Origin of the sequence: Bacillus massilinigeriensis (assembly GCF_900117315.1) — a bacterium.
Lineage (GTDB): Bacteria > Bacillota > Bacilli > Bacillales > Cytobacillaceae > Bacillus_BE > Bacillus_BE massilionigeriensis.
The window spans coordinates 3522418-3580088 of the sequence record NZ_LT630337.1 but is presented as its reverse complement, the minus strand read 5'-3'; the positions used below and the strand labels follow the sequence as shown (position 1 = coordinate 3580088).

Sequence of the window (57671 nt, the reverse complement as noted above, 5' to 3'; positions counted from 1 at the left end):
GAAAAATTGGCTGTATCGGACCTTTTTACGAATGAAGGTTGGGGACCAAACATCCTTTGCTTTGATGGTTATGCTTGATGTCATGTTTCCAGAAAAGATTAGTGTGGGAAAGAACACGGTCATTGGATACAATACAACGATATTAGCTCATGAATACTTAATTAAGGAATATCGCCTTGGTGAAGTGAAAATTGGAAATGAAGTGATGATTGGCGCGAATTCAACCATTCTCCCAGGTGTAATCATCGGAGATCATGCCATTGTCTCTGCAGGGACATTAGTTCATAAAGATGTACCCCCAGGGAGCTTTGTCGGAGGAAACCCTATGAGGGTGATATATACTAAGGAAGAAATGGACCAAAGACGGGCGCAGGACTCTATTTATGGAGAAAAGTCTTCCAAAGAAGAAGTACTTTAAAAAAAGGTTTTAGTAATATGAGATTTTTTAGTGAAAGCATTTTGTTCTAATTAGGGACAGAATGCTTTTTTATTATAATTTTCTAAATTTATTAACTATATTCCTGACAAGTGTGGAATAATGAAGGTGGATGAATGGTATAGAAACAAAGGAAAAAATCATAGGTATTTTTGATTGACGTAATTTCATTTCAAGAGTAAACTACATATAACTTCATCTTGCTAATATATTAGCGAACTAAAGGATTTTGAATTTTATCTCCATAGAGGTGAGTCGATGAGTCGGTTATTTATGTTTGAAAAACCACTGGGAATGAGGGATACATTACCAGATTTATATGAAACTAAAAATCTTGTTCGGACGAAAATTGAACAGGAAATGAAAAATTGGGGTTATCAATTTATTGGAACTCCGACGCTAGAATATTATGAAACAGTTGGTGCTGCATCTGCCATTTTAAATGGTCAGCTATTTAAGTTATTGGACAAACAAGGACACGCACTTGTTCTACGTCCAGATATGACGGCGCCAATTGCCCGTGTGGCTGCATCAAGGCTTTTAAATGAGAATTTGCCATTAAGACTAGCATATTCAGAAAATGTTTTTCGTGCACAGCAAAGAGAAGGTGGTAGACCAGCGGAGTTTGAACAAATAGGCGTTGAATGTATTGGGGATGAAACCGTGAGTGCTGACGGTGAAGTCATTGCCCTCATGACCTCATCTCTTAAAAAGATAGGGATTAATAACTTTCAAATCTCCATCGGTCACATTGGCTTCGTTCAAGACCTTTTTACTCAAATTGTTGGAACAAAGGAACGAGCAAATTCCTTAACTCAATTCTTATATGAGAAAAATTTTGTTGGATACAGGGAGCATGTAGAAGGGTTGTCCCTTTCATCAATCGATAAGGGCCGTTTATTAGACTTTTTGAAACTCCAAGGAGGTTCAGAGGTAATGGACGAGGCTCTCCTTCTTGTAGAGGATGAGAAGGGAAAGGAAGCCATACAGCAATTAAAGCAGCTATGGGAAATCATTGTTGATTATGGAGAGGAAGCGAATATAAAATTTGATCTTACTCTTGTTAGTCATATGAGTTATTATACGGGGATTTTATTTGAGGTGTATGCTGACCAAGTTGGATTCCCAATCGGCAACGGTGGCAGGTATGATCTTCTTTTTGAAAAGTTCGGTAAGGAGACAGCTGCAACAGGTTTTGCATTAACCCTAGATAAATTAATTGAAGCGACAGGTAATATCGTTAGCAGCAGACCGGACCATTGTATTCTTTTTAGCGAAGAAAGGAGACAGGAGGCATTCCTATTGGCGAAGGATATCCGTGCAACAGGGAAAAAGGTGATTGTTCAGGATATTAACGGTGTGAAAAATATCGATGCCTGTACTAGTCAGTTTGATGATGTCACATTTCTTGTTGGCAGCAAAGGGAGAGTGGGACAATGAGAAATCATTTAACAATTGCCATGCCTAAGGGCAGAATCTTTGAAGAAGCAGTAGAGCTTTTGAAGCAGGCTGGATACCGACTACCTCCCGAGTTTGAAGACTCTCGTAAACTCATTATTGACGTTCCGGAAGAAAATTTTCGTTTTATTTTAGCAAAGCCAATGGATGTTCCAACCTATGTCGAGCATGGAGTGGCTGATTTAGGGATTGCGGGCAAGGACGTTATGCTTGAAGAGGAACGAGATGTTTATGAATTACTAGATTTAAAAATCAGTCGATGCTATTTAGCTGTTGCGGGGCTTCCTAATACGAAAATGAATGATGTAGCCCCGAAAGTAGCAACGAAATATCCGAAAGTTGCGGCTACCTTTTTCCGCGAGCAAGGGCAGCAGGTTGAAATCATTAAGTTAAATGGTTCAATCGAATTAGCCCCTATTATCGGTCTATCGGATCGCATTGTTGATATTGTATCCACTGGAAGAACATTAGTAGAAAACGGATTAGTAGAATATGAACGCATAGTAGACATTACATCGAGGATGATCGTTAATCCTGTAAGTTATCGATTAAAGGATGAACGCATTAGTGAGCTTGTTTCTCGCTTAAGTTCAGTCATCCAACAGGGTTAAGCCATTCATTCCCTAAAGTGGAGGAGAAAAACATGAAAATCCAAAGAGTGAATGAAAGTATTAATATCAAGAGATCAGTAGAAAACGGAACAGAAAAACAGCGATTAGTCGTTAAGGATATCATCTCTAGAATTAAAGCTGAAGGGGACCTCGCTTTAAAAGAACTGACAGAAAAATTTGATGGCTGTCGATTGGATTCATTATTGGTCTTAACTGAGGAAATCGAAGAGGCTTACAGTTTAGTAGATGAAAAGCTTGTTGCTATCATTCAGGAAGCGGCTGAAAATATTCGCAGCTATCATGAAAAACAAGTACGTAATTCATGGATGACAACGAGTGAGAATGGAACAATGCTTGGGCAAAAGGTGACCCCATTGGATTCCGTTGGTGTATATGTTCCTGGTGGGACGGCCGCCTATCCTTCCTCCGTTTTAATGAACGTGATGCCAGCAAAGGTAGCAGGTGTGAAAAGAATTGTGATGGTTTCCCCTCCAGGTCAAGACGGTAAGCTTCCCGCAGGTGTTTTAGTGGCTGCAAAGGAAGCGGGTGTAACCGAAATCTATAAGGTTGGGGGAGCTCAAGCAGTTGCAGCTCTTGCTTATGGAACAGAAACCGTTCAATCTGTTGATAAAATTGTTGGACCAGGTAATATATATGTGGCTTTGGCAAAAAGAGAGGTTTTTGGTGATGTCGATATCGATATGATTGCAGGACCAAGTGAGATTGCTATTCTAGCAGATGAAACGGCAAGAGCCCATGAAGTGGCTGCGGATCTATTATCTCAAGCAGAGCATGATGAGTTGGCTTGTAGTGTTTTAGTCACAACTTCAGAGCGTCTTGCAGAAGAGGTTGCCTTGGAAGTGGAAAAACAGCTAGCTGTACTACCTAGAAAAGCTATTGCAGGTAAGTCTATTGAGAACTTTGGGGCAATTTATTTAGCAGAAACGATAGATGAAGCAGCAGAAACAATTAATAAGATTGCACCGGAGCATTTGGAGGTTGTGACGAAAAATCCAATCGAGATGCTCGGGAAAATTCGTCACGCAGGGGCTATATTTTTAGGTCGCTATAGTTCTGAGCCAGTGGGAGATTATTTTGCCGGACCCAATCATGTTTTACCAACTAATGGAACAGCACGTTTTTCAAGTCCACTAAATATCGATGACTTTCAAAAGAAATCAAGCATTATTATGTACAGTCAACAAGCATTGAAGGAAAATCAAGAAAAGATTGCCGCATTTGCCCGTCTAGAAGGTCTAGAGGCACATGCCAGAGCCGTTGAGGCAAGATTTAATAAAGAATAAAGAAGAAAAAAACATAAAAGACATTGGGATGGAGGGAAATGGATGACAAGAATTTCAAGTGTGAAGAGAACGACAAATGAAACGGATATATCCTTACAGCTGAATATTGATGGAGAGGGAAAGGCGGATTTACATACTGGCGTTCCGTTTCTCACACATATGCTTGATTTATTTGCCAAGCACGGGCAATTTGATTTGACCATTGATGCTAAAGGTGATGTAGAGGTGGATGATCACCATACAACGGAGGATATTGCCATTTGCTTAGGGCAAGTGCTAAGAGAGGCGCTTGGTGATAAAAAGGGGATTAAACGTTATGGAAATTCCTTTGTCCCAATGGATGAGGCCTTAGCCCAAGTGGTGGTTGATTTAAGCAATCGCTCTCATTTAGAGATGCGTGCCCAATTTCCAAGCCAAAAGGTAGGAACCTTTGATACAGAGCTTGTACATGAATTTCTATGGAAGCTTGCTCTTGAGGCAAGAATGAATCTCCATGTGATTGTTCATTATGGTCAGAATACACACCATATGATTGAAGCTGTATTTAAAGCGTTAGCTCGTGCTTTGGATGAGGCGACTACGATTGACCCACGAATCAAAGGAATTCCATCTACAAAGGGGTTGTTATAGGGTGATTGGAATTATCGACTATGGAATGGGGAATTTATTTAGCGTGAGTCAAGCGTTAAAACGACTAGAAGTCCCTTACTTTATTTCAGAAGATAAGGAAGAGCTGATGAAGGCTGACCGTTTAATTTTACCAGGCGTTGGAGCGTTTAAGGATGCAATGGATCGGTTAAATGAAACGGGATTAAGTGAGATGATTATTGAATTTGTTCAAACAGGAAAGCCACTTCTTGGAATCTGTTTAGGTATGCAGCTGTTGTTTGAGGAAAGTGAGGAGCATGGTTTAACTAAGGGGTTGGGACTACTCCCAGGTCGGGTTGTTCACTTTCCAGGTGTCACTCAGGAGGGGATTACGTATAAGGTTCCTCACATGGGCTGGAATAAGCTGTTATTTAAACAAGACTCTCCAATTCTAGATTCTATTGAAGAGGACTTTGTTTATTTTGTTCATTCCTATTATGTCGTGACTGACGATCCTACGGTAATTATAGCTGAAAGCAACTATGATGTTCAGGTTCCTGCTGTTGTTGGTCGAGGAAATGTATTTGGAATGCAGTTCCACCCGGAAAAAAGTGGGAAGACGGGCGTGAAGCTATTAACGAATTTCACCCAGTTTAGTGGAGAAAAGGTGGTGGCATCATGAGTTTCACCATTTATCCAGCCATTGATATGCGGGGCGGAAAATGCGTTCGTCTCCTCCAAGGTGACTATGATAAAGAAACGGTATATGGAGATTCTCCTTTTGATATGGCGAAGGAATTTGCTCTCGAAGGTGCCAAATGGATTCATATGGTTGATTTGGACGGAGCGAAGGATGGAAAAAGAGTGAATGATGCGTTCGTCATTAAGGCAGCTCAAGAATTAAATGCAAAGGTTCAGATTGGTGGCGGTATACGTACGGAACAGGATATTGTCCATTATTTAGAGCGAGGAATTGAAAGAGTCATTATTGGAAGCATCGCCATTTCTAATCCGGGCTTTGCTGTGGAAATGATCAAAAAATATGGTTCAAAAATCGCAGTCGGTATTGATGCAAAGAATGGTTTGGTTGCTACACATGGTTGGTTAGAAACCTCTGAAATGAAGGCAATCGAGGTTGGAAAACGGTTTGCTGACGCCGGTGCAGAGACATTTATTTTTACCGATATTGCTACAGATGGCATGCTTTCTGGACCGAATCTTGAAGCGGTTAAGTTAATGGCTAAAGAAACTGGGAAAGATGTCATCGCTTCAGGCGGAGTTAGTAGGCTTTCTGATCTCACTGCCCTAAAGGCATTGTCCGTTTCTGGCGTGGAAGGAGCGATTGTAGGAAAAGCGATTTATGAGGGCAGATTTACGGTCCGTGAGGCATTAAGAGAGGTGAACGAGTAAGTGTTAACGAAAAGAATCATTCCTTGTCTGGATGTAAAGGAAGGTCGCGTAGTGAAAGGAATTCAATTTGTTCAGCTAAAGGATGCAGGTGATCCTGTGGAGCTTGCTCGTTTTTATGATGAACAAGGGGCCGATGAGCTTGTCTTTTTGGATATTTCAGCATCACATGAGGGACGCAAAACAATGGTTGATGTTGTAAAGGCTGTGGCCTCTGAGCTTGCGATCCCCTTCACAGTTGGTGGCGGAATTAATTCCCTGGAGGATATGAAAAGAATCTTAAGAGCTGGGGCAGATAAAGTATCCCTCAATACTGCAGCAGTTATGAATCCAGATTTAATTAATGAGGGAGCCAGGTTTTTTGGAAAGCAATGCATAGTTGTGGCCATTGATGCAAAATACGATGAAGAGTTAGGCTCATGGCGTGTTTATACACATGGTGGTAGAACAGCGACCGACCGAGATTGTATTGGATGGGCAAAGGAAGCCGTTGAACGCGGAGCTGGTGAGATATTGTTAACTAGTATGGATAGTGATGGGGAAAAGAAAGGCTTTGACTTGAAGCTTACAAGAGCAGTTAGTGAGGCGGTGACAGTACCAGTTATTGCATCTGGTGGCGCTGGAAATGCTGAGCATTTTGTTTCTGCCTTTCAGGAAGGAAAAGCTGATGCTGCGCTTGCCGCGTCCATTTTCCATTACAGGGAGACATCCGTAACAGAAGTGAAATCTTTTCTAAAAGAAAACGGGGTGTACGTAAGATGAATATTGAAGAAGACATTAAATTTGATGAGAAAGGCTTAGTCCCAGCCATTGTCCAGGATGTGACAACAAAAGAAGTACTAACCTTGGCCTATATGAACAAGGAATCCTTAAAGAAATCATTAGAAACTCGGGAAACATGGTTTTATAGTCGCTCAAGGAGTGAGCTTTGGCATAAAGGGGAAACTAGCGGAAATACACAAACCATCGTTGAGCTGAAATATGATTGTGACCAGGATGCACTTTTAGTTTTAGTCAATCCAAAGGGCCCTGCCTGTCATAATGGAACAACAAGCTGTTTTACAGAAGCAATCGTGAAATCCGAGGTATCTGAAAAGGGGTTAGATTTACAGGAATATCAGATTCTTGCTTCACTTGAAAAGGTCATCATCGACCGTCAGAAAGAGCGACCTGAAGGAGCTTATACGACCTATTTATTTGATAAAGGGGTCGACAAAATCCTGAAAAAGGTTGGAGAGGAATCAGCAGAGGTCATCATTGCCGCAAAAAACCGAGATCATGAAGAGCTAAAATGGGAGTCTGCGGATCTTCTTTATCATTTGCTCGTACTATTGGTTGAGCAGGAGTTACCGTTTAAGGAAGTATTAAATGTATTAACGGAAAGACATACAAAACATGATAAATAGACATTGGTTTGAGGTCTGATTCTGCTTCCTACTTTGGGGGTGGGTCAGATTTTTTTGGGTTTTTAGCAATTGTGGTCCGGCCCGCTCGAATGGAAATACTTAAATTATTAATTTTCCCGGTTCATCTTATTTTATACAATTTCCTATGATATAATTTTATAGTTAAACATCGGTTATGGAGGACTACATGGGTAAAGACTCAAAAGCAATAAAAACGAAAGCAAAAATACTTACATTTAATCCCACGGGTGAGTACTATTTTTCAAAAGGGGTAAAGGCATATCGCCACCGTGATTTTTATAAAGCAAAAAAATATATCGAACGTGCAATGGTTCTAGAACCTGGGGAGCCGATGATTGCCTGTCAATTAGCCATCATTTTAACGGAAATGGGCGAATATCAAAAGTCCAACGAACAGTTGTACCGAATTCTTGAAGATATGGATGTAAAAATGGCTGAATGCCATTATTTTCTGGCTAATAATTATGCCCATTTAGGTCTTTTTAAAGATGCCTATCACCATGCTAATATGTATCTCGACCTTGAGCCCGATGGTGAATTTCTAGATGATGCCGAGGAGCTTCTTGACGTGCTTACTTTAGAGGCAGAGGAGTTGGAAGAGGACCTATTTGAACAGGATGAACTGATTATCAAACAAGAAAAAGCAAGAGGATTGTTAGAATCTGGTCACTTCAATGAGGCAATTGAACTGCTGAACACTGTCATTGAAGACTTTCCTGAGTATTGGTCAGCTTACAATAATTTGTCTTTAGCCCATTTTTATTTAGGTGAAGTAGAGAAGGCCATAAACATATTGAATGATGTATTAATAAAAAATCCAGGCAATTTACATGCTCTATGCAATCAGCTTGTTTTTGCCTTTTATTTAAAGGATTTTAAAGCAACTAAAATTTTCAAAGAGGCATTAAAGAAAGTTAACCCAATTTTGTTTGAGCATCAGTTTAAGCTTGGTGCAACCTTTGCTTTAGTTGGGGAGTATGAGATGGCCTATGCATGGCTACGTAAGCTTCATAAGCATGGTTATGAAGGGGACGGGGCATTTTATTATTGGCTATCCTATTCGGCTTACTTTACAGGGAGACAAAATCTTTCTGAAGTTGTTTGGAAAAAGGTAATTGAGAAAAGCCCAGAGAAATCCGGACTTGAGCCTTGGAATCGTGAGGATTCATCAGCTAATACCCTTGAAGAGGATATCAATTATATTCGAAAAAGATTTGAAAGCGAATATACTGAAGAAAGGTTATTCGCTCTATTTTTAACATCGATTTCAAGCAAAAAACAGGATATTATTTCATCTAAATGGTTTCAAATTAACGAGCAATCAAATGCTCTGGAGAACTCATATTGGACAGAAATTGAGGATTTCAGTCCATCGAAGTCAAGCTTAAGTAATGCTCACGAAACGGCAAAGGAATTGTACTCTTTCTATCAGCCAGTTGGGACGGTAGAGGCAGGCTTATTTTTAATGTGGTTTACCATTTTTGTAGAGCTTGTGAATGAAAAAACAGATATTAAAAATAATCGTGCATGGGCTGCTGCGACTGATTACTTATGGCATCAGCTTCGTGAAGAAAAAATTTCACAGAACCAGGTTGCGAAACAATATGGTTTATCAACTTCAACACTTCAAAAATATATTAAAATGGTAAATAAACATCTCATTTGAGCAAATCATTGGACGATGGAACTGTTGTTATATAGGATATGTGTAATAGGGAATACTAAACATATGAACCAGATTACTTGATGTTTTGCATGAAAGGAGTGGAGTGAATTGACAGAGGAAAAAATTTATGATGTTGTCATCATTGGAGCCGGTCCAGCTGGTATGACAGCGGCTGTATATACATCTCGCGCGAGCCTTTCCACTTTGATGATCGAACGGGGAGTCCCTGGTGGCCAAATGGCTAATACAGAGGAAGTTGAAAACTATCCAGGATTTGATACTATTTTAGGACCTGAGCTAGCGAACAAAATGTTCGAGCATGCAAAGAAGTTTGGTGCGGAATATGCTTATGGAGACATTAAGGAAATTATTGATGGAAAAGAATATAAAACGATTGTAGCCGGATCAAAGCAATTTAAGGCAAGAGCGGTCATTATCTCAACAGGAGCAGAGTACAAGAAAATTGGCGTTCCTGGGGAGAAGGAACTTGGGGGACGCGGGGTTTCCTACTGCGCAGTGTGTGATGGTGCGTTCTTTAAAGGGAAAGAGCTTGTTGTCGTTGGTGGAGGAGACTCTGCTGTGGAAGAAGGCGTTTATCTTACAAGATTTGCGAACAAGGTAACGATTGTTCACCGTCGTGATGAACTACGTGCCCAAAAAATTCTTCAACAACGTGCATTTGATAATGAAAAAGTTGATTTCATCTGGAATCATACAGTGAAACAAATAAATGACAAAGAGGGCAAGGTTGGCAGCGTTACTCTTGTTTCCACCGTGAATGGGGAAGAACAGGAATTTAAAACCGATGGTGTCTTCATTTATATTGGTATGGTGCCACTTTCAAAACCATTTGCTAATCTTGGAATTACGAACGAAAACGGCTATATTGAAACAAACGATCAAATGGAAACAAAGGTTCCTGGTATTTTTGCAGCGGGAGATATACGTGAGAAAACACTAAGACAAATTGTCACTGCAACAGGTGATGGAAGTATTGCTGCACAAAATGCTCAACATTATGTAGAAGAGCTAATGGAATCGTTAAAAGCAAAGGCTTAATTTTCTGTAAGTAGGATTGGGGATAATCCCGAAAAATTGGTTTGGATAGAAATATTTACAAAAATTAATTGTGTTTTAATTATCCTGTAACAATCATGAAACATAGATGGGGTATGATAAAGATAGAAATTGACCCCCTTTAAAGATATAATCCTTTCGCACAGGGAAACCTGTGTTTTTTTTTTTTTTTTTATATTAAAATAATGAAGTGTAGAAAAACCCATAAATTTACATGGAAGAATAAAGATAAAAAGGACGGTATGATTAATTGTGACCGTTTGCATAAAATAGTATAATAAAAGTAACGAAAAATTTGCCTAATAAAATGTTTTGAGTTGGACGGTACCGGGGTGATTTAATATGCAGAGAGTAACAAATTGTGTATTAGTTAAGGAAAATAAAATATTGCTTTTACAAAAGCCTAGAAGGGGCTGGTGGGTTGCTCCTGGTGGTAAAATGGAACCTGGTGAATCTGTGAGAGACTCCTGTATCCGTGAATTTAGAGAAGAAACTGGCATATATTTAAGAAATCCCAATATTAAAGGGATTTTCACCTTCATTATGAAGGATGGAGATCAGGTGATTTCAGAATGGATGATGTTCACGTTTTATACAACTGAAGCGGATGGACTTCATCTTGATCAGTCAGATGAGGGAAAAATCACCTGGCACCCAATTGAAGAAATAAAAAATCTACCGATGGCAGAGGGAGATTATCATATTTTAGATTATATGGTCCACGGAAATGGAATCATCTATGGAACTTTTACGTACACACCGGAGTATCAGCTTATTAGCTATCGATTAGATCCGAGTTAAATTAAAAAATAAGGGAGGTAATAGTTATGAGTACTGGTGCAGTTCAAGACACCCAAATGGTCATTATTACAGGAATGTCAGGTGCAGGGAAAACTGTAGCGATCCAAAGCTTTGAAGATTTAGGATTCTTCTGCGTAGATAACTTACCTCCAACTCTTTTACCGAAATTCCTAGAACTGATGAAGGATTCTGGGAATAAGATGAATAAAGTTGCATTAGTTATGGATTTAAGAGGACGAGAATTTTTTGATTCCTTGTTTAGAGCATTAGATGAATTAGCCGAAACCTCTTGGGTAAATCCACAAATTTTGTTTTTAGATGCCGATGATGCCACATTAGTGAAAAGATATAAAGAAACCAGAAGATCGCATCCTTTAGCAAAATCTGGTTCACCACTTGAAGGAATCAAGCTAGAGAGGGATTTGTTAGAAGAGTTAAAAGGTCGTTCACAAATTATTTATAATACTTCAACGATGAAGCCAAGAGAACTAAGGGAAAAAATCATAACAGAGTTCTCTGTCAATAAACAGACCATTTTTACGGTGAATGTCATGTCCTTTGGCTTTAAATATGGTCTGCCTATTGATGCGGATTTAGTATTTGATGTGCGTTTCTTGCCTAATCCCTATTATATTGAACATATGAGGCCTCAGACTGGATTAGATGAAGAAGTGAAGAATTATGTTCTCAAGTGGAATGAAACGAATAAATTCCTTGAAAAGGTTACAGAGCTTTTAAGCTTTATGCTCCCACATTATAAACGTGAAGGTAAAGCACAGTTGATTATAGCTGTCGGATGTACAGGTGGTCAGCATCGCTCTGTCGCTCTTGCTGAATACATTGGGCATTATTTTGAAAAGGAATATCATACTGTTATTTCGCACCGTGATATTGAGAAGAGAAAGGAAAAAATTACATGACCCAACAGGAACAGCCAAGAATTGTTATCATAGGTGGGGGAACGGGGCTACCTGTACTTCTCAGAGGCTTAAAGCAATACCCTGTGGATATCACGGCCATTGTCACGGTTGCTGATGATGGAGGGAGCTCAGGCCGGATAAGAGATGAAATGGATATCCCTTCGCCAGGTGACATTCGAAATGTTTTAGCTGCATTATCAGATGTTGAGCCGCTCATTGAAGAAATGTTTCAACATAGATTCACGTCTTCTAAAGAACTATCTGGTCATTCACTAGGGAATTTAATAATTGCTGCGATGACTTCGATTACAGGTAATTTTGTACATGCTATTCGTGAAATGAGCAAGGTGCTAAATGTAAGAGGGAAAGTGCTGCCTGCAGCTAATCACAGTGTTATTTTACATGCTGAAATGGAAGATGGAACGATTGTATCAGGGGAATCAAAAATTCCGTATTCTGGTAAGAAAATTAAAAGGGTGTTTTTAACACCTGGGGATGTACAGCCTCTTACGGAAACGATTCAAGCTATTCGAAAAGCGGATATTATTATTATTGGACCAGGTAGTCTTTTTACAAGTATATTACCAAACTTACTTGTTCCTAAAATTGGAGAAGAGGTTTGTAAGGCAAAGGCAAAGAAAGTATATATTTGCAATTTGATGACTCAGGCAGGTGAAACGTTGGATTTCACCGCAAGCGACCACGTAAAAGCCATTTATCATCATTTAGATTGTCAAATGATTGATACGATTCTAGTGAATAGCGAAGAAATTCCAGATGATATTCAAGAAAAGTATAGTGAAGAATTGGCAAGGCCTGTTCGTTATGATTTAAGTGCTTTATATGATTTAGGACTCGAGGTAGTCCATGGGGAAATCGCCTGCTTGGACAATGGAGTCATTAGACATGATACAAAAGAAGTGGCGAAAATATTATATTCTTTAATATTAAATGAAACCAAACAATCTTCAAAACCGTAATTAGGCTTATGAGATTTAATTAATCCTTTATCCTATTGGAACTTCCACCAAAATACACACAATTAAAATAGAAATTAGGGGGTGAAGGAGATGTCTTTTGCTTCAGAAACTAAAAAAGAATTAACCAATCTTGAGTCCAAGGATTGTTGTAGTAAAACAGAGCTTTCCGCCCTCATACGCATGAACGGTTCTTTATCTTTTTCTAATCGAAAATTAATTGTTGATATCCAGACGGAAAATGCAGCAATTGCAAGAAGGATTTACACGCTTATAAAAAGGCACTATGATACCCAGGTAGAACTTCTTGTTCGAAAGAAAATGAGATTAAAAAAGAATAACGTTTATATTGTTCGTCTGGCCGATTCAGCAAGAGAAATCCTTGAAGACCTCAGAATCCTGAAGGAAGGATTTGAATTTGTTCAAGACATTTCTGAAGACTTAATAAGAAAAAAATGCTGTAAACGTGCATATCTACGCGGTGCCTTTCTGGCTGGGGGATCAGTTAACAACCCTGAAACCTCCTCCTATCATTTAGAAATCTTCTCGTTATACAAAGAACATAATGATGCCCTATGTGACCTAATGAATACCTTCCGCCTTAATAGTAAAACTTTAGAGAGAAAAAAGGGCTTTATTAATTATTTAAAAGAGGCTGAAAAGATTACCGAGTTTTTAAATATAATAGGTGCACATGGCGCTCTATTAAAATTTGAAGATATTCGTATTGTGCGTGATATGAGAAACTCTGTTAATCGACTCGTTAATTGTGAAACAGCGAACTTAAATAAAACCATAGGAGCTGCTTTAAGGCAGGTTGAGAATATTAGGTATATTGAATCAACAGTAGGGCTACAAATTTTACCTGATAAGCTTCGTGAAATTGCCGAGCTGCGAGTGGCTTATCAGGATGTAACTTTAAAGGAACTTGGCGAGATGGTTTCAAGTGGTAATATCAGCAAATCCGGCATTAATCACCGGTTAAGAAAAATAGATGAAATTGCTGAAAAACTACGTGCAGGAGATAATGTGTAGTTTACATCATATGATTAATATATAAGAAAAAAACATCGGGGAGGATGAGAATGATGGTCGAAAAAGAGCTTGAAGTAAAATTAAGAACAGGATTGCAAGCACGTCCTGCTGCTAAATTCGTTCAGGAGGCGAACCGTTTTTCATCAGATATTTACATTGAAAAGGATGGGAAAAAGGTTAACGCAAAAAGCATTATGGGGCTAATGAGCTTGGCGATTCATTCCGGTTCAAACATTCGTTTATTCGCTGAAGGAAGAGACGAGGAACAAGCATTAGAAGAGTTAGTAAACTATATTCAAAATGAAGATTAGAAAAAGCTGGGGAAAAGAAATATATCGTTAATTGGGGAGAGTGAAATAACCTATGTTGTTTCCTCTTTTTATTTGGGTAAATTGATTTTACAAGCTGAACTCTGACAATAAAAAAGGCTACCCCATTTGGCAGCTTGCACCTTATGGGATAGCCTGTTAGTCAATCAATGACGAATTACCGGTAAGTTTATTTGTCCTTCTTATCATTAAGGGTATGTCTTGTAATAATATGGTCAACTAGTCCATACTCTTTTGCCTTTTCAGCTGTCATGAAATTATCACGATCGGTATCTCTAGAAATGACTTCGAGAGATTGACCAGTACGTTCAGCAAGAATACCGTTTAACTTTTCACGTAGGAAAAGAATACGTTTCGCTGCGATTTCAATTTCAGTTGCTTGACCTTGGGCGCCACCAAGTGGTTGGTGAATCATAACTTCGCTGTTTGGAAGAGCATAACGCTTTCCTTTTTCTCCGGCAGCTAAAAGAAAGGCACCCATTGATGCAGCCATACCAATACAGATGGTTTGAACATCTGGTTTAATAAACTGCATGGTATCATAAATGGCCATTCCTGCCGTGATACTACCTCCAGGGCTGTTAATGTAAATGGAAATATCTTTTTCTGGATTTTCTGCTTCTAAGAATAATAATTGAGCAACAATAGAGTTTGCGACATTATCATCAATGGCGCTGCCCAACATGATAATACGATCCTTAAGAAGACGGGAATAAATGTCGTATGCACGTTCCCCGCGGTTGGTTTGTTCAATAACTGTAGGGATTAAGTTCATTTTTATTTCCTCCTTTTATATAAGAGTCCAACATACAATGCTTAGTATATTTCTCCATTAAAAGAAAACGTTTGAATCCTGTATGTAATTTTATCATACACTGATGGTCAATAAAGGTCAAACGAATCGCTTTAGAAATCGAGAAATAATTGCCAATTGGTATTTCAACTGATTTTATACGTTTCAATCCTTCTTCATCATATCCTTTTTGGGAAAAAAATAATCAGTAAGAGAAGAAGGTTTTCTTATTGGCCTCCTATAAAGTCTTCTTGCAAAGAATTTGAAGATGACATATAATATGTAAACGTACTGCTTATTATGATTATCATTTTGTTCGATCAAACTTGACTCTATATTAGCTATAATGCCCTCGTGGTGCAACGGATAGCACGTAAGATTCCGGTTCTTAAAATGGGGGTTCGATTCCCTCCGAGGGCGCTTTGAAAAAGTTCACTTTATACGACGAAAGCCTTATCTTAGATAGCTAATAGCTATTTAGATAAGGTTTTTTTATATAATCCTGGGATTTCGTTCTTAAATGCTCGTTTGACCAGGCGGAATTTGTCGATTATACTCAATTATAGTGATTTTACCCATTTTTATATTGGTAAAAAGTATCTATGGTCAGGAGAAGTTGAGGTTGGGAAATCGAATTATTTATGCAGACATACTAAGAGTACTCGCAACATTTGCTGTTATGATCATTCACGTAAGTGCAACAAACTATGCACAGTTAGAACCAAATACATATGAATGGAACATACTGAACATTTATGATTCATTGGCACGTTGGTGTGTGCCGATGTTCGCCATGCTCAGTGGGATGTTCTTTTTAAATACGAATAGACCTTTGACTATGAAAAAACTTTATACAAAAAATATTTATCGTGTAGTATTAGCCTTAATCGTATGGGGATTTATTTATCAAGTGTATAAGGGATTTTTAAATCATACGATCGACCGCTACTTCTTACTTGATACATTCCTAGTGATTTTCCAAGGGAAGACTCATTATCATTTGTGGTTTTTATATATGATTTTAGGGTTATATCTCATTACACCGATCTTAAGAACCTTTATGAAAAGCGCAACGAAAAAGGATATTGAATACTTTTTGGTTATTAGCTTTATTTTCACAAGCTTGTTACCAACCTTAAATCATTTTGAACCATTTCATTTAGTAGCACCGTTCTTCATTAAATTTGATGTGAATTTAGTATTGGGCTATACAATCTACTTCATCATGGGGTACTACCTAGCAACTTATGAGCTAAGTGCAAAGACGAAAAAATGGTTGTACATTCTAGGGGTCATCGGGATATTAGCAACGATTGTTGGAACAAGAATCCTATCCTTAGAGAAGGGCGCGCCAGATACATTTTTATATTATTATTTAAGGGCAAATGTATTCTTTACACCGGTAGCTTTGTTCTTGTTTGGTAAAGAATTTTTACAGAAAATCCGTCTCGGGGAGAGAAGCTTAAAGATCATCTCTATATTATCGACCTACAGCTTCGGTATGTACCTAGTTCATGATATGATTCGAACAATCTTAATGAGATTTGGAATTGATAATTTGCTATTTAACCAAATCTTCTCTGTTCCTATCATAGCTGTGATGATATTCATCATAAGCTTTATCATCACCCATTTTATAAGGAAGATCCCTTACTTTGGGGAGAGAATTACCTAATATATTAATTCCAAAAAATGTAAGGTGCCTGTCACCCGAAATTAAGAAGATTTTCTCATACAACATTTTTCCTCCTTATTGTAAAATGGGATAAGGAGGAGATGTTTAATGAACTTAAAAACAGGTCTATGGCAACAGCAAACCTTAAAATTAACAATGACCCAAGAGTTAAGCCAAGCAATTGCTTTACTACAATACTCCTCTCTAGAGCTTGCCTCTTTTCTTGAAAGTAAAGCTCTTGAAAATCCCTTAATCAAATTAGAAACAGACAATATAAAAACGTTCAACCCACAATTTGATCGTGTGAAGATGAAACGAAGTGGAATGGAGAAAGACCAAAAGGCATGGATCGAACAAATTGGTGAGAAGGTTATTACGTTACAAGAATTTTTACTTTCGCAAATTCACTTGAACAGCTTAAATCCACGTGAAAATGAAATCGTCATGATTTTGCTCGAACATATTGATGAAAACGGTTACTTATGTACGGATATAGAAGAAATTTCAAAGATTAGTAGTTTTTCTAATGAAGAACTTGAAGCGTGGTTGCATGAGATTCAGCAAGAGGTTGAGCCTGCTGGGATTGGAGCGCGCAATCTAAAGGAATGTTTATACCTACAATTAACTAGACTAGAGAAGCCAAATGAAATCGCGGAAAAAATAGTCTTAGAGCATTTTGAGCTTTTTGCTGAGAAGAAGTGGAAGGAATTATCGAAACTAATGAGCATTTCCTTAAAGGAAATTCAAAAAGTATTCGATTTGGTTTTGACACTGAATCCTAGACCTGCCGCCAATTTTGTCTCGGAAAAATCCGCCTATATTATTCCTGATGTGGTGGTTAAGCCGAATGGCAACGAGTATGCTGTCAGTATTTATGACGACCTGATACCACGGGTTAGTTTTAATGAAGTTTATTTTAATAAATTCTCTCGTAAAGAGGATTCAGAATTAAGGAAATTCTTAAAGGAAAAACATCAGGATTATCAATGGATTGTTAAAAGTTTAGAGCAAAGAAAAGAGACCCTTGCAAAAGTGTCATTAAAGATAATTGAAAAACAGCCAGATTTCTTTAAAAAAGGGCCCTCGTTCTTGAAACCTATGACGATGAAGGAAATCTCAGAGGAATTAGACATACATGAGTCAACGGTTAGCCGTGCAGTAAGAGATAAGTACATTCAAACACCATTTGGCACTTTTGAACTAAGGTCCTTTTTTACAAGTACGATTCAAACTATTACGAACGAGGCGACTTCCTCTAAGCAGGTAAAGGAGATTATTCAGAATTTAATTGAGAAGGAAAATAAACAAAAGCCACTATCCGACCAAGAAATTGTCCGAATAATCAGGGAGAATGATGGAATGGTGATCTCGAGAAGGACTGTTGCTAAATATCGGGACCAATTGGGCATTCCTTCGTCATCTAAAAGAAAAAGATACGACTAGACATAAAGGAGAAGCCAAAAATGAACCAGACCAATGTTATTTTATACACGAGAAACGGTTGCCATCTATGTGAACAAGCAAAGGAGATACTGGTTGAATTAAAACAGCAATTCAATTTTGTATTAGATGAAGTGGATATTAATCATAGTGATGAACTCACTGAAAAATATGGATTAATGATTCCAGTTGTTGAAATTAATGGAAAAGAAGTTCAGTTCGGTCAAGTTGACAAAATGTTCATATATGAAGCGCTTACAATAAAATAAAAAGGGTTTTTAGTTGAATTATAAATACCACCCTGTTACAATAAAACACGTAGCAGGGGAGTTTTTTTTTGGAGTGAGCGGGACATAATATGTCTAAGAGGGACATTTATTGCCCATCAGGAAAGAGGAGGATATCATGAAGTCATCAATGATTGATATTCAGAAAAAATTATTACCTGATTTGCTTACCGTTATGCAAAAACGTTATCACATCCTCCAATACATACATTTGATGCAGCCAGTAGGAAGAAGGAATCTATCAATCAGTTTAGGGATCACTGAAAGGGTGCTTAGAGGGGAAGTTGATTTTCTTAAAGAGCAAAATCTGATTTCAGTGACAAGTGTCGGCATGAGCTTAACACCCGAAGGAAATAATTTACTTGATAGCCTTGAAAGTGTCATGAGAGAAATAACAGGACTGACCGAACTGGAGAAAAAATTACAAAATCAATTAGGCATCAAACAGGTCGTAGTGGTTGCTGGAAATAGTGATGAATCCCCTTGGGTAAAAAAAGGCCTTGGAAGAGCATGTGCTTTAAGCATGAAAGTCTTACTTGAAGGGAATAATATCATCGCTGTTACTGGTGGGTCAACGATGGCTGCGGTAGCAGATATGCTAACCCCTGATCTAGAGGATAAAGACATGTTGTTTGTTCCAGCAAGAGGTGGAATTGGAGAGGATGTTCAGAACGAAGCGAACACGATTTGTGCAATCATGGCGGAAAGAACACATTCAAGACACCGCGTTTTGTATGTCCCTGATCAAGTTAGCCAGGAAACGTACCAATCTATCATGAGAGAACCAAACATCAAAGAGGTACTCAGCTTAATTAAGTCTGCTAGCATGGTTTTGCATGGTATTGGAGATGCTATGACAATGGCCAAGCGCCGAAAAACAGATGCGAAGCTTTTGGAAGAAATCATCAAGGCAGGAGCAATTGGAGAATCATTTGGATATTATTTCAATGAACAAGGAAAAATAATTCATAAGGTTCAAACCATTGGTCTTCAGTTAGATGATTTAGAACATGTCCAACATGTCGTAACTGTGGCAGGTGGAGCATCAAAAGGTAAAGCAATCCGCTCATATATGAAGCAAGCCCCGGCAAAGGAAAAAACGGTCCTCATTACAGATGAAGGGGCCGCAAAACAGTTATTACAAGGGGATATCCCCTTATAATATTTTTAAAATATAGAGAAAAAGTTTTCAGAAGACTAGGAGGAAAAAAATCATGGCAGTTAAAGTTGGTATTAACGGATTTGGAAGAATTGGACGTATTGTATTTCGTGCAGCATTAAACAACCCTAACATTGAAATCGTAGCTGTTAACGACTTAACAGATGCTAAAATGTTAGCTCACCTTTTAAAATACGATTCCGTACACGGAACTCTAGATGCAGAAGTATCTACAAACGGAAATAACCTTGTAGTAAATGGAAAAGAAATCATCGTTAAAGCTGAACGCGAACCAGCTAATCTTGGATGGGGCGAACTTGGCGTTGATGTAGTTGTTGAATCTACAGGCCGTTTCACAAAACGTGAAGATGCTGCTAAACACTTAGAAGCAGGCGCTAAAAAGGTTGTTATCTCTGCACCTGGTAAAGATGAAGATATTACAATCGTTATGGGTGTTAACCAAGACCAATATGATGCATCAAAACATGACATCATTTCCAATGCATCTTGTACTACAAACTGCTTAGCTCCTTTTGCTAAAGTTTTAAATGAAAAATTTGGAATCAAACGCGGTATGATGACAACTATTCACTCATACACAAATGACCAACAAATTCTTGACTTACCACATAAAGATTTCCGCCGTGCTCGTGCAGCAGCTGAATCTATGATTCCTACTACAACTGGTGCTGCTAAAGCAGTTGCTCTTGTATTACCTGATCTTAAAGGTAAATTAAACGGTATGGCAGTTCGCGTACCTACTCCAAACGTTTCAGTTGTAGACTTAGTTGCTGAACTTGACAAAAACGTAACAAAAGAAGAAGTAAATGCAGCATTAAAAGAAGCAGCAGAAAACGAATTGAAAGGAATCCTTGTATACAGCGACGAGCCACTAGTATCTCGTGACTACAATGGTTCTGTTCAATCTTCAACTGTTGATGGATTATCAACTATGGTAATCGCAGACAACATGGTGAAAGTTCTTGCTTGGTATGACAACGAAACTGGTTACTCTAACCGTGTAGTTGACCTTGTTGATTACATTGCTCAAAAAGGACTTTAATCTCTAAGTTCTTAAAAAATGAAAAAGTTCACCAATCATTTATTGGATTAAAGGGATAAAGGGCTTATAATAGTAAAGGTGCAACCTGGCTATATTTGCAATTCCTTCCAAAAGAGTGGAACTTGATATTTTTTAAAAAAGGGGAGCGGGGAGGATTCCCCACTCCCTTTATCTTTGAAATTTCATGCAACAGAGTTGTTTCACATAAATGGAGTCTTTAGGAGGTCTTTTGGCAATGAACAAAAAAAGCGTAAAAGATGTCGAATTAAAAGGCAAAGTAGTATTTTGCCGTGTAGATTTTAACGTACCAATGTCTGAAGGAAAAGTAACAGACGATACTCGTATCCGTGCTGCACTTCCAACTATCCAATACTTAATGGAACAAGGGGCAAAGGTTTTATTAGCTAGCCACTTAGGTCGTCCAAAAGGAAAAGCTGTTGAAGAGATGCGCTTAACTGCTGTGGCAAAACGCTTATCTGAGCTTTTAGGCAGAGATGTTAAGAAAACTGATGAAGCATATGGCGATACAGTTAAAGCTGAAATTGCAACCATGCAAGATGGGGATGTACTTTTATTAGAAAATGTTCGCTTCTATCCTGGTGAAGAGAAAAATGATCCAGAACTTGCAAAAGCATTTGCTGAACTAGCTGACCTTTATGTAAATGATGCATTTGGTGCTGCTCACCGCGCACATGCTTCAACTGAAGGAATTGCTCATCACTTACCAGCAGTATCTGGTTTCTTAATGGAAAAAGAGCTTGACGTATTAGGAAAAGCATTATCTAATCCAGAAAGACCATTCACTGCAATTATCGGTGGAGCAAAAGTTAAAGACAAAATCGGTGTAATTGATAACCTACTTGAAAAAGTAGATAACCTAATCATCGGTGGAGGTCTTGCTTATACATTTGTTAAAGCACAAGGTCATGAAATCGGACAATCTCTATTAGAAGAAGATAAAATTGATCTTGCAAAATCCTTTATGAAAAAAGCAGAAGAAAAAGGCGTTAAATTCTACATGCCAGTAGACGCAGTTATTGCGAAAGAATTTGCTAAAGATGCTGAGTCAAAAGTAGTTGCGATTGAAGAAATTCCTTCTGATTGGCAAGCTCTTGATATCGGACCTAAAACAGCTGAGCTTTACCGTGATGTAATTAAAGACTCTAAGCTTGTTATCTGGAATGGACCTATGGGTGTATTCGAATTTGATAAATTTGCTGGCGGAACAAAAGCGGTAGCTGAAGCACTTGCAGAAGCAACTGATACTTATTCCGTTATCGGTGGTGGAGATTCAGCAGCCGCTGTTGAAAAATTCAATCTAGCTGATAAAATGAGCCATATTTCAACTGGTGGAGGAGCTTCCCTAGAATTTATGGAAGGAAAAGCACTTCCAGGTGTTGTAGCTTTGAACGATAAGTAATAAAATTTGAATTGTTGTACAATTTAAATTTGAGAGGTAGATTTTGCGTTATTGGGATATGTCCAATCGCAGCAAATCTCACTAGGATTTTTTACATCTAAGAAAACACGTGTCGGAGAGATTAAAAATCTGCTTGTGTAATACGGAAAGGATGTGCCCCATGCGTAAACCAATTATTGCAGGGAACTGGAAGATGAATAAGACCCTTCCAGAGGCAAAACAATTTCTAGATGAAGTGAAAGGAGCAGTACCTAGTCAGGATCAAGTTGATTCCGTGGTATGTGCACCAGCTTTATTTCTAGAGCGTTTAGTTGAAGGTGCAAAAGGCACTGATGTAAAAATCGGAGCTCAAAACATGCATTTTGAAGAAAGTGGTGCTTTTACTGGTGAAATTAGCCCGGTAGCATTGCAAGACTTAGGAGTTCAATATGTCATTATTGGACATTCCGAACGCCGCGAAATGTTTGCTGAAACAGATGAATCTGTAAACAAAAAGGCATTAGCAGCATTTAAAAACAACTTAGTTCCAATCATTTGCTGCGGAGAAACTTTAGAACAACGTGAGAATGGCGAAACGATGACGCTTGTTGGAGATCAAGTGAAAAAGGCTCTTGCTGGACTTACTGACGAACAATTAAAGCAAACTGTTATTGCCTATGAACCAATTTGGGCAATTGGAACAGGTAAATCTTCTACAGCTCAAGACGCAAATGAAGTTTGCTCTCATATTCGTAAAGTGGTTGCTGAGCAATTTTCTCAAGATGTTGCCGATCAGATTCGCATCCAATACGGCGGCAGTGTTAAACCTGAAAACATTAAAGAATATATGGCAGAATCAGATATTGATGGTGCATTGGTTGGTGGAGCTAGTTTAGATCCTCAATCGTTCTTAAAGCTATTGGAGGGTGGTAAACATGAGTAAATCACCTGTAGCTTTAATTATCCTTGATGGTTTCGGATGCCGTAGTGAACATAAAGGAAATGCTGTCTTCCAAGCAAAAAAACCTAACTTTGATTCTTTATGGGAAAAATATCCTCATAATCAATTAGGTGCAAGTGGAGAATCAGTTGGTCTTCCTGATGGTCAAATGGGAAACTCAGAAGTAGGTCACTTAAATATCGGTGCTGGCCGTATCGTATATCAAGCCCTAACAAGAGTGGACGTTGCTATTCGTGAAGGCGAGTTTGCGAAAAACGAAACCCTATTGAATGCTGTTCACCATGCAAAGAAAAACGGTACAGCTCTTCATTTATTTGGTCTATTATCAGATGGTGGAGTTCACAGCCATATTCGTCATTTGTATGCCCTACTTCGCCTAGCAGCTGATGAAGGCTTAGATAAAGTTTATGTACATGGCTTCTTAGACGGACGTGATGTTGGTCCACAAACAGCTAAGCAATTCATTGAAGCAACTGCGGAAAAAATGAAAGAATATGGTGTTGGCGAATTTGCTACCATCTCTGGCCGTTATTATTCTATGGACCGTGATAAACGTTGGGAACGTGTAGAGAAATCTTATCGTGCAATGGTTTATGGAGAAGGTCCTAAGTATACAGATCCATTACAATTAGTGGATGACTCTTATGAAAATGGAATCTATGATGAATTCGTGATTCCATCTGTTATGACAAAAGAAAATGGAGAGCCGGTTGCAACGATTCAAGATAATGATGCCGTCATTTTCTACAATTTCCGTCCAGACCGTGCAATTCAAATTTCAAATACATTTACAAACAAGGATTTCCGCTCATTTGATCGCGGGTCAAAACATCCAGATCCTTTACATTTTGTATGTTTAACTCATTTTAGCGAAAGCGTTGATGGCTATGTAGCCTTTAAACCGGTAGGTCTTGATAATACTTTTGGTGAAGTTTTAGCTCAAAATGGATTAAAACAGCTTCGTATTGCCGAAACTGAAAAATATCCTCACGTAACCTTCTTCTTTAACGGAGGTCGTGAAGCAGAGTTTCCTGGTGAGGAGAGAATTTTAATTGCTTCTCCTAAAGTCGCTACATACGATCTTAAACCGGAAATGAGTGCATATGAGGTAACTGATGCATTGCTTAAAGAAATTGAAGCAGATAAATTTGATGCTATCATTCTTAACTATGCAAACCCTGATATGGTTGGTCACTCAGGTATGCTTGAGCCAACAATCAAGGCTGTTGAAACCGTTGATGAGTGTTTAGGTAAGGTAATCGATGCGATTACGAAAAAAGGTGGTACAGCAATTATCACTGCTGACCATGGGAATGCGGATGAGGTTATTACATTGGAAGATAAACCAATGACTGCTCATACAACAAACCCTGTACCAGTTATCATTACAAAAGAAGGCGTTACAGTTAGAGATGGTGGAATCCTAGCCGATATAGCTCCAACTCTTCTTGACCTTCTAAATATTGAAAAGCCAGCAGAAATGACTGGAACATCATTAATTCAAAAATAAATTTTGAATGCTTTTGCTAAAAATAATTATTGTAAATTAAAGGAGAGAATAAATTATGCCTTATATTCAACATGTATATGCTCGTGAAGTATTAGATTCCCGCGGTAACCCAACAGTAGAAGTAGAAGTTATGACTGAATCAGGTGCATTCGGACGCGCTCTTGTTCCATCTGGTGCATCAACTGGTGAATACGAAGCAGTAGAACTTCGCGATGGTGACAAATCTCGTTACCTTGGTAAAGGTGTTTTAAAAGCAGTAAGTAATGTTAATGACATTATTGCTGAAGAAGTAATCGGTATGGACGTTACTGACCAAGTTGGTATTGACCGTGCGATGATCGCTCTTGACGGAACTGAAAACAAAGGTAAATTAGGAGCTAACGCTATCCTTGGTGTATCAATGGCTGCTGCTATCGCTGCTGCTGACTTTGTTGGTCTTCCATTATATCGTTACTTTGGTGGGTTCAACGCAAAACAATTACCAACTCCAATGATGAACATCATCAACGGTGGATCACATGCTGATAACAACGTAGACTTCCAAGAATTCATGATTTTACCTGTTGGAGCTCCAACATTCAAAGAAGCTCTTCGCATGGGTGCTGAAGTATTCCATTCATTAAAAGCAGTTCTTTCTGGAAAAGGCTTAAACACTGCTGTAGGTGATGAAGGTGGATTCGCTCCAAACCTTGGTTCAAACCGTGAAGCTTTAGAAGTAATCATCGAAGCAATCAAAAAAGCTGGATACGAGCCTGGTAAAGATGTATTCCTAGGTATGGACGTTGCTTCTTCTGAATTCTACAACAAAGAAACAGGCAAATACGATTTAGCTGGTGAAGGTCGTACAGGTCTTACTTCTGAAGACATGGTTGCATTCTACGAAGAGCTTGTTAACGAATTCCCAATCATCTCTATTGAAGATGGTTTAGATGAAAACGACTGGGAAGGTCACAAACTTTTAACTGAACGTATCGGTAACAGAGTACAACTTGTTGGTGATGACCTATTCGTTACAAACACTAAAAAGCTTGCTGAAGGTATTGAAAAAGGAATCTCTAACTCAATCCTTATCAAAGTTAACCAAATCGGTACTTTAACTGAAACTTTCGAAGCTATCGAAATGGCAAAACGTGCTGGCTACACTGCAGTAGTATCTCACCGTTCTGGTGAAACTGAAGATGCAACAATCGCTGACATCGCAGTTGCTACAAATGCTGGACAAATCAAAACTGGTTCAGTGTCACGTACAGACCGTATCGCTAAATACAACCAATTACTTCGCATCGAAGACGAACTTGGCGATTTAGCTATTTATGATGGTATTAAATCTTTCTATAACATTAAACGATAATTTTGTTGTGTGGGTGCCCCCGGTTGGATGGGGGGCATCTTTTTTTTGTTATTGCATGTCAAATTTTCAGCTTTGAGGTTAATGGCATATTTTTGAGTATTTTTTGAAGTAGCTGAAGAATAGAATTTCGCGAATAAATCCATATTTTCGCGAATAATTTAATGATTTCGCGAGTATTTTTGTAAATTTGCGAATAAAAATAATTTTCGCGAATAAAAGTTCACTTTTCGCGAATAAATTTTAAAATTCGCGAATATTTTCAGGAGTTTCGCGAATAAATCTTAAATTTCGCGAATAAGGCTAATATTCAAAGCTATTTATAAAGAGAAAAGTATTTTTTGTCCTTGCGAGTACCTTTTTCTAGCAAGTTCATCCCCTTTAATAGACGAGAAGTAGTGTCTTTTGAACTTAAATGAAGGAATTTTCGTGCATGCTGATTCGTAATTGACGGGCCAATTAATAGAAAGTAATCATTAAGTGAGTCAATGTGAGCTTTCTTGTCTAAAGTCCCACAAGTTTTACAAATCCAAGTACCATGTCCCCTTTTCATAGGAATAGAACGACAATTTGGACATTTAACACCGGTAATGATATCCCTTTTTGATAGGTCAAATTTATGAAGAATTTCAGTTTTAAGGGGCGTGTGGGCCTTAATGAGAAGCTTTGCTAATTTTTTAATTGTTTTTGGGGTCATTATTTGAGTTTTATATAAAGTTTCAATGGATTCGACCCTTTCTTTTAAAATAGGTGCATGAATAATACGAAATTTATTATAGGAGCTGATAAATTGGGTTTGGATAATAGAGGTGTCGTTGCTCACCACAATCAAATAATCAATGGGGATATTGGATAGCTGATTTTTCAGGAGGAATGTAGACAGTTGAAATTGCTGTTGTCTTACTTGGGTGATAGGATCCTGGAAACCTTCATCCTGATCCCCGATATTTCGTATAAGTTGATTGTGTTTTCCTTCAAATGTTAATTTCCCTTTAATATTTTTTGTTTCAACGATTAATATGTAATTTTCATGTAATAGAAGTGTATCCATTTGAAAATAGTATTTTCCATCGTTTGTTATTCGAAGGTTACGAAGGATTGTATACTCTTTTTTGGGAAGAAAATGGAGATGATAGTCCAGATTAAGCTCACCACGATGGCCTGACCAACGTATGGATAGTTCCTTTTCAATTTCGCGTTTTTTGGGATGATTAGTGTCTAACCTTTGAAGTAAAACCTCCAATTGTTGAATTATGATTGGAAATTCCCGTTCCTTTGCAATCAATTATTATCACTCCTTATGGTAGATTGTTTATTGTTTCTACAATAATTTGAAATCTCCTTCCAAATTTTAAATTCAATCAAGCATTCTAATAGCTGAACCTTTCCCTATCTCCCTCCCACTATTGTACAAAGAAACAAAATATGATATCATAGTAACATTGTGAAATGTACGTTTTTCAGGAGGTGGACTAGATGCATGCATTATTAGTCACATTATTAGTAATCGTTTCACTCGCACTTATTGTTGTTGTACTTCTTCAATCAGGTAAAAGCGCAGGCCTTTCCGGAGCCATCTCTGGTGGAGCTGAACAATTATTTGGGAAGCAAAAAGCACGTGGAATGGATTTAATTTTACAGCGAATTACCATTGTATTGTCCGTATTATTTTTTGTTTTAACCTTGTTAGTTACTTATTTTCAATTATAAAAAAGGTTACCTGGCTTTTTCTAAGTCGGGTTTTTTTTATATATCGAACAAATGATTGGATTGTAGATATTTTCTTTGTTAAAACTAAATAGTGTTTGGATTTTTTTATTAAAGGGGTTTGTTAGATGAAAATTGTTACACCAAAGCCTTTTACATTTGAAGGTGGGAAAAGGGCTGTATTGCTTTTGCATGGATTTACCGGGAATACTGCAGATGTTAGAATGCTTGGCCGTTGCCTTGAAAAGAATGGTTATACGTGCCATGCACCATTATATAAAGGACATGGAGTTCCTCCGGAGCAGCTAGTACATACTGGATCAGATGATTGGTGGAAGGATGTCAGGGAAGGCTATGAATTACTGAAAAAGAACGGTCATGATGAAATTGCTGTCGCTGGTCTTTCATTAGGGGGCGTCTTTTCCTTGAAACTTGGTTATACGGTTCCTGTAAAAGGGATTGTACCTATGTGCGCGCCTATGTATATCAAAAGTGCAGAAACGATGTATGAGGGTGTTTTAGATTATGCTAGGCAGTATAAGAAGATGGAGGGAAAGAGCTCAGAACAAATAGAAATGGAAATGATTGAGTTCCAAAAAACTCCTATGAAGACATTAAAAGCATTGCAGGACCTAATTGCAGATGTAAGGAACCATGTCGATATGATTTATGCTCCAACATTCGTTGTTCAAGCTCGTCACGACCATATGATTAATACAGATAGTGCCAATATTATTTATAATGAAGTGGAAGCGGATTTAAAAGAGATTAAGTGGTACGAGGAATCTGGACATGTCATAACATTGGATAAGGAAAAAGATCAATTGCATAAAGATATCCTTGAGTTTTTAAATAGGCTGAATTGGAAAGACTAATCATAAAAGTGATGCCCTATAGGGAGGGATTTAAATGGACGAGAATATTCAACAGCACATAGATAAACTATTAATTTATATGAAAGACGAAGCCTATAAACCGCTAACAGTACAGGAGCTTGAAGAAGCCTTTGGGATTCAGGATTCTACTGACTTTAAGGATTTTGTAAAGGCTTTAGTCGTTATGGAAGAAAAGGGTCTTGTCGTACGCACAAGAAGTAACCGTTACGGTCTTCCTGAAAAAATGAATTTAGTAAGAGGAAAACTAATAGGACATGCAAAAGGATTTGCCTTTGTTGTTCCAGATGAACCAGGGATGGATGATATTTTTATTCCACCAAATGAAACCAATAATGCCATGCACGGGGATATCGTTCTAGCTCGAGTAACCTCTGTTAGCTCAGGTCAAAGAAGAGAAGGAACGATTATTCGAATCTTAGAAAGAGGAATTCAACAAATTGTTGGTACATATGTTGAAAGCAAAAACTTTGGTTTTGTCATTCCAGATGATAAAAAGTTTACGAGCGATATTTTTATCCCAAAGTCAGCCTCTCATGGTGCCGTGGAAGGGCATAAGGTTGTAGTAAAATTGACGACTTTTCCGGAAGGGCGAAAAAGTGCTGAAGGGGAAATCATTCAAATTCTAGGTCATAAAAATGACCCTGGTGTGGATATCTTATCAGTCATTCATAAGCATGGTCTTCCAATGGAGTTTCCTGAAGAAGTCATTCAACAAGCAGTTAACACGCCAGACACAATTGATGAAAAGGAACTCGAGAATCGCAGAGATTTAAGAAATGAAATGATTGTGACAATAGACGGTGCAGATGCCAAGGATTTGGATGACGCGGTAACTGTCACCAAATTAGAGAATGGAAACTATAAGCTGGGTGTACACATAGCTGATGTTAGCTATTATGTGAAGGAAGAGTCGCCGATTGATCGAGAAGCCGCTGATCGTGGAACAAGTGTATATTTGGTAGACCGTGTCATTCCTATGATTCCACATAGATTATCAAACGGGATTTGTTCCTTGAATCCACAGGTGAATCGATTAACCTTATCTTGTGAGATGGAAATCAATGAAGCTGGTGAGGTCGTAAACCATGAAATTTTCCAAAGTGTAATTAAAACAACGGAAAGAATGACCTATTCCGATGTGAATAAAATCTTACTAGATAAAGACGAGGATTTATTAAAGCGCTATGAGCCACTGATTCCTATGTTTGAATTAATGAGGGAGCTTGCCGAGATTCTACGGACGAAGAGGATGAATCGCGGAGCCATTGATTTTGATTTTAAAGAATCAAAGGTTTTGGTTGATGAGAATGGAAAGCCAACGGATGTTGTTCTTCGTGAACGCTCAATCGCGGAAAGACTTATTGAAGAATTTATGCTTGCAGCGAATGAAACGATTGCGGAGCATTTTCATTGGTTGGATGTGCCTTTTATCTATCGGATTCACGAGGATCCAAAAGAGGATAAGCTTAGAAGATTTTTCGAGTTTATTACGAATTTTGGATATATCGTAAAAGGAACTGCAAACCATGTTCATCCAAGGGCTTTGCAGGAAATCATAGAAGAGGTACAAGGAAAGCCTGAAGAGATGGTCGTATCTACTGTGATGCTTAGGTCTATGCAGCAGGCAAAATATGATCCAGAAAGCCTAGGACATTTTGGTTTGTCTACTGAATTTTATACTCATTTCACCTCTCCTATCCGCCGTTATCCGGATTTAATTGTTCATCGCCTAATCCGTACGTATTTAATTGAGGGTAAATTGGATCAGGGAACAAGGGGAAAATGGGGAGCAAGGCTACCGGATATAGCGGAGCATTCCTCTAAAATGGAACGGCGGTCAGTTGAAGCAGAAAGAGAAACGGATGAGCTCAAGAAGGCAGAGTATATGGTTGATAAAATTGGTGAAGAGTACGATGGAATCATTAGCTCTGTCACAAACTTTGGTATGTTTGTCGAGCTACCAAATACGATTGAGGGCTTAGTTCACGTTAGTTATATGACGGATGACTACTACCGCTATGATGAGAGACATTTTGCAATGATTGGTGAACGAACTGGCCATGTTTATCGGATTGGGGATGAAATAACGGTTCGTGTTGTTAACGTGAATAAAGACGAGCGTTCCATTGATTTTGAGATTGTTGGAATGAAAGGAACCCGCCGCCGAGAGCGAAACGAGGCTCCAAAGGTCTTTAAAACAGGAAGTACAGAAAAGAAACCTCGTAAAGGAAGCTCATCCTCAAATCGTAATGGAAAAGAAGATTCAAGAGATTCCAATCAATCAAGGAAAAAGGGAAAAAGCAAGAAGTCATATGACAATGCTCCTGCAGCAAAAAGAAAGAAGAAAAAGAGACGATAAATTTTAAGTAGAACTAAGAGAGAGTCAACTAACCATGAAGGTCGGTTGACTCTCGTTTTTTGTTTCTATTGGAGGTCGTACCTATTATTCAAAGGGTTACAAAAACAAATTTAACAACATAACGACAAGTCCAGCGATTAAAGCTGATATGGGCAGTGTAATGACCCAAGTAGATACAATTTTTAATGCAACTCCCCAGTTAACCCCACGAAATCGCTTGGCTGAACCAACTCCAAGAATAGAAGAAGAGGATACGTGTGTGGTAGAGACCGGGACTCCAATAAGGGTTGCACCTTGCATGACTGCAAACGAGGATAAATCCGCTGCAAATCCATTGATTGGTTGGACTTTAAATATTTTCTTCGCCACCGTTTTAATAATTCGCATTCCACCAATCATTGTTCCTAAACCAATTGTTCCTGCACACATTACCTGTACCCAAAAGGGGACATCTAAAGTAGATTGGAACCCACCTGCTACTAAAGCAAAAACAATAATCCCCATCGTTTTCTGTCCGTCATTTCCTCCGTGAGAAAAGGCAGCTAATCCTGCAGCAAGTACCTGAAATTTTCGGAAGCCATTCGTGGCCCGTTGAGGGTTTGCATTTTGAAATAGAATGGATAATATTTTCATAATAATAAACCCTACAATAAAGGCTAGGAAAGGAGAAATAATCAAGGCTTTAATAATATCTGTAAACCCCTCCCAATTAATCGAAGTCATTCCCTCACTAAATACAACAGCACCAGCTATGGATCCAATCAATGTATGGGATGATGAAGAAGGGATTCCGTAATACCAGGTGAATAAATTCCAAAAAATCGCTGCAATGAGAGCTGCAACGACTATTACCATGCCATTATCTATTTGGAATGGGTCAGCAATTTTCCCACCAATAGATTTTGCCACAGCCTGAGAAGTTAAAGCACCAATAAAATTAAGTATCCCAGCATAAATGACCGCAAATCGCGGAGAGAGGGCTCTTGTAGAAACAGACATGGCTATCGCATTCGCCGTATCATGAAAGCCATTAATAAATTCAAAAATTAAAGCTAAAATGATGATAATTATAATAACTGTCATTATTGCCTCCAATAATTTGTAGTAATTATTTTGATACCCAAATCATTCAATAACTCCAATTCTCTCTTAAGCATTTTTCATTATTATGGAGTCCAAGGTGTTAGCGACTGATTGACAGTAATCTGATATCTGTTCAAGTTCTTCATAAATCTCCTTATATTGAAGGATACGGATTGGATCTTTTTCTACTACAAATAAATTCTTGATGGATTCACGAAGAATCACATCACATTTTGATTCAATATCTTTTATTTTGATTGCATGCTCTGTAATCATTTGTAATTTCTTCGTTGATAATAAATCAACCGATGTTTGAATTTCATCTGCACATTTTTTTATGGAATCAACAAATTTAAGCATATATTCGTCTGCGTCTATAATGGAGTACATTTCGAAAAGAGCGGCAGTAGATTCCAATCCGTCTAAAACATCATCCATGCTCATTGTGAGAGCTAATATATCCTCCCGTTCAATTGGAGTAATAAAGGCGTTATTTAATTCGCGAATGACTTCATGAACCATATGATCGCCCTTGGATTCATACTCTTTCATTTTCTCAGAAAAGACTTTAAGGTCGCTTACGTTTTGAAGTTTGAAATCAGCAAAAAAGTCGGTGCCTTCTTTTAAATTTGAAGATATATCACTTAAATAAATGGAAAACTTATCTTTTTTTCTTAAAGCCATCTGAATACCTCCACTTTGTTCAATGAATTCATGTGAAATATATAGGACATTTTTTACTATTTCCTAAGGGTATTAAAACCATTCTTTAAGGATTAAAAGGAAATAAAATTTCTTTATGTTGTTAATAATGGATTAAGGATTTACCGTACGAATTGTAGAAGTAGTCAATTTTTGTTAAACTAAGGGCAGCAGAATGGGGGAATTCTTTATGCCAAAAGGTGCAGGAAAAGTAATTGCACAAAACAAAAAGGCTTATCATGATTTTTTTATCGAGGATACTTATGAAGCGGGAATTGTTCTTCAAGGGACAGAAATTAAATCCGTTCGAGCAGGAAAAGTAAATTTGAAGGATTCCTATGCAAAAATTCAGAATGGCGAGGTTTATCTTCATAGCATGCATATTAGTCCTTACGAGCAAGGAAACCGCTATAATCATGATCCACTACGTTCAAGAAAGCTGCTCCTACATCATCGAGAAATAAATAAGCTAATCGGTGAAACGAAAGAGGTTGGTTATTCACTTGTGCCATTAAAGTTATATTTAAAAAATGGATATGCCAAAATTTTATTAGGTCTTGCTAAAGGGAAAAAGAAATACGATAAGCGTGAAGACTTGAAGAAGAAGGAAGCAAAGCGTGATATTGAACGTGCATTTCGTGAAAGGCAAAAATAAGTCTTACAATAACTTACAATTGAAATTGATAAACTGTATGCTATAATAATAAATGTCACGAAGGAAGTGACAACAAACTATAGCTCATCTATTTCGAGCATCCAATTGCGTAATTCTCATATGGATGTTTGTGTGAAATACCACTTACGGACATTTCTAACATGGGGACGCTACGGATTCGACAGGGGTAGTTCGAGCTTAGGTTGCGAGTCGAGGGGATCGGCCTCGTTAAAACGTCAACGCCTATAACTGGCAAAACAAACAATAACTTAGCTTTCGCTGCTTAATAGCGCTTAGGCTGTTCGCCCCTCCATTGTCCATGTGGTAGGGTAGCGGACTCACTCTTAGTGGACTACGCCGGATTCCACCGTCTGAGGATGAAGGAAGAGAACAACCAGACTAGCTGGCTGGACGCCTGTCGATAGGCATAAGGATCAGCGAAACGCCAAATATGTCGACTACACTCGTAGAAGCTTAAGTGCCGATATTTCTGGACGTGGGTTCGACTCCCACCGTCTCCACCAAATACATATTTGGTGGTTTTTTTATTTTTTTGTGACAGGAACCATAAAATTTCCGTTTGGAAACTTTATGGTTCCTTTTATTTTAGGAAATTTTATGGTTCATTTTTTATGAATTGTTGAGGATACCTTATTTTATTATTAATATTTATATTACCGGTTAGATCTTCTAATTGAATTAGGTAACATTATATCAATTTCCTGTTCTGAAAAAGTTTGTTCTTCTTGTGTTTTTAAAGCTTTTTGAGTTTCTTTATAACTTTTGGAATCAGTTCTAGGAGAACTTTTGTAGACATCTGCTGTCCTATTTTGAAGTTCGTCACGTTTTTCGACGATTTGTTGTGTATCTAATATTTCGAAATCTGTAAGAAGGGAAACGTATTCTTCCCTAATCTTCCACAAAAGGTTTGAAGCCTTTTTATGCTCTTCTGCAATTTCTACTAAATTGACGTTTAATGCATAGGTACTAAGAATGAGTAATAGTAATGATAAAAATGCTCCGATAATTCCGGACAGTTTCTCATCTGATATTATAGTTGCTAAAAAAGTTCCTGTAGTTAAAGCAGATAGGACAATTTGAGTGATTTTAATTCTTTCGTTTCTTTTTAACAATCTATGAACAAGTTTATCATGGGCTGTTTGTGTATATACTACTCGTCCATATGCCTCTCTTATTTGTGACTCCAATTTATATCCTTGACTATCTTGGGAATTTCGTTCCATAAATTTCTCTCCATTTTTGCTTTGCCTTTGATTCATTTGATTCATTTTCAATTGCTTCTAATGATTTATTGTACGCTTGTAATGCTTTATATTGAAAGTTCCCAGTCTTCCAAACATATCGGTTACTTCCCGGAGCAAACCAATATTGCTGAGAAGGGTTTATGTCCTTCAAATATTTAAAAAAGTCTCTACTCATCCAATCATAGTAAGTGTATGATTTATCACTATATTCCCAGTCCTTAATGAACTTATAAGCTAAAGTGTCTATGAGAATCCCACTCATTGGAACGTTCCATGTATTCTTCCACGCCCGTATCATTCTACACAATCTTTTCAAATTTTTGTTTGTATCTTTATTTAGCTTATCCATTGCTTCTATTTCACTTCTAGGATCAGTAGTTTTCCAACTTCCTCCATTATTTGAATCTGGATAAGTGTAGCTTTTATTATCACTATTTAAAAAGCCCGGTACAATTTCAAAATTTATCCCATCTGAAAAGTTTATTCCTATAACCTGACCGTCGCCCTTTAAATATGAAGAGCTGTAAGTCTTTTTCAATACTTCTTTTACTTCTTGTAATAAAGCTGATTGACCATTACTTGAATAATTATTAAACTTTACATATGTAGCATATGGTAACTGCACAATTATATCAATATCACTAGTAAATATTTCTGTACCTCTACCATATGATCCTACATAAAGACTATGATTTACTTCTGATGAACTGTTCCAGTAATCTAAATTAATTCTTTTTGTAATCTGATGATACCTAGATTGTATTTTATTTATGGTATCACTGCTCATTCTTAGATTTGAGCAAAAAGTTCGAAAATTGTCAGTTACTGACATAAAAATCCCCCTTAGATTTTATAAAATATTACTACCTAAAATTAATAGCTGAAATATACTATAATTATATAATAAAATAGTTAATACAACTTGTGATAAAGAAAAAAGAAAAGCATAGCAAGGGACCTAATGGCCGAGTAACATTTCTTGAGAATCGATATTTATGGTAAGATAATTGACGGTTGCAACAAATAAAACAGCTTTGTTGTAATATAGTTTCTTGCTTTAAAGTGTTGGACCGGTTTTGTGATTAATATAAGATTGTTCTATTCAGTTTAGTAATTGCTCGTGTGCAAAAGGTTTTTGATACTGGTAGCTTATTGATGAAAGGTCTGATTAGTTATTAAAACTTTACTTTTTGGGAATGGCATTAATATTCAATATGGAGGTTCTGATAATACAAATAAATCCATTATTCTTAGGGCTATAAAAAGTACAAAAGAACCAGATTATCCTGTGAATATTATTATTGATGATGCAGAATTACTCATTTCTTTATTTGGTCATCTGTTTATGCAAGTAAGAGATATACTTTCTGGCAACTATGATAGATATGCTTTTACTACTTATGAGAAAGCCAGTTTGGAAGACTTCAAAAGAAGATATAAAACTTATGAAAGTATTAATATTACAAGTATCGGCTTCGAGGATTATTATTTAATTTATGATCTTATGTGCTATAAATACAAAATTCAAAACCCAGAACGGTACTACATTAGAGAAGCATTAAAGTCCTTTTTTATTTACTCAATTTATAATAAGGGTAAGGTCAATAATATTTATAAAAGATTTCCTGAGACTCTAAAAGCATTTTTCGCTCAATATGATGAAATGTATACGACAAACTATGATGGAAATGTTGAGGTTTTCTCTGGAAAGAAAGTTAGATATTTACACGGTTCTTTTAACATTAAAAAAGATGTATATAATCCAGATTCAATGCGTAATAAATTGTCGGATAGCCCAATCGAACATTATAATGTTGATGATACTCATTTTTATTTGTATTCAAATGTTTTAACTACATATAGTGGTTATTCGAAAATATTTGAAATTAAACAATCAAAAAATGCTAATGTAGCAATGGAAAAGATGGCTACGGCGTATTCAACTAACCCGATAGTAAAAGGAAATGTTGATAATTGGGAAAAGGACGCTAATGAATTATTAAGAAAAATGGCTGAAAGTGTAAAGCTGAAGTTACAAGACAATGAATTGAATTTCACGGAAACATATCCTATTCAGGAGTTTATTGAAGTTGCAGGCGACATGGATATTGTTGGGCTATCACCTAATAATGATACACATATTTTTCAAGCACTAAATGATAATGTAAAACTTACATCAATAACTTACTATTATTATGATATCGCAGAAAAAGAGATAGTTAAACAGTTACTAAGCAAACACAATCCTGTTTTTAAAAATGTAAATTCTCTTTGGGAGAGTTATAAATAAAGGTGAACTGATGGATAAAAAGTTAAAGTTAATAGAAGTACTTATTTTGCTTTCGGGCAGTGTTATGGAAAGGGAAGCCGTATTAAAGGAGTACCAGAAGCTAACACCACCAAAAAAGAAATATCTGTATAATATAGTAAAACCAATATTCAAAAAGTATAATAGAGCATTTGATGAAGCACAACCACTTCTTGTAGTTAATATTAATGTTTGTGCTGCTGAAAATAATGTTGATCCAGCGGTTGCTCTTTTAGCTGGAATAAGTAAAGGCAAATGATAGATATGATAAAAGCGTTATAAAACTATAATTTCTATTATGATGACTAAATATGGTTTCATTTGATGCCAAATTTATGAAAAGTAATAGGGTTTGATTGTTGACGTACGTAACGCAAAATGATTAAACTCTTTTATAAAAAAATACTAAATTACAAAGGAAGAATTCATTTTGATCAGGTTTCAAAATGAATTCTTTTTTATTTGCCGTTAATCAAGGATTTTTTCAATGTTTTTTTAATCATACTTTATTTCAAAGCAAGCCAATTTCATTGTCAAGATATATATGTTTATGTAAGAGAAGTAGATTACTATTGACAAAAACAATATATGTAATAATGTCAAATGATGTAGAAAAAAAGAAGCTATGGAAAAAAGGCTATAACTTTCTAGTTTCTATTACACGGCTAGTCGATATGAATCTTTATTCAGAAAATGAAATCGAAAATGAGGCAATACAAAAATTAGAGGATGAAATTTTTGTATGGATTGAGGATTACGGATTTACCGAGGAAGTTACGAAGTATTTTGATAAGAATAGTCTTATGTTCAGCTAAACCAAATAATAGAAATTTAGATCTTCCACAATCGGCTCGATAGTAAAAGAAGGAAGTATAAGTGCGAGCAGTGAATATATTAAATAATAATAATATGAAAACTTAGAAAGGAGTTAAAATGAGAAAATTATCTTTCATATTGGTCTCTGTTTTTACTGTGTTACTCCTTATTAACGGAGCTTTTAAACAAACTGCAAATAGTGGTGAAAATCAACAGAATATTAATTTAACGGGAAAAAGGATATACAACAATCAACTTTCTGAAAGAGAAAAGCAACAACAGGAAAAGCAATTGGAGAAGTTCCTTAATAAAGAGAACAAACCTAATGCACTTTTACCTTTACCAAATCCTGAAGATAAATTAAGTATATATAGTATGCCTTTGCCAGATAGAGAAAATGTGGAAGCAAAAAATCTTAATTAAACGATGCGATTGTTCAATAAGGGCAGTCGCTTTTTTACTAACGAAACAGCAGTTTAATTTAACAAGGATTTCAATCACTAACAAAGAATTATTAGATATCAGATATTTTATATATTGGGGGAATAGTGTTGTTGTATTGGACTAAAGATGATTTTATGGTAAGTGATGATATTTTATTGTTAGATTTAAAAACTGTTTTTCATTTGTTATCGAATACATATTGGGCATCAGATAGAACGAAAGAAACAATTGAAAAGAGTATTAAAAATTCTATTTCTTTTGGTATGTATCATAATGATAAACAAATAGGTTTTGCTAGGGTTGTTACTGATAAAGCTGTTTTTTCATGGCTTTTAGATGTTGTAATTGACGAAAATTATAGAAGTAACGGGCTGGGTTACTGGTTGATTGAATGTATTTTAGAACATCCAGAAATAAAATATACTCGTTTTGCTTTAGCTACTAAAGATGCACATAATTTTTATAAAAAATTTAACTTTAAAGAAAATGATTGTATGGTGAGAGGGATAATAACTGATTAAGAAATGTCATTCCCCTTTTGTGAAAGACTTTCATAAGGAGCCACAGGCTTCATTCTATCGAAGAAATTATAATGGATTTGTATTTCAATTTTTCAATCTTCTTTCAGGTCTAACGGTAAAAGAAAATGTCTCGCTCCCACTTTTATTGCAAAAGAAGTCTTTAAGTTACATAAGGGAAGAAACGGATATAATTTTGAGAATGGTAGGATTGTATGAAAAAAAAACACCTGCCTTCTCAATTATCGGGAGGACAACAACAACGGGTAGCTTTAGCCAGAGCAATAATACACAAACCAGCGATATTACTGGCAGATGAACCTACAGGAAACCTAGACTCAAAAACGACGGAGGATATGATGAACCTTATTATCCGAATGCGTGACGAATTAAATCTAGCTATTATTATGGTAACTCAAGTTAGTGAAAGAAGGAAATAATCCTAACTTAGCTGAATTTATAAGTAATTGCTAATATTGTGAGGTGTCTTTTCAATGTTATACGAAGTAAAAATTTGGGGTAAGGAATTAAAATGTGATGTGTGTTCTGATAACAAATGGTATAAAAGCACTCTTAAAACAGAATTTCAAAGCGAAGAAAAAGCAAATGAGTATAACGAGGAAATAAGATATATGTTTGAATGTAAAAAATGCGGTAATTGTAGGATATTCGGAATGGTATCTAATGAAAATGACATTGATGATATGAATATCACTATTAGCCCAATCTAGAAATGTAGGATTATCTTCAACTAACCAACAGAATAGTTAAAGAAAAGTAAGTAATGTCAAAAGGAGTTTTTTCAAATGGACTTTAAAATAGGTGAAACACTAAAATTTGAAGAAATATGGGTTAAAGTAGTTGAAATTAAAGAAGATGCTATTGTATTTGAGGTTTTGCTCACAGGTCATTAGGAAGATGAAGGAAAACTGATGGAAGTGCCAATGTGGTATATCCAATCCAATAAAGACCAAGTAAAAAGATAGCAATATTATTAAGCTAACGGGTACTTCAGTGAAACAAGGTGTTGTTACGGCAGCATAATTTAAGAAGCTATCCGGGTACTATTTGTGTATTATTGCTCCAACATTAGGGGGAAGAAAATGAAACGATATTACTTAATAATGAGTTTGCTTATCGTGATGAATGCCATGAGAATGTAAAAAGTTTTGTGTAATTGGTTATACTTACCAACTAAGGAGATGATCGATTATGCAAAACAGAAGAAACCCATTAGCTGAGGAATTAGCTAAAGACTGCCGTACCGTGGAAGATATTCAGGAAAAATTAAAGATGTTGTTTAAGGATACTATCCAACAAGTATTTGAGGCTGAAATAGAAGATCATCTCGGCTATTCCAAACATGATAATGCAGGTGACCACTCTGGAAATAGCCGAAATGGATATAGTAAAAAAACAGTGAAAACAAGGTTTGGCAATACAGAATTGGATATCCCTAGGGATCGTAAAGGCGAATACGACCCGCAAATTATTAAGAAATATGAGACCACTGCTAACGGATTGGAAGATCAGATTATTGGTCTATATTCCAAAGGTATGTCTACTAGAGACATTGAGGATCAGATGAAGGACTTATATGGGATTGATGTCTCTCCAACCATGGTCAGTAAAATTACAGACAAAATTATGCCTCTTATTGTAGAATGGCAATCTCGACCTTTAGATCGGGTTTATCCTATCGTGTTCCTTGATGCCATTCATTTCAAAGTCCGAAAGGAAAACCGTATTGTTAGTAAAGCTGCTTATAGTGTTTTAGGGATCAATCTATCGGGACATAAGGAGATTCTTGGAATATGGATTGGAGAAAGTGAGAGTGCAAGTTTCTGGTTAGGAGTATGTAATGACCTAAAGAACAGAGGGATTCAGGATATCTTGATTGCTTGTAAAGACAATCTTTCTGGCTTTTCAGAGGCCATTAGCTCTGTCTTTCCACAAACGGTCCTTCAGCTTTGTGTCATTCATCAAATCCGTAATTCTATGAAATTCGTATCGTATAAGGAGCAGAAGGCTGTGATGGCTGACCTCAAGAAAGTCTACCAAGCCATTACCCTAGAAGAGGCAGAACTTGAGTTTGCCAACTTTAAAGAGAAATGGAGCAAGAAACACCCTATCATCATCAAATCATGGGAAACAAACTGGCTGGAACTGACTGCTTATTTTAGTTATCCTGCCGAAATCAGAAGGCTCATCTATACTACAAATACCATTGAAGGCTATCATCGCCAGCTCAGGAAAGTCACCAAGACAAAGACAGCCTATCCAACGGATGATTCACTGAGAAAGATTATCTATCTGGCTACTATGGAAATATCAAAGAAATGGACTATGCCTGTAAGAGGATGGAAAGAATGTATATCACAACTGGCTATTTATTATGGGGATAGGTTGGCGAATGAACTGACTGCTTAAGCCGAAGGTTAGTGCCGGCTTGACACGGAGCCTCTGCGGGCATGATTTATGGCGATTGGGCGATACCTTCTTAAAAACCGAGGTATCGCCTGGCAGCCAAGCCTATCATGCCCGCCACTCCATGTAAAGCCTTTATATATTATTTGGCTCTAAAAACCAATTACACAAAATTATTTATACTCCCAATGCCATCTTTCTGTTGAATCCATATAATTTTGAACCAGATTTCATTTATATTTTCTTACTTATACTTTTTACATTCGGCTTAATTTACTCAATTAAATTCATAAATAAAAATCGATTACTTTCCATAGTTTCAATCATTTTAAATATTATAAGTTTATTTATAAGTATTTTGGTTACGTTTGCCACATATTTAATGGGACCTCCATCGTAGTTATTCAAATCAACGGGTGCGATTGTTCAAGAAGAACAGTCAGTCACTTCTTTCTTTTGCTAACTGGCGGAATAGCGCAAGAGGAAAACTTTAGTGCTGGAATAATTTTCTCACTATAACGAATTAAAAAATCAATGTTAAAATCTACATTAGACGTTAAATTAAATAAAGTAGTTTACGGGGGCTTTTCCGAATGAAATCACCTTTAAAAAAATTAATAAGTGTTTTCTTTGAAAAAGGTGGACAAAGAGTTAAACCGCTGATGTATGCACAGTTTACACTATTTATTATTGCAATATTTTCGGGCTTATTAGCAAGAAATAATATTGGAAATATGAACTATTGGAATTATTCAGTAATTATGGATCTTATGATTGGTACAGGAGTCCTATTAATTGGTATAGAAAACTATATAGTTAACAAAAAAAATCCTAAACATTATTTAATTTGGTTTATTTGCGCAATAATTTTTTATTGGTTAGCCGTTGATAATTATTTTCTCAACTAACGGGGCATTATTGGAACATCGGTAATGTTTCATTTTCTTATTCAACAAAACGGGCGCATTTCAAGAGTACAAAATGTGCTTTTTCGTTATGAATCGGCCCATAATCAAGAAAAAAAGGAGAGTGATTCATATATGTTTTCTAATGAACAACTACAAGACTTAATTGAAGGAAAAATCATTGGGAACAAGTTCCCCTATGATACAAATAGTGAGCAAGACATCGAAGCACATATCCAACGGTTACTTCATCGAATAAATCGTATTCCTAATTTAATATGTGAACCAGAGTGGAATCATTTTGGCAGTGGATACGCCTCCTTTGTTGAATTTTTTTGTTATCAAAAAGAAGATGTTATAGTTGTTGAAGAAAAGTACGGTCGTCGAGAGATAAAGACAGATGGGATAATTATTGATATTTGTCGTTTAGCACCTGTAGCTATCATGGGCGAAGATGACAGATATAAAACAATTCATATCGAAACTAACGAAGTTGTTGGTGGGGCTTATGGTTCCTTACTTGATGGTCCCAAACGATTGTATTTAAGCGAGAAATTCCAAACAATAGCAGAAAAATTGAAACAAGCATTAAAAGAGTTTGATTATGAACTATTAGAAGCTGAAAAATTGAATCAATCTTTATCTTTTCAAACGAAAATTCCAACAATCTATCGTGAACCTAGAGAGTATTTAGTTATGGATGCGATTTTTTATTGGGAAGATTAGTTTTCTTTTGTTATTATTAGAGATTTCAAGGAATCGTGTAGTACCGATTATTTTTCTGTCATGAAGTAAAATAACAAACGGAAATTCTTTTCCTTCTTCTTTTTTCTCTAATGCTTCTTCGACAAAAGACTCCATATCATTTAATGTTTGAATGGTTTTTGGTAAATGTGTCCATATATCTTCAATTTGTCCAATATCGTACAAACCTTTTATATGGCCCCTTTTCATTGGTACTATTCGAACGTGCTTTCCTATTAATTCATCAAGTGAAATGTACATTTTTACTAACCTACCTTCTCAAGACATTTTATCCTTTTCCAATAAATGTTTTAATTGAAAAATGATTTTTCAGTTGTAGATTTTTAAAATAACAAAAATGAAAAACTCATATTCGTCTTTCCAATCGAAATCTTCAATCTGGTGGTTAATAACTTTAAAAGAAATTTAAAACACGAAACAAATGCTCGCTAACCGGATACCTTATCCTTTTTTTCTTTTACCTTTTGAGTGCTAAGAATCAAACTAATAGCTGCCGAACCTGCACAAACAAACGGGAGCATGAAATATCCCCAATTGGTAATGACATATCCTCCAATTATGGAACCGAGTGTAATCCCAACATAAAGGGCAGTATTATTCCATGCCATCAAAATACCCCGATCATTCGGATATTCAGCCGCAAGTCGAGCTTGGTAAGACCCGAATCCACCATACCCAACCAATGCCCACATGAACAGGAAAAAGTAAACAGCCAATCGCCTGATGAAAAGAAAGTACCTATTGCAATTTATAGTTAGTAAAATGAGTGTTACCTTTGAAACAATATTTTCCCCTAATTTATCGGTTAGTTGCCCACTTGTAAGACTCCCTAAACCGCACCTACTCCATAAAACGTAATAGCCAATGCGATTTCAGATGATGAAAAGTTGTTTTCGGAATAAAGTGCAGCCCCTAGATAAACATAAAGAGCATACATGGAAATCGCCCAGATAGTCGTTACACTTACTGATTTGAACCTAGTATTCTAAATAGATTTCCTTGCATGAGATTTCTACCTGAATGATTTTGGTGAATCGATCTCCATGTTTTGAAATTGACAACGGCTAAAGCGGCTCCAACAGCTACCATTATAAAAAATAGGGAACGCAAACCAACAAGAGGCTCTAACAATGTTCCAAGAGGTGATCCTACCCAAAGAGCCATTAAATGTTCTGAAACGACGATAGAAAGCGTATACTCCCCGTCGGTAGGAGGCGCTATGTCTCCAATAATTGAGTAAATTAATGGGGTAATTGAGGCAACAGATAAGCCAACTAAAACACGACTGATGATTAACCACGAATACGAAGGGGCTAAAACCGTCAATACGTTCGATAAAGCAAAAAGAAATAAGCCACCAGTGATAAGGAAACCCTTTTCCTTTTTGTCGGATAGCCATCAAAAAAAGGAGCAAAAATAGCATAAGTTATGCAAAAACTGTAACCATCCATCCTGCTACAGCAGGGGAAATCCCATAGTCTTGAGAGATAAATGGCAATAATGGAGAAACTACAAACAAATCTGTTCCCATAATAAACAATGTGATCCAACCCACAGCCAAACGAACTCTATCTGTAAGATAAATATGAGGACCTTACCCTAACGGAGAAAAGATCCATTTTATAACAACTTGTTTTTTAGCAAAAATTATTGGGGGGAAACTTCGTTGCAATAATTCAGAATCACTGGATATTCAATTCTTTGAACAAAGTTCTTTACCACCTGATTTAATGAAAATGCACCCTTATTGGCTGAAAGATGCTCTGGCAAATCAGGAAAAAGCGTTTATTCGTTAAGTATTTATGAGAATTGTAAATCAAAAGGTGTAGGAACTATGAGACCTTCTAATCAAGAAGGTCTCACTTATATAAAATTAACATAGCTATATATTAAACTTACTACAATCCTAATACACATAATTGTAAACCATTCTTACCTTATATGTTTCTAGTTAAGTTATGAATATTTTTGATTGCGCCAAAGTGCATACCTTCATGATATAAACAAAAACTAATCAATTCTCCAATTGTTACTAATTCAAGACCTGTAGATGTTGTATATGGCTGTTTTATTTTTTCTTCCATACGGCCGGATAACACCGATTCTATTCTAGAAATTTGCTCATTTAAAAGGTATATCAATTCATTTTTTTCATGTGGATCTATTTCCCAATGAGAAGGGGAAGTTCCCGGATCAAATAGTTTATTAAAATTAGCTGGCAACTTTGTTTCCTCTCTAGTAAGTGTAAAACAGAACTTCTCCGAAATGACATATATATGACCTAAATTCCATTTTATATGATTATTTAATCCCAAAGGTACAATTTTTAATACATTTTCACTCAAGTCTTTCACGTAACTTATCGTATTCTTCCGAACAAAAAATAATTGGTTCATCAAATTAGTATTCATTTTTTATCCATCCGTTTAAAAAGATTTGTGAATCATATTGATATTCATAAAATGCCTAGTTTCCTTTAATATTGGCAGTTTCTATATTTACCTTTGTCTGATTTTCCTTTAAAAACAAGGTTAAAATTGTTCCTATAGCTAATAGAATGGCTCCCATTAAAAAGGCAAAGAAGTAATCTCCAAATAAGGTTCGTAGGTATCCGCCTAAAAACACTCCCAAAGCTGCAAAAACTTGATGAATTAACCAACTAGTTCCTAAAATACTCCCCATTGCGTTTTTTCCAAACCGATCACCTATGATTCCTGTTACCAACGGAATGATCGGCATGGATGAAATCCCATAAACAATTGCAAATAAATACAATTGCCAAATATTCTGTGATACGGCCAGCCAGATAAAGGCTAATAAACGAATCACATAAAGGAAGATTAATAAATTCCTTTTTCCATATGTACGACTTAACTGACCTGTAGCCCACATAGAAATTGCACTCGCTAAGGCTGCTATGCCGAGTAATTGCCCGCCAAGAGAGGTACTACCGCCCACATCCACCGCAAATTTTGGAAGATGCATCGTTATTAAATATAGTGTAAAACCACAAGAGGCAAAACCAAGACTAGACAACCAGAACTCACGGCTTTGTAATGCCTCAGATAATAATATACTTTTAGGCATTGTAAATTCGGAGGTAGGGTCACCATCGGGAAACTGGCTGACTTCATTTGGGTTATTCTTAACTCCAAATAAAACCAAAGGTAAGACCACAACAAGCATGATTATCCCAAGTACAACAAAGGCGAAACGAAAATCATTGGTTGCAATAAGAAATCCTGTTAAGGGTAGTAGTAAAAGTTGACCGATATTCATGCCCATTGAACTTCTAGAGAGCATGGTAGCACGTTTTTTTACATACCACCGGGATACTAATACCGAATTGGCCATTGAACCACATCCAGCAAAACCAATGGCAGTTAAAATACCGTAATAGATAAAAAATTGCCAAACCTCAGTAATGGTTGATGATAGTAAAAATGCTATTCCCATTAGGGTGGCGCTACCTGCAATTACCAATTTAGGGCCGATTCGATCAATTAGTTGCCCCATTATAGGTTGAAAAAAGCCCCAAGTAATCATATTGAGAGATACGGCTAAACTTAGTGTCGTTAAATCCCACCCATACGAATCATGAAGTGGTGTAAAAAACTGACCTGCTGTAAGATTTAATCCAAATGCCCCCATAAGTGTAATAAATGCAATGAGAACAATACGTGAACCTAAAAAAGAGCGTTCCATTAAAATCCCCCCCTGAGAAATTAACCACTAAAATATGGTTTTAATGGTTAATAATATATGTGATTATAATTAACCTGTCAAGCGTGTTATAATAGGTTAATATAAAATTTACATTTCGTGAGGGATTACAATGAACAGTAAAAATAAGCTTCCGCTAATTTCTGGAAATCTTTCTTTGGATCTTGTCAATACAGAAGTCGTTCGGAATGGAATCCGATATGATTTATTTACATCAGTGGAAGATGTAACGGATTGGATTCGTACTTTAGAAGAAGAAAAGGTTTTATCTCCTTACCAACTAAGGGATAAAGTTGATGAATGGGCAAAGGAAGCGCTGCCGATTTTAAGAGAAGTTCGTTCGTTTCTACGCGAAGGGTATGAACGAGTAGCAGATGGTAAAAATCTTATGGATGGTTGGGTTTCTTTCTTTGAGACACTTATTAAAAAAGCTCCATTTACCTATTCTATACAGGATAATACATTAATACCTATTCCAGTTGGAAATCCATCAGCCGCAATTACTTCATTGATAGCATATGACGCCCTTAATCTTTATACAAACAATCAACTTTCTTACATGCACCGTTGTGCAAATCCGGAATGTGTTTTATTGTTTATTGACACTCATGGCAGAAGGAAATGGTGTTCGATGAAAATCTGTGGGAATCGTCAGAAGGTTACACGTCATCAGCAACGTAAAAAAGAAGAGATATAAGGATATAGAATTTCCCTTACAAAAAAATAATGGGGAACAAAAATGTTTCTCCCTTTGGGTGTAGAACCTTAAAAACCTAATAAATGTGGTTTGGTTTAAGCGCTACTCACAAGGTAAATTACACACCAAATAGCGGATTGGGAATAAGATTCTCAATCCGCTATTTTACATTAACTATTCATTTTACTTTCTTAAATTCGTTCAACAAAATAAGGGGCTTATCCTTTTTGAAGTCAGGTATCCGTAAAAAATATTATAACTTCATTTTTAATCCCTCATGTGTTGCATTAAAACCTAAACGTTCATAAAACCGTAAAGCATCATCTCTTTTTTTATCTGTTGTAAGTTGTATTAGATGACAGCCACGTGCTTTTGCTTGTTGAATAGCATACAGAATAAGTTTAGAACCTACACCTTTACTACGTACAGAAGATGATATTCTGACTCCTTCGATAGTTGCTCTCCACCCACCTTGATATGTTATATATGGTGTAAATGTAATTTGTTGAACACCAACAACTTCATTGTTATAACAAGCCACTACTAACTCATTATTGGGATCAGATGTAATAGCTTTAAATGCTTCTATGTAACTATTTGGAAGTGGGGAATGATAACGCTCACGCTTACCTCCTAAAACATCATCAGATAGCATTTCTACAATTCTATCCAAATCTTGTACCGTTGCATTTCTAAAGGTGATTTCTTTTTTCATATATCCACCTCCAATAGTAGAATATATAGGATCCATATTTATTTTAACTCAATATCCAAAATACTCATAATAGACATTTATAATTACATTACATGAGAATTTTTATACCTGTTCAAAGTCTCCTTTTATTCACTAAACTGCACATTTTTTTAAACAAAAATCATTTCATTACTTATCATTTCTATAAATGTCCTCAAAGAAACTGGGATATATTTATCTTTTCGATAAACGAAGATGGTCTTGACTTTTCCGAATCTATTTGGAATGGCATGTTGGATAAGTTGATTGTCTTTAATATGTTTTTCGACTACACTAAGAGGAAGTAAACTTATACCAAGTCCCGCAGATACACAGCCAATAATTCCATCAAGTGTTCCAAACTCCATAATTTTTTCTGGAATCACCCCTTCATGATGTAACCATTCTTCAAACCTTGCCCGATATGAACACCCATTACGAAAAACCAATATTGTTCGATTTTGTATTTCTTTTATAGAAGATAAGGGATGATGTAACCTGTCCGTTATCAGTACTAACTCTTCTTCTATTACTGTTTTATATGTGAGTTCTGGATGCTCAATAGGTCCAGCAATAAAAGCTCCATCTAATTCATATTGTAGAACACCTTGAACATTTTGCTCAGTTGGACCTGTTTTTAACGTAAGGTCAACAGTAGGATATTCACGATGGAACTTTGAAAGCATTGTTGGCAAACGAACTGCAGCAGTCGTTTCCATCGAACCGATTAATAAAGGACCTTTTGGTGTTTGATCATCACTCATCACGTTTTGAACCTCATCTAAAAGTTGAAATATTTCATCTGTATATGAAAGTAATAATTTACCTTTATCTGTTAAAGTAGTCCCTCGATTATGCCTGTAAAATAGCTTAGTTTGCAGATCTGATTCCAATTGCTGAATTCTTGCTGTGAGATTGGATTGTGCGTAGTTCATTTCTCTAGCTGCCTTTGAAATACTTCCTAACTTTGCGACAGCTTGAAAAAATCTCAATGCTTGCAAATCCACGATTATCGCCTCTTCCCCTTTTTTGATATATAGAAAAATGATATCCATACATCGTTTTTTAGTATTATACCATATAGCGAAAAACAGATAAGATAAAAATGTAAGAAAATTATTATAATTAGGGGGGTGAAAAATTGAACAAAAATCCTTTTTTATTTTTGATTGGGGGAATTTTTTCATTAATGATTGCGATGGGAATTGGAAGGTTTGCTTATACTCCAATATTGCCATTAATGCAAAATGCTCTTACCTTTACCGATGCAGTTGCGGGCTACCTCGCTTCAAGCAATTACGCAGGATATTTCACCGGAGCAATTTTAGCAGGAGTTCTCCCATTGAAAAAGCATAGAACATTTTATTTAAGAGGTAGTCTTGTAGTAAGTATTATTACCACTTGCATGATGGGGCTTTCTCATTCCTACATACTAATGCTTATCATTCGCTTTATTTCCGGAGTGGCAAGTGCATTCATTTTTGTTTTAGCCTCTAGTATTATCCTAGATAAACTGGCTAATGTAGGTAAAACAAATTGGTCAGGCTATTTTTACTCAGGGGTAGGTTTCGGAATCTTTTTTTCAACCCTCTTTATTCCGGGCTTTAACGATTTATTTAGTTGGGAAGGTGTATGGGTTGGATTAGCCATTGTAAGCAGTATACTTACGATCTTCGTATGGTTTTGGTTCAAAGATTCCCCAAATACAATGATAAAAAAGGATGAACAAATTGTTATTACACAAGCACCACCCCTCAAATGGCTTCCTTTGTTAATTATTGCCTACGGTTTAGAAGGATTAGGCTACATTGTAACAGGGACATTTATAGTGTCGATTACTGAAAAGACCTCAATCTTTAGCATTGACCCTACTATTGTGTGGATGGTTGTTGGCTTAGGTGCAATTCCATCATGTATCGTCTGGTCAACCCTCGCAAAAAAATGGGGATTTGTAAAATCATTAGTATTTTCAATGATTCTACAATCCATAGGTATTGCACTACCTGTCTTCTGGTTAAGCCAATTTAGTTTAATAATAAGTGCCTTGTTATTTGGAGCTACCTTTATGGGTATCACTACACTCGCCACAACATTGGCACGCCAGATGAGTCCATCGAATAGCAGTCGAATTATTGGTTATCTAACGGCCATTTATGCCGCTGGTCAAATGATCGGACCAACAATTGCTGGAATTCTATTATCTTATACTCAAAGTTTTAATTCAGCTTTGATTGGAGCAGCTGGTGTAGTATTCATTGGATCAATGTTACTTTTAAGCGGCATTCGATTTGATCGAATGCCGAACATAGAACCATCGCCTATTAAATCAAATGGAAAGAGGGAGTTTTAATGCCATATGTAAATATTAAAATAACAAATGAAAATGTTACACCCGAAAAAAAAGCTGAGTTAATAAAGGGAGCAACCTAATTACTTGTCGATGTATTAGGTAAAAATCCAAACACAACCGTTGTAGTTATTGACGAAGTTGATACCGATAATTGGGGCATTGCCGGTGAATCAATAACTGTTCGAAGAAAAAATGGTCAGTAATAAAATTTAATTTGATGTGCATATTGAAGCAAAAAAGAGGAAATATCTAACGATAACTTTCTCTTTTTTGCTTTTTATTTATTCCTATATTCATAGAGTTTTCTTCCTTAATCACTCCTTTGGTATTATGAATGTACCTTCGTCTTTAAAACTTACTTAGATTATAACGAGAAATAACTGTGACCCCATAAAAACAGCTATTCCCCAAATAATAAGAGCAGAAATTTGATTCAACCGTTTTAATAGTTTTCCGTTTGTATCAATTTGGCCGATCTTTTTTCCGGTAATAGCCAACGCGAAGAACCAAATCCAAGAAACTACAATACAGGCTATTGTAAAAATCCATTTCTCATTCCCTGAATAGACCAACGAGCTTGTTCCGATGACTCCTATTGTGTCTAAAATAGCATGGGGATTTAACAAGGAAACAGATGCAGCAAATAAAATCTGCCGTTTTGCGGAGAAAGGATTGGATTCTTGGTGATTCTTTACTTCGGGAGTATCTCTCCACATTAGCCATCCCATGTAAACTAAAAAAATAAATCCTACTAAAAATATAAAAGTCCGCAGCCATTCAAAACTTAAAATGATAATCGATACACCAGCCACAGCCAATGAAATAAGTATCGTATCACAAACGCCTGCCGTTATAACTGCTGGTAGGGCATTGGTAAACTTCTTATGAGTTGCTCCCTGATTAAAAATAAAAACATTTTGTACACCTAAAGGTAATATTAATCCGAAAGCTAGCATTATTCCGTGCAATAATGGTTCCACTATTTTTCCCTCCTGTTCGTATATATAGAATAGCGAAGGTTCATCTATATGTCTTCAACCAATTGGATGGAAGTGAAACCAACCATTTTGATACAATAAAAGAAAAGGACGGAGCTGGAATATGTCTAAAGTAGAATGGAAACCGCAAAAATCTTCATCGTTACCTTTACACCTGCAAATCTACGATTATTTGAAAAAGAAAATTTTGAATGGGGAATGGACAATTGGTACGAAAATACCATCACAAAGGATTTTGGCTAAACAATTTGAAGTCAATCGAAGCACAATTGTTACTGCACTTGAAGAATTGGCAGCAGATGGGTTGATTGAATCCAAAGTGGGAAGTGGTACAAGGGTGGTAAATAATACGTGGAGCCTACTTGCTTCAACTCCACTTCCTGATTGGATTAGTTATGTGCGTTCTGGTATTCATGAACCTAATATTAACATCATTCAAAAAATTAACGAAGCAGAAGTAAACCCAAATATTATTCGACTTGGTACAGGGGAACTTTCACCCGATCTGTTACCAAATAATCAGATGGCAAAAATATTGGAAATAGATATGGAGAATGACTTGTCTCTAGGCTATGAAGAGCCAAAAGGAAGCATCCATTTACGGAAAACAATTAGCAATTATTTAAAAGGGAAAGGCATTGAGGCCTCTCCTTCATCAATTTTAATTGTTTCTGGAGGGCTTCAAGCACTGCAATTGATTTCAATCGGTTTATTAAAACGGGAATCGGTAATCTTTCACGAATCACCTTCATATCTAAATTCAGTTCATGTCTTTCAATCTGCTGGCATGAAATTATTTGGAATCTCTTTAGATAAAGAAGGGATCGAGCATGAATCCATTGGTCGTTTAAAACGACAGCACAATGCTGCGTTACTTTATACGATTCCATCTTTCCATAATCCAACAGGTATCTTAATGTCTGATAAAAGAAGAAAACAACTGTTAGAGGTCTGTGAAAAAGAAGCTCTTCCCATTATCGAGGATGACGTATACGGTGAATTATGGTTTGATAATCCAACACCAAAACCATTGAAAGCAAATGATAAGCGAGGAAATGTGCTTTACATTGGAAGTGTGTCGAAGTCATTAAGTCCGGGACTGCGAATTGGATGGATTGTCGGGCCTGAACCTGTAATTAATCGACTTGCCGATATAAAAATGCAAACAGATTACGGGTCAAGTTCTATATCGCAAACTGTTGTGAATAAGTGGATTAAAAGTGGATTGTATGAGGATTATTTAACTCAAGTAAGAGTAGAATTAAAATGTAGAAGAGACTTTATGATTAACATTTTAAATACTTATTTCTCAGATATCGCTACATGGAATATTCCAAGTGGGGGATTTTATATATGGCTTCAATTACAAACAGGTATTTCCACACGTAAATTATTTGAAGCAGCCCTTCAGGAAGGAATTTTGCTAAATCCGGGAAGTGTTTATGATAAAAACGATCAAGAACATTTACGTTTGTCTTATTCCTACGCAACATTAGAAGAACTTGAAAAAGGACTTAAACGACTTTCAGAACTTATAAAAGGGAAATAAGTAAAGTAATATTTTTAATACCATTTAAAAAGTTGTTATGATTGAATAAATCATTTTGGTTCTTAGGAAACTAAAATGAGGTGAAAATGATGAAAAAAATCGTAATTTTACTTATGATTGGAATGCTATTAGTATTCCCTAATACAAGAGTAAATGCAACAACAGTAAATAAAGCTGATAGAGAACTATGTGAAACGCTTAAATATGCACTTATAAATACTCTTAGACAACCAGTAGATAAAGCAATTGCTGAAATTTATAAAGATGATAAGGATACCCCGGAAGGTCTTACTTGGGCTTCGTATGATACAGAAATTCTCAAAATTAAGCAACTGTATGGAGTTGGTGGATTATACGAGATAACTCTAAAAGTCTACCCTTACTATGATGCTCATATGAGCTATGGAATAGATGAGATTGTAGTTGATACAAGTGGTAAGTTAATAAGCTATAAACATTTAAAAACATATCGTTGAAATTCAACTTAGGGTGGTTGTTCTATGGATTAACCACCTTTTTTGTTTAAGTTATTAAACAGGTCAGGTTAGTGAAAGAAGAACTGGTTAAAACACTCTCATATAGAGTGTTGATATAGTTTAGAAGATTGGAGGTAAATGATGAAATTTTTTGATTGGAAAATAAAAATGGTAGAAGGTTTAAAGCCTTATATAGATATGAAAAATAAAAGAATGGCTATTCTTACAACTGAAGATGATGAATTACATATTGCTTTAGAATTTGATGATAATAACAATTTAGTTTTGCATCCAAGATGGAATATAAACATTATTATCTTAGGTGATAAACATTTGAAATTTACTACAAATTCATAAAGATATTCTTCAACGGGAAGCTTTTATTAAAAGGGGATAAGAATGTGATTTTTGCTTGGAACTTGAATAATACATCTATTGATTTACCATACTCAAGGGTTATATTTTAAATAAAACCTAACAAGGTAGGTGTAAAGATGTCTTTAAATGAGTTTATTGAACTCAAAGAACGAGTAGCAATTGGAGAGGAATTTAGTTTTAATTATAAAAATGATGAATATTGGATAAGTCAAAATCCGGTGTTTGTCAAGATAGTTGTCGCATTTTCCTTGTTTACTAGTGCATTGAATATAATGATCTACTACCGCGCTTCGCTTGGTGGCCTTCTCATGAAAGAACAGAATGAATTCTGTTCTTTCATGAGAAGGGAAAAGACCCTTCAAACTTAACCCATTGAGGTGTTTATTCCTACTATTTTTCCGATTCATCTTTCATAGGATTTAAAGCTACTGATTCATGTGCACTCCAATCTCTAGTTGATCGAGACCAACGCTCTGGGCGCTTTTGTTTCGCTAATTCATAGACTTCTTTGCGTTTTTTAAGTATTTCAACATGGGCTCCAGTGTGGCAGTGTTCTGGTGTCACAAAGTTTATTCCACTATGCAAATGGACACAGTTATACCAATTTACAAATCTTAATGCCCATTCTCTTGCAGTCTCAAGTGTTTCAAACCCTTTGTACGGGTATTCAGGTCTATATTTTAGAGTACGAAACATGGCTTCAGAATAGGGATTATCATTACTTACTCGAGGTCTGGAATAGGAGCTTTGGATCCCTAACTTTTCAAGTAATACTTGAAAAGTTGCTGCCTTCATCGGACTGCCATTATCCGAATGTAACACAAGTGGTTTTCCCTGTATTTTCTCGTTAATAACCGTTTTCTTCATCAATTCCTCTGCGTATTTTGCCTCTTCAGTTTCCCAAATCTCCCAGCCTACTATCTTTCTACTAAAAATATCAATAATTAAATAGAGTCGATAAAACATGCCTTTCACCGGCCCTTTTAACCATGTAATATCCCAGGTCCACACCTGATTTGGCGCTTTGGCTAAGTGACTTTCTGGTATTCTCCGTTCTGGTTTTTTGCTTCTCCCTCGATGATTTTGCATATTTTTTTCACGAAGCACTCGATAGAAACTAGATTCTGAGGCAATATAAATACTTTGGTCCGCTAATTTTGGCACAATTTGAGTAGGGGGTAAATCAACGAATTCTTCTTGTTTCACAACCTCTATTATCTGATTTTTCTCCTCTATTGTTAGTTTGTTTTTGGGCTCTGGTCGTATCGCATGGGGACGCTGATCCTCTTTAATTCCTCCTTCTGAAACCCATCGTTCATAGGTGCGTACACTAATATTTAGTTCTTTGCACGCAAAGGTTAATCGCGCACCATTCTGATTGGCTTCTTGGATGAGTTCGACTGCTAGTGCGCGATCTGAGTGGTTAATCATTCGTCCTCTTGGTCCCCCCAGATCGCTTGGGCCTTTTTTCTTAATAATAATAAGGCTGCAGCTTCTGCCAATGCTTTCTCTTTTTTACGCAAATCTTTTTCTAATGTTTTTGCCCGTTTCTTCTCCTCTTTTAATTCTAGATTTAACTGCTTCGTTTGATTAGATTGCTGACCATTTGCGTTAAGGCAAGTATCACGCCATGCCTCAATTTGTTCTTTATAAAGTCCCTTTTTACGACAATACTCCGATAGCTCTGCACCATTCATTGAGTAAGTTTCCATTACAACGAGAAATTTATCTTCACTGTTCCATTGTTCAGAGCTTTGTCTATCCCCAGGTATTGGATTCCCAGATATTCGCGCTTCCTTTCTCCACTTGTAAAGAGTGGGTTCAGTAATTCCCAATTCTTTGCTTAATTGACTTACAGATTCGTTGTTAGGAGGCATCATTCTCCTAATGATGGATTCTTTCATTTCCTCTGTATATCGTTTACCATTATTTCTTTTCATGTCGATCAACCTCCGTGTATGATTTAAACTATACACTAAAGTTCATTACGACATCTATCCTAACAGAGGGGGGTGACATTTTATATAGAGATAAAGGGAAAAGCGGAGGGACCATAAAATTTCCTGAATGAAAAAAATTACCCATAAGGTTTCCTAAAGCACAGAATCATGATGGATTATCCAAAGTTTAAATTTGAAGGTGTCGTTTCATTAGTAAATTATTATCTTCAAGACTCTTTGAACCCTTGTGGCTGTAAGGTTGGAAACTTTATGGGTAACGGTTAGGAAATTATATGGGTTCTGTCACATTTTTGCGACTTGAACTATAAAATTACCGCTTCGGCAACGCTATGATCCAAAAAACTCTTGGCAAGAATATACTTCAAAAGGAAAAGGAACTGTAGAAACTAACTATCTACAGTTCTTTTTTTATTTTAAAAGGAAGAAGTGGATATTATGGAGTAAAGGGTAAAGTTTTCATTTGTCAGAAATTTATGGTAAAACAAAACTATTCATTTGATTAAAAATCCTGTGTTGATATACATGATTTTTTCTTGTTCAACAATCGGGCCATTTTGTGGACAATTACCTGTGAACTGTAATACATGGGTAACATTTCTTTTTACTTGACTTAGAGTTCACTCTAAGTTTTAAACTATTTTCATAGATAAATAAAGGAGGGATTTGTTTGTTTTCCATTAGTGAGGTTGAAAAAAGAACCGATATTAGTTCATATACACTGAGGTACTATGAAAAAATGGGTCTGCTTCCTCCATCAAAAAGAAAAGTTGGAGGTCAGAGAATATACACGGAGGATGACGTTCGTTTTATAAAGTTCATTAAAAGTTTAAAACAAACAGGTATGTCGCTAGAGGATATCAAGGAATTTGTAAAGGATGGATGCATTTTAGAAAGGATTCATTCGGATTTAGAAACGTCACAGCTCAGCCCATCAATAAATAGACGTATCGAGATATTAACTAAGCATTTAGAGAAAATGGAAATAAAAAAGAAGGAATTAGATGAAATTATTTCTACAACAAAGATAAAACTTGATACTTATTATTCGATATTGGAAGGGGACGAGGATAGGAGATGAAGCATTTAAAAATATACTTGATGTTAATCGGCTTCTCCTTTTTTACAGGAGCAACCTTCAACCTTGCAAAATATACAGTTGGGTATTTTTCACCCTCATCAGCTGCTGCATGGCGTTTTGGCTTAGCTGCTGTCGTGATGCTAATTATTTTAATTTTCACTGAAGGTGTAAAAAAAGGGAATTTACAAAAGAATGCTATTTCTTATGTTATTCTTGGGATTGTAGGAATATTTGGATTTAATACTTTGTTTTTTGTCGGTTTGAAATATACATCTCCCGTTAATGGGGCATTGATTATGGGTCTGAATCCTTTATTAACGACGATTTTTGCCCGAATGATATTAAAGGATAACATTACAAATAGACAGGTGGTAGGTATATTCCTTGCCTTTATCGGTGTATTGCTAGTCATTACACAGGGATCGATTGAGACGATTAAAACCCTATCAATTTCACGCGGAGATTTAATTATCTTTGCAGGAAACGTCTGTTGGGCACTTTATGGTGTACTTGGAAGGCGATTTGTGAAGGATGCCACACCACTATCTACAACCACTTTTACGATGATAATTGGGGCAGTTAGTTTAATAATGGTCTCTCTTTTTACGTCTAATCCCGTTCCTGTACTGAACATTCCCATTGCGGCTTGGGGAGCCATTGCCTTTATGGCTTTTTTTACAAGTGTCCTGGGTTACCTATGGTGGAATCAAGGTATTAAAGAGATTGGTGCAAGTAAAACATCTTTATTTTTTAACCTGGTTCCTGTTGTGACGATGATTATTTCGTTTGTTACTGGAACGCCGATAACTGTATTTCAAATTATTGGAGCTTTATTAGTTATATTCGGAGTTTTAGCTGCATCAGGGATAATAAGTATTCCTAAAGCTAGTCATGAAAAACAATCACTGGTTTAAGAGACTTGAAGCAAATCTTAATCCATTAATATGTTTTTATAATCGAAACTGAAATCGTAAAAGGCATTATTCCGCAATCGGGCGCAATTCTTGAAATAGAATTGTGCCTTCTTTGGCTACAGGGCCTTTTAATGGAGAAGGAATCCTAGGAAAAAATTGAATACTTTTGTCGCTGTTAGGTGGGGATTTCATACTGGTACACCCCCTATATTTTGGATTTGTATATTACATTATAGTATAGGGGATAAAAAAGTCGTCCTTATACTATAATTGTAAAGAAGCAACGCTAAATT

61 protein-coding genes, 1 tRNA gene, 1 other RNA gene and 4 pseudogenes (1 of these 67 running past the window's edge) are annotated in these 57671 nt (G+C 36.4%); 51 read left to right on the top strand and 16 right to left on the bottom strand.

Annotated elements, in window-relative coordinates; genetic code table 11:
* The 16 genes from BQ6100_RS17890 to BQ6100_RS17815 all read left to right on the top strand — a co-directional run.
* Positions 1 to 418, top strand: the 3' portion of a protein-coding gene (locus BQ6100_RS17890) for an acyltransferase (protein ID WP_075982901.1). 134 nt of this gene lie to the left of the window's left edge; 418 of the gene's 552 nt are visible here — the last part of the coding sequence; the start codon falls outside the window, past its left edge; the stop codon is at positions 416 to 418.
* A 276-nt stretch (positions 419 to 694) separates the two neighbouring features.
* On the top strand, positions 695 to 1876 hold the full coding sequence (locus tag BQ6100_RS17885) for an ATP phosphoribosyltransferase regulatory subunit (protein ID WP_075982900.1): 1182 nt from the start codon (positions 695 to 697) through the stop codon (positions 1874 to 1876).
* A complete protein-coding gene (gene hisG / locus BQ6100_RS17880) occupies positions 1873 to 2505 on the top strand; it encodes an ATP phosphoribosyltransferase (protein WP_075982899.1) in 633 nt (210 codons plus the stop codon). The genes BQ6100_RS17885 and hisG overlap by 4 nt, the downstream gene beginning before the upstream one ends.
* A gap of 32 nt (positions 2506 to 2537) precedes the next feature.
* Complete coding sequence (gene hisD, locus BQ6100_RS17875) at positions 2538 to 3809, top strand: histidinol dehydrogenase (RefSeq protein ID WP_075982898.1); 1272 nt, start codon at positions 2538 to 2540, stop codon at positions 3807 to 3809.
* Between the two features lie 42 nt (positions 3810 to 3851).
* Positions 3852 to 4439, top strand: coding sequence for an imidazoleglycerol-phosphate dehydratase HisB (hisB, locus tag BQ6100_RS17870; protein ID WP_075982897.1), 588 nt, complete (start codon positions 3852 to 3854; stop codon positions 4437 to 4439).
* Position 4440: 1 nt separating this feature from the next.
* The gene (hisH, locus tag BQ6100_RS17865) at positions 4441 to 5079 is read left to right on the top strand and encodes an imidazole glycerol phosphate synthase subunit HisH (protein WP_075982896.1); all 639 of its coding nucleotides are present in this window, start codon (positions 4441 to 4443) and stop codon (positions 5077 to 5079) included.
* Positions 5076 to 5807, top strand: a complete 732-nt coding sequence (hisA, locus tag BQ6100_RS17860) for a 1-(5-phosphoribosyl)-5-[(5-phosphoribosylamino)methylideneamino]imidazole-4-carboxamide isomerase (RefSeq protein ID WP_075982895.1) — start codon at positions 5076 to 5078, stop codon at positions 5805 to 5807. Before hisH ends, hisA begins: the two co-directional genes overlap by 4 nt.
* Entirely contained in the window at positions 5808 to 6566 is a 759-nt protein-coding gene (gene hisF / locus BQ6100_RS17855) for an imidazole glycerol phosphate synthase subunit HisF (RefSeq protein ID WP_075982894.1), read from the top strand. It begins immediately after the preceding gene.
* Positions 6563 to 7210, top strand: a complete 648-nt coding sequence (gene hisIE, locus BQ6100_RS17850) for a bifunctional phosphoribosyl-AMP cyclohydrolase/phosphoribosyl-ATP diphosphatase HisIE (protein WP_075982893.1) — start codon at positions 6563 to 6565, stop codon at positions 7208 to 7210. Before hisF ends, hisIE begins: the two co-directional genes overlap by 4 nt.
* A gap of 187 nt (positions 7211 to 7397) precedes the next feature.
* Positions 7398 to 8897 (top strand): tetratricopeptide repeat protein, encoded by a 1500-nt coding sequence (locus BQ6100_RS17845; protein ID WP_075982892.1) that lies wholly within the window; start codon positions 7398 to 7400, stop codon positions 8895 to 8897.
* Positions 8898 to 9005: 108 nt separating this feature from the next.
* A complete protein-coding gene (trxB, locus tag BQ6100_RS17840; RefSeq protein ID WP_075982891.1) occupies positions 9006 to 9956 on the top strand; it encodes a thioredoxin-disulfide reductase in 951 nt (316 codons plus the stop codon).
* A 360-nt stretch (positions 9957 to 10316) separates the two neighbouring features.
* Positions 10317 to 10775, top strand: coding sequence for an 8-oxo-dGTP diphosphatase (locus tag BQ6100_RS17835; protein ID WP_075982890.1), 459 nt, complete (start codon positions 10317 to 10319; stop codon positions 10773 to 10775).
* Between the two features lie 26 nt (positions 10776 to 10801).
* Positions 10802 to 11695, top strand: a complete 894-nt coding sequence (gene rapZ, locus BQ6100_RS17830) for an RNase adapter RapZ (protein WP_075982889.1) — start codon at positions 10802 to 10804, stop codon at positions 11693 to 11695.
* Entirely contained in the window at positions 11692 to 12675 is a 984-nt protein-coding gene (locus tag BQ6100_RS17825; RefSeq protein WP_075982888.1) for a gluconeogenesis factor YvcK family protein, read from the top strand. The genes rapZ and BQ6100_RS17825 overlap by 4 nt, the downstream gene beginning before the upstream one ends.
* 90 nt (positions 12676 to 12765) lie before the next feature.
* Positions 12766 to 13707: a DNA-binding protein WhiA gene (gene whiA, locus BQ6100_RS17820; RefSeq protein WP_075982887.1), complete on the top strand. Its 942-nt coding sequence runs from the start codon at positions 12766 to 12768 to the stop codon at positions 13705 to 13707.
* A gap of 53 nt (positions 13708 to 13760) precedes the next feature.
* Positions 13761 to 14018, top strand: coding sequence for an HPr family phosphocarrier protein (locus BQ6100_RS17815; RefSeq protein ID WP_075983620.1), 258 nt, complete (start codon positions 13761 to 13763; stop codon positions 14016 to 14018).
* Positions 14019 to 14205: 187 nt separating this feature from the next.
* On the opposite strand, the gene clpP is transcribed toward BQ6100_RS17815, so the two are convergent.
* Positions 14206 to 14811: an ATP-dependent Clp endopeptidase proteolytic subunit ClpP gene (clpP, locus tag BQ6100_RS17810; RefSeq protein ID WP_075982886.1), complete on the bottom strand. Its 606-nt coding sequence runs from the start codon at positions 14809 to 14811 to the stop codon at positions 14206 to 14208.
* A gap of 366 nt (positions 14812 to 15177) precedes the next feature.
* Between clpP and BQ6100_RS17805 the strand changes: the two genes are divergently transcribed.
* From BQ6100_RS17805 to eno, 10 genes are all read left to right on the top strand, one after another.
* Positions 15178 to 15249: transfer RNA gene (locus BQ6100_RS17805), tRNA-Arg, on the top strand.
* Positions 15250 to 15451: 202 nt separating this feature from the next.
* Complete coding sequence (locus BQ6100_RS17800) at positions 15452 to 16504, top strand: acyltransferase (RefSeq protein ID WP_084780460.1); 1053 nt, start codon at positions 15452 to 15454, stop codon at positions 16502 to 16504.
* Between the two features lie 108 nt (positions 16505 to 16612).
* Entirely contained in the window at positions 16613 to 17947 is a 1335-nt protein-coding gene (gene rpoN / locus BQ6100_RS17795) for an RNA polymerase factor sigma-54 (RefSeq protein WP_075982884.1), read from the top strand.
* A gap of 20 nt (positions 17948 to 17967) precedes the next feature.
* Complete coding sequence (locus BQ6100_RS17790; RefSeq protein ID WP_075982883.1) at positions 17968 to 18213, top strand: glutaredoxin family protein; 246 nt, start codon at positions 17968 to 17970, stop codon at positions 18211 to 18213.
* A gap of 136 nt (positions 18214 to 18349) precedes the next feature.
* Positions 18350 to 19393, top strand: a complete 1044-nt coding sequence (locus tag BQ6100_RS17785) for a sugar-binding transcriptional regulator (protein WP_075982882.1) — start codon at positions 18350 to 18352, stop codon at positions 19391 to 19393.
* 52 nt (positions 19394 to 19445) lie between these two features.
* A complete protein-coding gene (gene gap, locus BQ6100_RS17780) occupies positions 19446 to 20453 on the top strand; it encodes a type I glyceraldehyde-3-phosphate dehydrogenase (RefSeq protein WP_075982881.1) in 1008 nt (335 codons plus the stop codon).
* Between the two features lie 235 nt (positions 20454 to 20688).
* Positions 20689 to 21873, top strand: coding sequence for a phosphoglycerate kinase (locus tag BQ6100_RS17775; RefSeq protein ID WP_075982880.1), 1185 nt, complete (start codon positions 20689 to 20691; stop codon positions 21871 to 21873).
* Between the two features lie 160 nt (positions 21874 to 22033).
* Positions 22034 to 22795: a triose-phosphate isomerase gene (gene tpiA, locus BQ6100_RS17770; protein ID WP_075982879.1), complete on the top strand. Its 762-nt coding sequence runs from the start codon at positions 22034 to 22036 to the stop codon at positions 22793 to 22795.
* Positions 22788 to 24323, top strand: coding sequence for a 2,3-bisphosphoglycerate-independent phosphoglycerate mutase (gene gpmI, locus BQ6100_RS17765; protein ID WP_075982878.1), 1536 nt, complete (start codon positions 22788 to 22790; stop codon positions 24321 to 24323). The genes tpiA and gpmI overlap by 8 nt, the downstream gene beginning before the upstream one ends.
* A 55-nt stretch (positions 24324 to 24378) precedes the next feature.
* Positions 24379 to 25674: a phosphopyruvate hydratase gene (gene eno / locus BQ6100_RS17760; RefSeq protein ID WP_075982877.1), complete on the top strand. Its 1296-nt coding sequence runs from the start codon at positions 24379 to 24381 to the stop codon at positions 25672 to 25674.
* Positions 25675 to 25987: 313 nt separating this feature from the next.
* Here eno and BQ6100_RS17755 read toward each other — a convergent pair whose 3' ends face one another.
* Positions 25988 to 26956: an NERD domain-containing protein gene (locus tag BQ6100_RS17755; protein ID WP_075982876.1), complete on the bottom strand. Its 969-nt coding sequence runs from the start codon at positions 26954 to 26956 to the stop codon at positions 25988 to 25990.
* Positions 26957 to 27147: 191 nt separating this feature from the next.
* On the opposite strand from BQ6100_RS17755, the gene secG reads away from it, so the two are divergent.
* The 3 genes from secG to rnr all read left to right on the top strand — a co-directional run bounded on the left by secG (position 27148) and on the right by rnr (position 30633).
* Positions 27148 to 27381, top strand: coding sequence for a preprotein translocase subunit SecG (secG, locus tag BQ6100_RS17750; protein ID WP_075982875.1), 234 nt, complete (start codon positions 27148 to 27150; stop codon positions 27379 to 27381).
* Between the two features lie 125 nt (positions 27382 to 27506).
* Positions 27507 to 28253, top strand: a complete 747-nt coding sequence (locus BQ6100_RS17745) for an alpha/beta hydrolase (protein ID WP_075982874.1) — start codon at positions 27507 to 27509, stop codon at positions 28251 to 28253.
* A 34-nt stretch (positions 28254 to 28287) separates the two neighbouring features.
* Entirely contained in the window at positions 28288 to 30633 is a 2346-nt protein-coding gene (rnr, locus tag BQ6100_RS17740) for a ribonuclease R (RefSeq protein WP_075982873.1), read from the top strand.
* Between the two features lie 96 nt (positions 30634 to 30729).
* Here rnr and BQ6100_RS17735 read toward each other — a convergent pair whose 3' ends face one another.
* The gene (locus tag BQ6100_RS17735; protein ID WP_097677928.1) at positions 30730 to 31716 is read right to left on the bottom strand and encodes an inorganic phosphate transporter; all 987 of its coding nucleotides are present in this window, start codon (positions 31714 to 31716) and stop codon (positions 30730 to 30732) included.
* Between the two features lie 66 nt (positions 31717 to 31782).
* On the bottom strand, positions 31783 to 32400 hold the full coding sequence (locus tag BQ6100_RS17730) for a DUF47 domain-containing protein (protein ID WP_075982871.1): 618 nt from the start codon (positions 32398 to 32400) through the stop codon (positions 31783 to 31785).
* 208 nt (positions 32401 to 32608) lie between these two features.
* Between BQ6100_RS17730 and smpB the strand changes: the two genes are divergently transcribed.
* Together smpB and ssrA are read left to right on the top strand one after the other, a co-directional pair.
* The gene (gene smpB, locus BQ6100_RS17725) at positions 32609 to 33073 is read left to right on the top strand and encodes an SsrA-binding protein SmpB (protein ID WP_075982870.1); all 465 of its coding nucleotides are present in this window, start codon (positions 32609 to 32611) and stop codon (positions 33071 to 33073) included.
* A 163-nt stretch (positions 33074 to 33236) separates the two neighbouring features.
* Positions 33237 to 33597: a transfer-messenger RNA gene (ssrA, locus tag BQ6100_RS17720) on the top strand.
* Positions 33598 to 33747: 150 nt separating this feature from the next.
* Here the strand turns inward: ssrA and BQ6100_RS17715 are convergent.
* Both BQ6100_RS17715 and BQ6100_RS17710 read right to left on the bottom strand, forming a co-directional pair.
* Positions 33748 to 34317, bottom strand: coding sequence for an SLATT domain-containing protein (locus BQ6100_RS17715; protein ID WP_075982869.1), 570 nt, complete (start codon positions 34315 to 34317; stop codon positions 33748 to 33750).
* Positions 34295 to 35170 carry an SMODS domain-containing nucleotidyltransferase gene (locus tag BQ6100_RS17710; protein WP_075982868.1) on the bottom strand — a complete coding sequence of 292 codons (876 nt, stop codon included), beginning with the start codon at positions 35168 to 35170 and terminating at the stop codon, positions 34295 to 34297. Before BQ6100_RS17710 ends, BQ6100_RS17715 begins: the two co-directional genes overlap by 23 nt.
* 456 nt (positions 35171 to 35626) lie before the next feature.
* Here BQ6100_RS17710 and BQ6100_RS17705 point away from each other — a divergent pair, with 456 nt between their 5' ends.
* From BQ6100_RS17705 to BQ6100_RS17660, 10 genes and pseudogenes are all read left to right on the top strand, one after another.
* Positions 35627 to 36628, top strand: a complete 1002-nt coding sequence (locus tag BQ6100_RS17705; RefSeq protein ID WP_218921364.1) for a hypothetical protein — start codon at positions 35627 to 35629, stop codon at positions 36626 to 36628.
* Between the two features lie 10 nt (positions 36629 to 36638).
* Positions 36639 to 36905, top strand: coding sequence for a hypothetical protein (locus BQ6100_RS17700; RefSeq protein ID WP_075982866.1), 267 nt, complete (start codon positions 36639 to 36641; stop codon positions 36903 to 36905).
* A gap of 337 nt (positions 36906 to 37242) precedes the next feature.
* Positions 37243 to 37461 carry a hypothetical protein gene (locus BQ6100_RS17695; RefSeq protein WP_141770163.1) on the top strand — a complete coding sequence of 73 codons (219 nt, stop codon included), beginning with the start codon at positions 37243 to 37245 and terminating at the stop codon, positions 37459 to 37461.
* Between the two features lie 118 nt (positions 37462 to 37579).
* The gene (locus BQ6100_RS17690; protein ID WP_075982864.1) at positions 37580 to 37885 is read left to right on the top strand and encodes a hypothetical protein; all 306 of its coding nucleotides are present in this window, start codon (positions 37580 to 37582) and stop codon (positions 37883 to 37885) included.
* A 128-nt stretch (positions 37886 to 38013) separates the two neighbouring features.
* Positions 38014 to 38427, top strand: coding sequence for a GNAT family N-acetyltransferase (locus BQ6100_RS17685; RefSeq protein ID WP_235816546.1), 414 nt, complete (start codon positions 38014 to 38016; stop codon positions 38425 to 38427).
* Between the two features lie 239 nt (positions 38428 to 38666).
* Positions 38667 to 38772, top strand: a pseudogene (locus BQ6100_RS22040) (ATP-binding cassette domain-containing protein); the annotation flags it as partial.
* Between the two features lie 146 nt (positions 38773 to 38918).
* Positions 38919 to 39155 (top strand): hypothetical protein, encoded by a 237-nt coding sequence (locus BQ6100_RS17675; RefSeq protein WP_075982862.1) that lies wholly within the window; start codon positions 38919 to 38921, stop codon positions 39153 to 39155.
* A gap of 481 nt (positions 39156 to 39636) precedes the next feature.
* Entirely contained in the window at positions 39637 to 40854 is a 1218-nt protein-coding gene (locus BQ6100_RS17670; RefSeq protein WP_075982861.1) for an IS256 family transposase, read from the top strand.
* A gap of 590 nt (positions 40855 to 41444) precedes the next feature.
* Positions 41445 to 41759, top strand: a complete 315-nt coding sequence (locus BQ6100_RS17665; protein WP_075982860.1) for a hypothetical protein — start codon at positions 41445 to 41447, stop codon at positions 41757 to 41759.
* Between the two features lie 75 nt (positions 41760 to 41834).
* Positions 41835 to 42482: a hypothetical protein gene (locus BQ6100_RS17660; RefSeq protein ID WP_141770162.1), complete on the top strand. Its 648-nt coding sequence runs from the start codon at positions 41835 to 41837 to the stop codon at positions 42480 to 42482.
* Here the strand turns inward: BQ6100_RS17660 and BQ6100_RS17655 are convergent.
* The 3 genes from BQ6100_RS17655 to BQ6100_RS21740 form a co-directional block, all read right to left on the bottom strand.
* Positions 42447 to 42761: a GNAT family protein gene (locus BQ6100_RS17655; protein WP_075982858.1), complete on the bottom strand. Its 315-nt coding sequence runs from the start codon at positions 42759 to 42761 to the stop codon at positions 42447 to 42449. The genes BQ6100_RS17660 and BQ6100_RS17655 overlap by 36 nt on opposite strands.
* Before the next feature lie 188 nt (positions 42762 to 42949).
* A complete protein-coding gene (locus tag BQ6100_RS21745; protein WP_235816596.1) occupies positions 42950 to 43306 on the bottom strand; it encodes an MFS transporter in 357 nt (118 codons plus the stop codon).
* Between the two features lie 178 nt (positions 43307 to 43484).
* Positions 43485 to 43886 carry an MFS transporter gene (locus BQ6100_RS21740; RefSeq protein ID WP_315970038.1) on the bottom strand — a complete coding sequence of 134 codons (402 nt, stop codon included), beginning with the start codon at positions 43884 to 43886 and terminating at the stop codon, positions 43485 to 43487.
* Between the two features lie 230 nt (positions 43887 to 44116).
* Here BQ6100_RS21740 and BQ6100_RS21735 point away from each other — a divergent pair.
* Positions 44117 to 44317 (top strand): annotated as a pseudogene (locus tag BQ6100_RS21735) (NUDIX domain-containing protein); the annotation flags it as partial.
* 141 nt (positions 44318 to 44458) lie between these two features.
* Here BQ6100_RS21735 and BQ6100_RS17640 read toward each other — a convergent pair.
* Entirely contained in the window at positions 44459 to 44917 is a 459-nt protein-coding gene (locus tag BQ6100_RS17640; protein ID WP_235816544.1) for a DinB family protein, read from the bottom strand.
* 70 nt (positions 44918 to 44987) lie between these two features.
* A complete protein-coding gene (locus BQ6100_RS17635) occupies positions 44988 to 46226 on the bottom strand; it encodes an MFS transporter (protein WP_075982856.1) in 1239 nt (412 codons plus the stop codon).
* 130 nt (positions 46227 to 46356) lie between these two features.
* On the opposite strand from BQ6100_RS17635, the gene BQ6100_RS17630 reads away from it, so the two are divergent.
* Positions 46357 to 46941, top strand: a complete 585-nt coding sequence (locus BQ6100_RS17630; protein WP_075982855.1) for a CGNR zinc finger domain-containing protein — start codon at positions 46357 to 46359, stop codon at positions 46939 to 46941.
* A 253-nt stretch (positions 46942 to 47194) separates the two neighbouring features.
* Here the strand turns inward: BQ6100_RS17630 and BQ6100_RS17625 are convergent, their stop codons facing one another.
* Together BQ6100_RS17625 and BQ6100_RS17620 are read right to left on the bottom strand one after the other, a co-directional pair.
* Entirely contained in the window at positions 47195 to 47656 is a 462-nt protein-coding gene (locus BQ6100_RS17625) for a GNAT family N-acetyltransferase (RefSeq protein ID WP_075982854.1), read from the bottom strand.
* A 149-nt stretch (positions 47657 to 47805) separates the two neighbouring features.
* Positions 47806 to 48681 (bottom strand): LysR family transcriptional regulator, encoded by an 876-nt coding sequence (locus BQ6100_RS17620; RefSeq protein WP_075982853.1) that lies wholly within the window; start codon positions 48679 to 48681, stop codon positions 47806 to 47808.
* Positions 48682 to 48815: 134 nt separating this feature from the next.
* Between BQ6100_RS17620 and BQ6100_RS17615 the strand changes: the two genes are divergently transcribed.
* Positions 48816 to 50024 (top strand): YbfB/YjiJ family MFS transporter, encoded by a 1209-nt coding sequence (locus BQ6100_RS17615; protein WP_075982852.1) that lies wholly within the window; start codon positions 48816 to 48818, stop codon positions 50022 to 50024.
* Positions 50024 to 50227, top strand: a pseudogene (locus tag BQ6100_RS17610) (tautomerase family protein). Before BQ6100_RS17615 ends, BQ6100_RS17610 begins: the two are co-directional and overlap by 1 nt.
* A 156-nt stretch (positions 50228 to 50383) precedes the next feature.
* On the opposite strand, the gene BQ6100_RS17605 reads toward BQ6100_RS17610, so the two are convergent.
* A complete protein-coding gene (locus BQ6100_RS17605) occupies positions 50384 to 51004 on the bottom strand; it encodes a LysE/ArgO family amino acid transporter (RefSeq protein ID WP_075982851.1) in 621 nt (206 codons plus the stop codon).
* A gap of 121 nt (positions 51005 to 51125) precedes the next feature.
* Here BQ6100_RS17605 and pdxR point away from each other — a divergent pair, with 121 nt between their 5' ends.
* The 4 genes from pdxR to BQ6100_RS17585 all read left to right on the top strand — a co-directional run bounded on the left by pdxR (position 51126) and on the right by BQ6100_RS17585 (position 53793).
* Positions 51126 to 52571 (top strand): MocR-like pyridoxine biosynthesis transcription factor PdxR, encoded by a 1446-nt coding sequence (pdxR, locus tag BQ6100_RS17600; protein WP_075982850.1) that lies wholly within the window; start codon positions 51126 to 51128, stop codon positions 52569 to 52571.
* An 89-nt stretch (positions 52572 to 52660) separates the two neighbouring features.
* Positions 52661 to 53047, top strand: a complete 387-nt coding sequence (locus BQ6100_RS17595) for a DUF3888 domain-containing protein (RefSeq protein WP_075982849.1) — start codon at positions 52661 to 52663, stop codon at positions 53045 to 53047.
* A 141-nt stretch (positions 53048 to 53188) separates the two neighbouring features.
* Positions 53189 to 53404 carry a hypothetical protein gene (locus BQ6100_RS17590; protein ID WP_075982848.1) on the top strand — a complete coding sequence of 72 codons (216 nt, stop codon included), beginning with the start codon at positions 53189 to 53191 and terminating at the stop codon, positions 53402 to 53404.
* 137 nt (positions 53405 to 53541) lie between these two features.
* Positions 53542 to 53793 carry a hypothetical protein gene (locus BQ6100_RS17585; RefSeq protein ID WP_075982847.1) on the top strand — a complete coding sequence of 84 codons (252 nt, stop codon included), beginning with the start codon at positions 53542 to 53544 and terminating at the stop codon, positions 53791 to 53793.
* Between the two features lie 22 nt (positions 53794 to 53815).
* Here BQ6100_RS17585 and BQ6100_RS17580 read toward each other — a convergent pair.
* Positions 53816 to 55365: pseudogene (locus tag BQ6100_RS17580) on the bottom strand (IS3 family transposase).
* Between the two features lie 682 nt (positions 55366 to 56047).
* On the opposite strand from BQ6100_RS17580, the gene BQ6100_RS17570 reads away from it, so the two are divergent.
* Entirely contained in the window at positions 56048 to 56464 is a 417-nt protein-coding gene (locus BQ6100_RS17570; RefSeq protein WP_075982844.1) for a MerR family transcriptional regulator, read from the top strand.
* Entirely contained in the window at positions 56461 to 57378 is a 918-nt protein-coding gene (locus BQ6100_RS17565) for a DMT family transporter (protein WP_075982843.1), read from the top strand. The genes BQ6100_RS17570 and BQ6100_RS17565 overlap by 4 nt, the downstream gene beginning before the upstream one ends.
* A gap of 66 nt (positions 57379 to 57444) precedes the next feature.
* Here BQ6100_RS17565 and BQ6100_RS21865 read toward each other — a convergent pair whose 3' ends face one another.
* Entirely contained in the window at positions 57445 to 57570 is a 126-nt protein-coding gene (locus tag BQ6100_RS21865) for a hypothetical protein (protein WP_261798581.1), read from the bottom strand.
* Positions 57571 to 57671 lie beyond the last annotated feature (101 nt).

Coding starts and splice junctions, on each gene's coding strand:
- BQ6100_RS17845 (WP_075982892.1), top strand. CDS start 7,398: ATGGGTAAAGACTCAAAAGCAATAAAAACGAAAGCAAAAATACTTACA.
- smpB (WP_075982870.1), top strand. CDS start 32,609: ATGCCAAAAGGTGCAGGAAAAGTAATTGCACAAAACAAAAAGGCTTAT.
- BQ6100_RS17775 (WP_075982880.1), top strand. CDS start 20,689: ATGAACAAAAAAAGCGTAAAAGATGTCGAATTAAAAGGCAAAGTAGTA.
- whiA (WP_075982887.1), top strand. CDS start 12,766: ATGTCTTTTGCTTCAGAAACTAAAAAAGAATTAACCAATCTTGAGTCC.
- BQ6100_RS17825 (WP_075982888.1), top strand. CDS start 11,692: ATGACCCAACAGGAACAGCCAAGAATTGTTATCATAGGTGGGGGAACG.
- BQ6100_RS17835 (WP_075982890.1), top strand. CDS start 10,317: ATGCAGAGAGTAACAAATTGTGTATTAGTTAAGGAAAATAAAATATTG.
- BQ6100_RS17655 (WP_075982858.1), bottom strand. CDS start 42,761: ATGTACATTTCACTTGATGAATTAATAGGAAAGCACGTTCGAATAGTA.
- tpiA (WP_075982879.1), top strand. CDS start 22,034: ATGCGTAAACCAATTATTGCAGGGAACTGGAAGATGAATAAGACCCTT.
- BQ6100_RS17700 (WP_075982866.1), top strand. CDS start 36,639: ATGGATAAAAAGTTAAAGTTAATAGAAGTACTTATTTTGCTTTCGGGC.
- hisIE (WP_075982893.1), top strand. CDS start 6,563: ATGAATATTGAAGAAGACATTAAATTTGATGAGAAAGGCTTAGTCCCA.
- BQ6100_RS17625 (WP_075982854.1), bottom strand. CDS start 47,656: ATGAAAAAAGAAATCACCTTTAGAAATGCAACGGTACAAGATTTGGAT.
- hisG (WP_075982899.1), top strand. CDS start 1,873: ATGAGAAATCATTTAACAATTGCCATGCCTAAGGGCAGAATCTTTGAA.
- BQ6100_RS17730 (WP_075982871.1), bottom strand. CDS start 32,400: ATGGCTTTAAGAAAAAAAGATAAGTTTTCCATTTATTTAAGTGATATA.
- BQ6100_RS17675 (WP_075982862.1), top strand. CDS start 38,919: ATGTTATACGAAGTAAAAATTTGGGGTAAGGAATTAAAATGTGATGTG.
- rpoN (WP_075982884.1), top strand. CDS start 16,613: ATGAACTTAAAAACAGGTCTATGGCAACAGCAAACCTTAAAATTAACA.
- gap (WP_075982881.1), top strand. CDS start 19,446: ATGGCAGTTAAAGTTGGTATTAACGGATTTGGAAGAATTGGACGTATT.
- BQ6100_RS17565 (WP_075982843.1), top strand. CDS start 56,461: ATGAAGCATTTAAAAATATACTTGATGTTAATCGGCTTCTCCTTTTTT.
- clpP (WP_075982886.1), bottom strand. CDS start 14,811: ATGAACTTAATCCCTACAGTTATTGAACAAACCAACCGCGGGGAACGT.
- BQ6100_RS17665 (WP_075982860.1), top strand. CDS start 41,445: ATGAAATCACCTTTAAAAAAATTAATAAGTGTTTTCTTTGAAAAAGGT.
- BQ6100_RS17745 (WP_075982874.1), top strand. CDS start 27,507: ATGAAAATTGTTACACCAAAGCCTTTTACATTTGAAGGTGGGAAAAGG.
- hisA (WP_075982895.1), top strand. CDS start 5,076: ATGAGTTTCACCATTTATCCAGCCATTGATATGCGGGGCGGAAAATGC.
- BQ6100_RS17815 (WP_075983620.1), top strand. CDS start 13,761: ATGGTCGAAAAAGAGCTTGAAGTAAAATTAAGAACAGGATTGCAAGCA.
- BQ6100_RS17690 (WP_075982864.1), top strand. CDS start 37,580: ATGAGAAAATTATCTTTCATATTGGTCTCTGTTTTTACTGTGTTACTC.
- BQ6100_RS17785 (WP_075982882.1), top strand. CDS start 18,350: ATGAAGTCATCAATGATTGATATTCAGAAAAAATTATTACCTGATTTG.
- BQ6100_RS17630 (WP_075982855.1), top strand. CDS start 46,357: ATGAACAGTAAAAATAAGCTTCCGCTAATTTCTGGAAATCTTTCTTTG.
- BQ6100_RS17735 (WP_097677928.1), bottom strand. CDS start 31,716: ATGACAGTTATTATAATTATCATCATTTTAGCTTTAATTTTTGAATTT.
- BQ6100_RS17585 (WP_075982847.1), top strand. CDS start 53,542: ATGTCTTTAAATGAGTTTATTGAACTCAAAGAACGAGTAGCAATTGGA.
- BQ6100_RS17595 (WP_075982849.1), top strand. CDS start 52,661: ATGAAAAAAATCGTAATTTTACTTATGATTGGAATGCTATTAGTATTC.
- BQ6100_RS17710 (WP_075982868.1), bottom strand. CDS start 35,170: ATGTCAGTAACTGACAATTTTCGAACTTTTTGCTCAAATCTAAGAATG.
- eno (WP_075982877.1), top strand. CDS start 24,379: ATGCCTTATATTCAACATGTATATGCTCGTGAAGTATTAGATTCCCGC.
- BQ6100_RS17790 (WP_075982883.1), top strand. CDS start 17,968: ATGAACCAGACCAATGTTATTTTATACACGAGAAACGGTTGCCATCTA.
- BQ6100_RS17885 (WP_075982900.1), top strand. CDS start 695: ATGAGTCGGTTATTTATGTTTGAAAAACCACTGGGAATGAGGGATACA.
- rnr (WP_075982873.1), top strand. CDS start 28,288: ATGGACGAGAATATTCAACAGCACATAGATAAACTATTAATTTATATG.
- BQ6100_RS17670 (WP_075982861.1), top strand. CDS start 39,637: ATGCAAAACAGAAGAAACCCATTAGCTGAGGAATTAGCTAAAGACTGC.
- pdxR (WP_075982850.1), top strand. CDS start 51,126: ATGTCTAAAGTAGAATGGAAACCGCAAAAATCTTCATCGTTACCTTTA.
- rapZ (WP_075982889.1), top strand. CDS start 10,802: ATGAGTACTGGTGCAGTTCAAGACACCCAAATGGTCATTATTACAGGA.
- hisD (WP_075982898.1), top strand. CDS start 2,538: ATGAAAATCCAAAGAGTGAATGAAAGTATTAATATCAAGAGATCAGTA.
- BQ6100_RS17590 (WP_075982848.1), top strand. CDS start 53,189: ATGAAATTTTTTGATTGGAAAATAAAAATGGTAGAAGGTTTAAAGCCT.
- BQ6100_RS17715 (WP_075982869.1), bottom strand. CDS start 34,317: ATGGAACGAAATTCCCAAGATAGTCAAGGATATAAATTGGAGTCACAA.
- BQ6100_RS17635 (WP_075982856.1), bottom strand. CDS start 46,226: ATGGAACGCTCTTTTTTAGGTTCACGTATTGTTCTCATTGCATTTATT.
- secG (WP_075982875.1), top strand. CDS start 27,148: ATGCATGCATTATTAGTCACATTATTAGTAATCGTTTCACTCGCACTT.
- BQ6100_RS17640 (WP_235816544.1), bottom strand. CDS start 44,917: ATGAACCAATTATTTTTTGTTCGGAAGAATACGATAAGTTACGTGAAA.
- BQ6100_RS17695 (WP_141770163.1), top strand. CDS start 37,243: ATGTCAAATGATGTAGAAAAAAAGAAGCTATGGAAAAAAGGCTATAAC.
- hisB (WP_075982897.1), top strand. CDS start 3,852: ATGACAAGAATTTCAAGTGTGAAGAGAACGACAAATGAAACGGATATA.
- gpmI (WP_075982878.1), top strand. CDS start 22,788: ATGAGTAAATCACCTGTAGCTTTAATTATCCTTGATGGTTTCGGATGC.
- BQ6100_RS21865 (WP_261798581.1), bottom strand. CDS start 57,570: ATGAAATCCCCACCTAACAGCGACAAAAGTATTCAATTTTTTCCTAGG.